51 protein-coding genes, 1 tRNA gene, 1 pseudogene and 2 riboswitches are annotated in these 56,544 nt (G+C 67.2%); of the genes and pseudogenes, 18 read left to right on the forward strand and 35 right to left on the reverse strand.

The window, feature by feature from the left end; genetic code table 11:
• Nucleotides 1-265: 265 nt before the first annotated feature.
• The 8 genes and pseudogenes from J2X01_RS18365 to J2X01_RS18400 all read right to left on the reverse strand — a co-directional run bounded on the left by J2X01_RS18365 (nt 266) and on the right by J2X01_RS18400 (nt 9,310).
• Nucleotides 266-1,141, reverse strand: a complete 876-nt coding sequence (locus tag J2X01_RS18365; RefSeq protein WP_310060784.1) for a sugar phosphate isomerase/epimerase family protein — start codon at nt 1,139-1,141, stop codon at nt 266-268.
• Between the two features lie 48 nt (nt 1,142-1,189).
• Nucleotides 1,190-2,203: a Gfo/Idh/MocA family protein gene (locus tag J2X01_RS18370; protein ID WP_310060788.1), complete on the reverse strand. Its 1,014-nt coding sequence runs from the start codon at nt 2,201-2,203 to the stop codon at nt 1,190-1,192.
• Nucleotides 2,204-2,219: 16 nt separating this feature from the next.
• A pseudogene (locus J2X01_RS18375) lies at nt 2,220-3,129 on the reverse strand (sugar phosphate isomerase/epimerase family protein).
• A 90-nt stretch (nt 3,130-3,219) separates the two neighbouring features.
• The gene (locus J2X01_RS18380) at nt 3,220-4,731 is read right to left on the reverse strand and encodes a CoA-acylating methylmalonate-semialdehyde dehydrogenase (protein WP_310060790.1); all 1,512 of its coding nucleotides are present in this window, start codon (nt 4,729-4,731) and stop codon (nt 3,220-3,222) included.
• Nucleotides 4,732-4,780: 49 nt separating this feature from the next.
• Nucleotides 4,781-6,709, reverse strand: a complete 1,929-nt coding sequence (iolD, locus tag J2X01_RS18385; RefSeq protein WP_310060793.1) for a 3D-(3,5/4)-trihydroxycyclohexane-1,2-dione acylhydrolase (decyclizing) — start codon at nt 6,707-6,709, stop codon at nt 4,781-4,783.
• Between the two features lie 39 nt (nt 6,710-6,748).
• Nucleotides 6,749-7,699: a Cgl0159 family (beta/alpha)8-fold protein gene (locus J2X01_RS18390; protein ID WP_310060796.1), complete on the reverse strand. Its 951-nt coding sequence runs from the start codon at nt 7,697-7,699 to the stop codon at nt 6,749-6,751.
• Nucleotides 7,696-8,697 (reverse strand): 5-dehydro-2-deoxygluconokinase, encoded by a 1,002-nt coding sequence (gene iolC, locus J2X01_RS18395; RefSeq protein ID WP_310060799.1) that lies wholly within the window; start codon nt 8,695-8,697, stop codon nt 7,696-7,698. Before iolC ends, J2X01_RS18390 begins: the two co-directional genes overlap by 4 nt.
• Nucleotides 8,698-8,905: 208 nt before the next feature.
• Nucleotides 8,906-9,310 carry a tautomerase family protein gene (locus J2X01_RS18400; protein ID WP_310060802.1) on the reverse strand — a complete coding sequence of 135 codons (405 nt, stop codon included), beginning with the start codon at nt 9,308-9,310 and terminating at the stop codon, nt 8,906-8,908.
• 181 nt (nt 9,311-9,491) lie between these two features.
• On the opposite strand from J2X01_RS18400, the gene J2X01_RS18405 reads away from it, so the two are divergent.
• The 3 genes from J2X01_RS18405 to J2X01_RS18415 are packed head-to-tail and all read left to right on the forward strand — an operon-like array spanning nt 9,492 to nt 10,845.
• Nucleotides 9,492-9,854 (forward strand): ArsR/SmtB family transcription factor, encoded by a 363-nt coding sequence (locus tag J2X01_RS18405; RefSeq protein ID WP_310060805.1) that lies wholly within the window; start codon nt 9,492-9,494, stop codon nt 9,852-9,854.
• Nucleotides 9,851-10,363 carry an SRPBCC family protein gene (locus J2X01_RS18410; RefSeq protein ID WP_310060809.1) on the forward strand — a complete coding sequence of 171 codons (513 nt, stop codon included), beginning with the start codon at nt 9,851-9,853 and terminating at the stop codon, nt 10,361-10,363. Before J2X01_RS18405 ends, J2X01_RS18410 begins: the two co-directional genes overlap by 4 nt.
• Nucleotides 10,360-10,845 (forward strand): SRPBCC family protein, encoded by a 486-nt coding sequence (locus J2X01_RS18415; protein WP_310060811.1) that lies wholly within the window; start codon nt 10,360-10,362, stop codon nt 10,843-10,845. Before J2X01_RS18410 ends, J2X01_RS18415 begins: the two co-directional genes overlap by 4 nt.
• A gap of 119 nt (nt 10,846-10,964) precedes the next feature.
• Here the strand turns inward: J2X01_RS18415 and sucD are convergent, their stop codons facing one another.
• From sucD to J2X01_RS18445, 6 genes are all read right to left on the reverse strand, one after another.
• Entirely contained in the window at nt 10,965-11,867 is a 903-nt protein-coding gene (gene sucD, locus J2X01_RS18420; protein WP_224048674.1) for a succinate--CoA ligase subunit alpha, read from the reverse strand.
• A gap of 12 nt (nt 11,868-11,879) precedes the next feature.
• A complete protein-coding gene (sucC, locus tag J2X01_RS18425) occupies nt 11,880-13,049 on the reverse strand; it encodes an ADP-forming succinate--CoA ligase subunit beta (RefSeq protein WP_310060815.1) in 1,170 nt (389 codons plus the stop codon).
• Between the two features lie 223 nt (nt 13,050-13,272).
• A complete protein-coding gene (locus tag J2X01_RS18430) occupies nt 13,273-13,503 on the reverse strand; it encodes a hypothetical protein (protein WP_310060817.1) in 231 nt (76 codons plus the stop codon).
• 142 nt (nt 13,504-13,645) lie between these two features.
• Nucleotides 13,646-15,001 carry a glycosyltransferase gene (locus J2X01_RS18435; protein WP_310060819.1) on the reverse strand — a complete coding sequence of 452 codons (1,356 nt, stop codon included), beginning with the start codon at nt 14,999-15,001 and terminating at the stop codon, nt 13,646-13,648.
• Nucleotides 15,002-15,009: 8 nt separating this feature from the next.
• Entirely contained in the window at nt 15,010-17,526 is a 2,517-nt protein-coding gene (pcrA, locus tag J2X01_RS18440; protein ID WP_374724996.1) for a DNA helicase PcrA, read from the reverse strand.
• 339 nt (nt 17,527-17,865) lie between these two features.
• Entirely contained in the window at nt 17,866-18,723 is an 858-nt protein-coding gene (locus J2X01_RS18445) for an inositol monophosphatase family protein (RefSeq protein WP_310060825.1), read from the reverse strand.
• A 110-nt stretch (nt 18,724-18,833) separates the two neighbouring features.
• Between J2X01_RS18445 and J2X01_RS18450 the strand changes: the two genes are divergently transcribed.
• A complete protein-coding gene (locus J2X01_RS18450) occupies nt 18,834-19,487 on the forward strand; it encodes a hypothetical protein (protein WP_310060828.1) in 654 nt (217 codons plus the stop codon).
• A 203-nt stretch (nt 19,488-19,690) separates the two neighbouring features.
• On the opposite strand, the gene J2X01_RS18455 is transcribed toward J2X01_RS18450, so the two are convergent.
• Complete coding sequence (locus tag J2X01_RS18455) at nt 19,691-20,713, reverse strand: hypothetical protein (RefSeq protein ID WP_310060830.1); 1,023 nt, start codon at nt 20,711-20,713, stop codon at nt 19,691-19,693.
• A 210-nt stretch (nt 20,714-20,923) separates the two neighbouring features.
• On the opposite strand from J2X01_RS18455, the gene J2X01_RS18460 reads away from it, so the two are divergent.
• On the forward strand, nt 20,924-21,076 hold the full coding sequence (locus J2X01_RS18460; protein WP_310060832.1) for a hypothetical protein: 153 nt from the start codon (nt 20,924-20,926) through the stop codon (nt 21,074-21,076).
• A 95-nt stretch (nt 21,077-21,171) separates the two neighbouring features.
• On the opposite strand, the gene J2X01_RS18465 is transcribed toward J2X01_RS18460, so the two are convergent.
• From J2X01_RS18465 to J2X01_RS18480, 4 genes are all read right to left on the reverse strand, one after another.
• Nucleotides 21,172-22,707, reverse strand: a complete 1,536-nt coding sequence (locus tag J2X01_RS18465) for a putative bifunctional diguanylate cyclase/phosphodiesterase (RefSeq protein ID WP_310060837.1) — start codon at nt 22,705-22,707, stop codon at nt 21,172-21,174.
• Nucleotides 22,697-23,146 (reverse strand): DUF7793 family protein, encoded by a 450-nt coding sequence (locus J2X01_RS18470; RefSeq protein ID WP_310060839.1) that lies wholly within the window; start codon nt 23,144-23,146, stop codon nt 22,697-22,699. Before J2X01_RS18470 ends, J2X01_RS18465 begins: the two co-directional genes overlap by 11 nt.
• Nucleotides 23,136-23,276, reverse strand: a complete 141-nt coding sequence (locus J2X01_RS18475; protein ID WP_310060842.1) for a hypothetical protein — start codon at nt 23,274-23,276, stop codon at nt 23,136-23,138. The genes J2X01_RS18470 and J2X01_RS18475 overlap by 11 nt, the downstream gene beginning before the upstream one ends.
• A gap of 146 nt (nt 23,277-23,422) precedes the next feature.
• A complete protein-coding gene (locus tag J2X01_RS18480) occupies nt 23,423-24,268 on the reverse strand; it encodes a DUF998 domain-containing protein (protein ID WP_310060844.1) in 846 nt (281 codons plus the stop codon).
• An 86-nt stretch (nt 24,269-24,354) separates the two neighbouring features.
• On the opposite strand from J2X01_RS18480, the gene J2X01_RS18485 reads away from it, so the two are divergent.
• From J2X01_RS18485 to J2X01_RS18495, 3 genes are all read left to right on the forward strand, one after another.
• Nucleotides 24,355-24,427 (forward strand) — tRNA-Arg (locus tag J2X01_RS18485).
• A gap of 1 nt (nt 24,428) precedes the next feature.
• Nucleotides 24,429-24,926, forward strand: a complete 498-nt coding sequence (locus J2X01_RS18490; protein ID WP_310060847.1) for a DUF6314 family protein — start codon at nt 24,429-24,431, stop codon at nt 24,924-24,926.
• Nucleotides 24,923-25,339 carry an NUDIX hydrolase gene (locus J2X01_RS18495; protein WP_310060849.1) on the forward strand — a complete coding sequence of 139 codons (417 nt, stop codon included), beginning with the start codon at nt 24,923-24,925 and terminating at the stop codon, nt 25,337-25,339. The genes J2X01_RS18490 and J2X01_RS18495 overlap by 4 nt, the downstream gene beginning before the upstream one ends.
• Nucleotides 25,340-25,400: 61 nt before the next feature.
• Here the strand turns inward: J2X01_RS18495 and J2X01_RS18500 are convergent, their stop codons facing one another.
• Both J2X01_RS18500 and J2X01_RS18505 read right to left on the reverse strand, forming a co-directional pair.
• A complete protein-coding gene (locus tag J2X01_RS18500) occupies nt 25,401-27,314 on the reverse strand; it encodes an ABC transporter ATP-binding protein (protein WP_310060851.1) in 1,914 nt (637 codons plus the stop codon).
• Nucleotides 27,311-28,981 (reverse strand): ABC-F family ATP-binding cassette domain-containing protein, encoded by a 1,671-nt coding sequence (locus J2X01_RS18505; protein WP_310060853.1) that lies wholly within the window; start codon nt 28,979-28,981, stop codon nt 27,311-27,313. Before J2X01_RS18505 ends, J2X01_RS18500 begins: the two co-directional genes overlap by 4 nt.
• A 228-nt stretch (nt 28,982-29,209) precedes the next feature.
• On the opposite strand from J2X01_RS18505, the gene J2X01_RS18510 reads away from it, so the two are divergent.
• The 3 genes from J2X01_RS18510 (at nt 29,210) to J2X01_RS18520 (ending at nt 31,559) form a co-directional block, all read left to right on the forward strand.
• Nucleotides 29,210-29,956, forward strand: coding sequence for a hypothetical protein (locus J2X01_RS18510; RefSeq protein WP_310060856.1), 747 nt, complete (start codon nt 29,210-29,212; stop codon nt 29,954-29,956).
• The gene (locus J2X01_RS18515; RefSeq protein ID WP_310060859.1) at nt 29,938-30,672 is read left to right on the forward strand and encodes a hypothetical protein; all 735 of its coding nucleotides are present in this window, start codon (nt 29,938-29,940) and stop codon (nt 30,670-30,672) included. Before J2X01_RS18510 ends, J2X01_RS18515 begins: the two co-directional genes overlap by 19 nt.
• Nucleotides 30,673-30,821: 149 nt before the next feature.
• Nucleotides 30,822-31,559 (forward strand): hypothetical protein, encoded by a 738-nt coding sequence (locus J2X01_RS18520; RefSeq protein ID WP_310060863.1) that lies wholly within the window; start codon nt 30,822-30,824, stop codon nt 31,557-31,559.
• A gap of 206 nt (nt 31,560-31,765) precedes the next feature.
• Here the strand turns inward: J2X01_RS18520 and J2X01_RS18525 are convergent, their stop codons facing one another.
• The 9 genes from J2X01_RS18525 to J2X01_RS18565 form a co-directional block, all read right to left on the reverse strand.
• The gene (locus J2X01_RS18525) at nt 31,766-34,789 is read right to left on the reverse strand and encodes an alpha-mannosidase (protein ID WP_310060866.1); all 3,024 of its coding nucleotides are present in this window, start codon (nt 34,787-34,789) and stop codon (nt 31,766-31,768) included.
• Between the two features lie 101 nt (nt 34,790-34,890).
• The gene (gene fdhD / locus J2X01_RS18530) at nt 34,891-35,766 is read right to left on the reverse strand and encodes a formate dehydrogenase accessory sulfurtransferase FdhD (protein ID WP_310060868.1); all 876 of its coding nucleotides are present in this window, start codon (nt 35,764-35,766) and stop codon (nt 34,891-34,893) included.
• 76 nt (nt 35,767-35,842) lie between these two features.
• Nucleotides 35,843-37,345, reverse strand: coding sequence for a molybdopterin molybdotransferase MoeA (locus J2X01_RS18535; RefSeq protein WP_310060871.1), 1,503 nt, complete (start codon nt 37,343-37,345; stop codon nt 35,843-35,845).
• The gene (locus tag J2X01_RS18540; RefSeq protein WP_310060875.1) at nt 37,342-37,629 is read right to left on the reverse strand and encodes a DUF6457 domain-containing protein; all 288 of its coding nucleotides are present in this window, start codon (nt 37,627-37,629) and stop codon (nt 37,342-37,344) included. The genes J2X01_RS18535 and J2X01_RS18540 overlap by 4 nt, the downstream gene beginning before the upstream one ends.
• The gene (gene mobA / locus J2X01_RS18545; protein WP_310060878.1) at nt 37,613-38,404 is read right to left on the reverse strand and encodes a molybdenum cofactor guanylyltransferase; all 792 of its coding nucleotides are present in this window, start codon (nt 38,402-38,404) and stop codon (nt 37,613-37,615) included. The genes J2X01_RS18540 and mobA overlap by 17 nt, the downstream gene beginning before the upstream one ends.
• A gap of 87 nt (nt 38,405-38,491) precedes the next feature.
• Nucleotides 38,492-38,992: an HNH endonuclease gene (locus tag J2X01_RS18550; RefSeq protein WP_310060880.1), complete on the reverse strand. Its 501-nt coding sequence runs from the start codon at nt 38,990-38,992 to the stop codon at nt 38,492-38,494.
• A 239-nt stretch (nt 38,993-39,231) separates the two neighbouring features.
• Nucleotides 39,232-39,978, reverse strand: coding sequence for an NlpC/P60 family protein (locus J2X01_RS18555; protein WP_310060883.1), 747 nt, complete (start codon nt 39,976-39,978; stop codon nt 39,232-39,234).
• Between the two features lie 309 nt (nt 39,979-40,287).
• A riboswitch (cyclic di-AMP (ydaO/yuaA leader) is annotated at nt 40,288-40,457 on the reverse strand.
• A gap of 136 nt (nt 40,458-40,593) precedes the next feature.
• Entirely contained in the window at nt 40,594-41,412 is an 819-nt protein-coding gene (locus tag J2X01_RS18560) for a M23 family metallopeptidase (RefSeq protein ID WP_310060885.1), read from the reverse strand.
• 5 nt (nt 41,413-41,417) lie between these two features.
• A riboswitch (cyclic di-AMP (ydaO/yuaA leader) is annotated at nt 41,418-41,633 on the reverse strand.
• Between the two features lie 145 nt (nt 41,634-41,778).
• The gene (locus tag J2X01_RS18565; protein WP_310060886.1) at nt 41,779-42,474 is read right to left on the reverse strand and encodes an iron-dependent transcriptional repressor DtxR; all 696 of its coding nucleotides are present in this window, start codon (nt 42,472-42,474) and stop codon (nt 41,779-41,781) included.
• Between the two features lie 265 nt (nt 42,475-42,739).
• Here J2X01_RS18565 and serC point away from each other — a divergent pair, with 265 nt between their 5' ends.
• Entirely contained in the window at nt 42,740-43,867 is a 1,128-nt protein-coding gene (gene serC / locus J2X01_RS18570) for a phosphoserine transaminase (RefSeq protein ID WP_310060888.1), read from the forward strand.
• A gap of 57 nt (nt 43,868-43,924) precedes the next feature.
• On the opposite strand, the gene J2X01_RS18575 is transcribed toward serC, so the two are convergent.
• From J2X01_RS18575 to J2X01_RS18585, 3 genes are read right to left on the reverse strand one after another with little or no spacing between them, the layout of a single operon-like run.
• Nucleotides 43,925-45,226 carry an MFS transporter gene (locus J2X01_RS18575; RefSeq protein WP_310060932.1) on the reverse strand — a complete coding sequence of 434 codons (1,302 nt, stop codon included), beginning with the start codon at nt 45,224-45,226 and terminating at the stop codon, nt 43,925-43,927.
• Nucleotides 45,227-45,270: 44 nt separating this feature from the next.
• A complete protein-coding gene (locus J2X01_RS18580) occupies nt 45,271-45,861 on the reverse strand; it encodes a DUF3027 domain-containing protein (RefSeq protein WP_310060890.1) in 591 nt (196 codons plus the stop codon).
• Between the two features lie 9 nt (nt 45,862-45,870).
• Nucleotides 45,871-46,254, reverse strand: coding sequence for a cold-shock protein (locus tag J2X01_RS18585; protein ID WP_310060892.1), 384 nt, complete (start codon nt 46,252-46,254; stop codon nt 45,871-45,873).
• 178 nt (nt 46,255-46,432) lie between these two features.
• Here J2X01_RS18585 and J2X01_RS18590 point away from each other — a divergent pair, with 178 nt between their 5' ends.
• The 6 genes from J2X01_RS18590 (at nt 46,433) to J2X01_RS18615 (ending at nt 53,590) form a co-directional block, all read left to right on the forward strand.
• Nucleotides 46,433-46,666, forward strand: coding sequence for a hypothetical protein (locus tag J2X01_RS18590; RefSeq protein ID WP_310060894.1), 234 nt, complete (start codon nt 46,433-46,435; stop codon nt 46,664-46,666).
• A gap of 10 nt (nt 46,667-46,676) precedes the next feature.
• Nucleotides 46,677-49,172, forward strand: coding sequence for a helicase-associated domain-containing protein (locus tag J2X01_RS18595; RefSeq protein WP_310060896.1), 2,496 nt, complete (start codon nt 46,677-46,679; stop codon nt 49,170-49,172).
• A complete protein-coding gene (locus tag J2X01_RS18600; protein ID WP_310060899.1) occupies nt 49,169-50,815 on the forward strand; it encodes a DNA repair helicase XPB in 1,647 nt (548 codons plus the stop codon). Before J2X01_RS18595 ends, J2X01_RS18600 begins: the two co-directional genes overlap by 4 nt.
• 118 nt (nt 50,816-50,933) lie before the next feature.
• Entirely contained in the window at nt 50,934-51,644 is a 711-nt protein-coding gene (locus J2X01_RS18605) for a response regulator transcription factor (protein ID WP_310060935.1), read from the forward strand.
• Nucleotides 51,645-51,649: 5 nt separating this feature from the next.
• A complete protein-coding gene (locus J2X01_RS18610) occupies nt 51,650-53,185 on the forward strand; it encodes a sensor histidine kinase (RefSeq protein ID WP_310060938.1) in 1,536 nt (511 codons plus the stop codon).
• Between the two features lie 117 nt (nt 53,186-53,302).
• Nucleotides 53,303-53,590 carry a WXG100 family type VII secretion target gene (locus J2X01_RS18615; protein WP_310060902.1) on the forward strand — a complete coding sequence of 96 codons (288 nt, stop codon included), beginning with the start codon at nt 53,303-53,305 and terminating at the stop codon, nt 53,588-53,590.
• A 27-nt stretch (nt 53,591-53,617) separates the two neighbouring features.
• On the opposite strand, the gene J2X01_RS18620 is transcribed toward J2X01_RS18615, so the two are convergent.
• Together J2X01_RS18620 and groL are read right to left on the reverse strand one after the other, a co-directional pair.
• Nucleotides 53,618-54,646 (reverse strand): RNase H family protein, encoded by a 1,029-nt coding sequence (locus tag J2X01_RS18620; protein ID WP_310060905.1) that lies wholly within the window; start codon nt 54,644-54,646, stop codon nt 53,618-53,620.
• 162 nt (nt 54,647-54,808) lie between these two features.
• Entirely contained in the window at nt 54,809-56,446 is a 1,638-nt protein-coding gene (groL, locus tag J2X01_RS18625) for a chaperonin GroEL (RefSeq protein ID WP_310060907.1), read from the reverse strand.
• Nucleotides 56,447-56,544 lie beyond the last annotated feature (98 nt).

Raw genomic sequence — 56,544 nt, forward strand, 5'->3', positions numbered from 1 at the left:
TGAAAGAACCATAGAGACACGGCGTTGACAGGCGACCACGGCACCATTTTCAGCCCGGAACGGGCGTCCGACAAGGACATATTGGCTAGCGCCGTCGTCCGGGAGCCACGCCGCGTCCATGAGACAGGCCCGGTGGACCGGACACGCGCAAAAGCCCTGCCCCGCGTTGGAACGCGGGGCAGGGCTTGCGCCGGTGACAGGTGACCGGGTGCGGCTGCGGCTGCGGGTGCGGGTGCCTAACGCTGCCGGGCGGCCGCCGTCGACGTCATACACTCACCTTTTGGATCTGCTGCTTCATGGTCTCCAGCTGGTAGCGGGAGACCTCCGCGGCGTTGTCGTCCTCGGCGAAGACGCTGGAGACCATTACGGTGTCTTCCCGGTCGAGGAAGCCGATTTCCTTGAGACCGCCAAAGAACTCGTCCCAATTGACGTCGCCGTCGCCGATTTTCAGGTGCTGGTGCACCCTGACCGGGTTGCCGGGCGGGTTCGTGATGTAGCGCAGCCCGTGCGAGGCGTGGTGGTCCATGGTGTCTGCGACGTGGACCAGGCGGAGCTTGTCCCCCGCCGCGCGCATGATGTCCAGCGGCGCGTCCTTCATGTGGAAACTGTGCGAGGCCACATAGACCAGGCCCACGTTCCTGGAGTTCAGCCCGCGGATCACCCGGATCGCGGCCAGGCCCTCCTCGACGAAGTCGTCCGGGTGCGGGTCGATCAGCAGGTCGATGCCTTCCCGCTCGATGATCGGCAGCAGTTCCTCCATCGAGCGGTAGAACGCCCGCTCGGATTCCTCCGCCCTCTCCGGGCGTCCGCTGAATTCGGTGTTCATGGTGCTGACGCCGAGGTCCACGGCAATCTGGATGGCACGCTTCCAGTAGCGGACAGCTGCTTCGCGGGCGTCCTCGTCCGGACCGGACCAGCGCAGCACGGGCAGCACCGAGGCGATTTCGATCCCGGCGTCCTTGCAGGCCTTTGCCAGCTGTCCCACCAGCTCGTCGTCCGCCTTGGGGTGGTTGAAGAACGGGATGAAATCGGGATGCGGGGTCATCTGCATGTATTCGTAGCCGAGGTCGGCGACGACGCGCGGGAACTCCAGGAGTCCGTGGCTGTGGTGGAACGGTGTGGGGTCAAGGGCGATTTTCACGTTGAACACTCCATCGTGGATCTGGCGGCGGCACGGCCGGCCGGGTGGCTAGCGGTAAAGGGCGGGTTTGGCGTTCAGCTTGACGGCGACCTTCTCGCCGTTCTTTTGCGCCTCGACGCCGGCCTCGCAGCAGGCGGCGGTCGCGTACCCGTCCCAGGCCGTCGGCCCACCGATTTCCCCGCGCAGGGCGGCGTCCACCCAGGACTGGATTTCGACGTCGTAGGCGGCCCCGAAGCGCTCCTCGAAGCCCGGGGTGACGTTGCCGCCCCAGCGGCCGTTGCTGCGGGTGTACGGGCCCTTGTCCCCTCCGATGCTGACGATGCCGTCCTCGAAGGACGCCTGGGTGGCCACCTCGTAGCCGAACTTGGCGTTGACGTAGATCTCGACGTCGGCCAGGACACCGGATTCGGTCTCGATCAGCACGTGCTGCGGGTCGTGCTGGCCGGCCGGGGCGTTCCGGGTGGCCTTGCCCAGCCGGACCTGGACGGAGGTGATTTCCTCGCCGGTGAAGTAACGGATGGCGTCGAATTCGTGCACGACGGAGTCGTTGATCAGCATCTCGTTGGTGAAGCCGGCGGGGGTGGCGGGGTTGCGGTGCTGGTGGTGCAGCATCAGCAGTTCGCCGAGTTCGGCGCTCCGGATGATCTTGCCCAGGGCGGCGTATTCGGCGTCGAAGCGGCGCATGAAACCGACCTGGATGCGCTGGCGGCCCAGCTGTTCCTCGGCCCGGACGATCTTCCAGGCCGACGCGGCGTCCGGGGTGAGCGGCTTCTCGCAGAGGATCGGGATGTCCTTGGCGATCGCCTTGAGCAGGATGTCCTCGTGCAGGAAGCCCGGGGTGGCGATCAGCACGGCGTTGACGTCGCCGTTGTTCAGGGCCTCGTCGGCGTCGGCCAGGGCGACGGCGCCCGGAATCCCTTCGATGGCGGCCTGGGCGCGGGCCAGGTCGACGTCGACGACGGCGGCAACTTCCGCGCCGTGGATGCGGGTGTTGAGCCGCTGGATATGGTCTGCGCCCATACGGCCGGCGCCGATGACAGCTACGCGGAGGGTCTTTTTCATGGTGTGGTCCTCGGTTCTAGTTGACGGCGGTGCGGGAGCCGCAGGAGCAGGTAGTTCCGGGTGCGCTTGGCGATCGGCATCGGGACATCGAAGGCAACGGGGTACATGTCCTGTTCCACAATGCCAAAGATCGGCCGGTTCAGCGCCTCAACAGCTTCGATGACGGCGCGCAGGTCCGGCAGCCCGTTCGGCGGTTCGGTCATGACGCCGGCCAGGTTGGCGGCGGCCCAGGTCATGTTTTCCGCGTTGACCTTTTTCAGGATGTCCGGGTTGATCTGCTTGAGGTGCAGGTAGCCGATCCGGTCCGGGTAGTTCTTGATCAGCTCAAGGCTGGAGGCCCCGCAGTATTCGGCGTGGCCGGTGTCCAGGCAGAGGTTGAGGTACTTGGCGTCCGTGGCGGCGAGCAGGGTCTCGATGTCCTGCTGCGCGCCGACATGGGAGTCGGCGTGCGAGTGGAACTGCTGCTTGAGGCCGAAATCCTCCAGCAGGGTCTTGCCGAGGCGGTTGTGGCCGGTGAAAAGGTCGCTCCAGGCCTTCTCGGTGAGCTCACCACTCTCCACGGCCTCGCCAGTGACGTCGTCGCGCCACATCGCGGGGATGACCACAATGTGTTCGCCGCCCATCGCGGCGGTGAGTTCGGCGACCTTGCGGGCGGGTTCCCAGGCGCTTTCCCATTGGTCCAGTCCGCGGTGGAAGGCGGTGAAGACGGTCCCGGCCGAGATCTTCAGGTCGCGGGCCTTGAGCTCCTCGGCGAGCCGTGCCGGATCGGTGGGGAGGTAGCCGTAGGGGCCCAGTTCGATCCATTTGTAGCCGGATTCGGCGACTTCGTCGAGGAAGCGTTCCCAGGGGGTCTGCTTGGGGTCATCCGGAAACCAGACGCCCCAGGAGTCCGGCGCGGTGCCGATGATCAGCTTGTTCTCAGTCATTTCCATTCCTTCTCATCGATTGCTCCGCAGGTGCCCTTTTGGACGCTCAAAACGGCGGTTGTGGAGCAGTCGATTGGGGTTGGTGGGTCGTCAGTTGGACGGGAAGTTGTAGGAGGCGCCGGAGGCGTGGGTCGGCTCGGGCCAGCGTGAGGTGACCACCTTGCCACGGGTGTAGAAGGAGACACCTTCCGGGCCGTAGATGTGCTTGTCGCCGAAGAGCGAGGCCTTCCAGCCGCCGAAGGAGTGGTGCGCCACCGGAACTGGAAGCGGCACGTTGATGCCGATCATGCCCACGGTGACGGAGCGCTGGAACTTGCGGGCGTTGGCGCCGGAGGAGGTGAAGATGGCCGTGCCGTTGCCGTAAGGGTTGGAGTTGATCAGGGCGATGCCGGCGTCCAGGTCCTCGACCCGGACCACGACGAGGACGGGGCCGAAGATTTCCTCGCTGTAGGCGGTCATTTCGGTTTTGACGTGGTCGATCACGGTGGGGCCGACCCAGAAGCCGTCCTCGTGGCCGGGGACGACGAGGTCGCGGCCGTCCACCACCATCGCGGCACCTGCGGCCTCGGCCTCGGTGACAATCCGGACGATGCGCTCCTTCGAGGCCGGGGTGATGACCGGGCCCATTTCGGCGTCGGGCGCGGTGCCGTTGTTGACCTTGACGGCGAGGGCGCGTTCCTGGACCTTCTTGACCAGCAGGTCGGCGGCATCACCGACGGCGACGGCGACCGAGATGGCCATGCAGCGCTCACCGGCGGAGCCGAAGGCGGCTGCGGCTAGGTGGTCGGCTGCGTTGTCCAGGTCGGCGTCGGGCAGGATGATGGCGTGGTTCTTGGCGCCGCCGAGGGCCTGGACCCGCTTGCCATGGGCGGTAGCGGTCTCGTGGACGTACTTGGCGATCGGGGTGGAGCCGACGAAGGAGATCCCGTCCACGTCCGGGTGGGTCAGGAGGCCCTCGACGGTTTCCTTGTCGCCGTGCAGGACCTGGAAAACGCCGTCGGGCAGGCCCGCGTCCTTCCACAGCTTGGCCAGCAGCATCGAGGCGGAAGGGTCGCGCTCGGAGGGCTTGAGGATGAAGGCGTTGCCGGTGGCGATCGCCATCGGCGCCATCCACAGCGGGACCATGACCGGGAAGTTGAACGGGGTGATACCGGCGACGACGCCGAGCGGCTCGCGGAAGGAGAAGACGTCGATCCCGGTGGAGACCTGGTCCGAATAGTCGCCCTTGAGCAGGGTCGGGATGCCGCAGGCGTACTCGATGACCTCCAGGCCGCGGCCGATTTCGCCCTTGGCGTCGGAGAGGACCTTGCCATGTTCGGCGGTGATCAGTTCGGCGAGCTCGTCCACGTGGGCCGCGACGAGCTCACGGAACTTGAACAGCACGGCGGTGCGCTTGGCGAGGGAGAAGTCGCCCCAGGAATCGGCCGCGGCACGGGCGGCGGCGACGGTGGCGTCCAGGTCCGCCCGGTTGGCCAGCCGCAGCTCTGCGGTGACGGCGCCGGTGGCGGGGTTGTACACGGGCTGGGTGCGGTCCCCGTCGCCGGCGGTTTCGGCGCCGTTGATGAAGTGGTGGATGGTTTTGGTGGTGGTGAGGGTGGTCATCAGGAAGTCCTTGGGGGTTGGAGTCTGGGGGTGGCTTCGGGGGCCGGGCTCAGCCGAGCAGCTTGCGCTGGTGGCTCTTGTGGTCGGTGTAGGTCTGGAAGGCCTGTTTGGTGGAGTCGAGCTCGGAGACCTGGGAGACCGGGACGTCCCACCAGGACTCGGAGCTGGGGGCGTCCAGCAGCGGGTCGGATTCGACATGGATAACGATCGGGCCGCCGCGTTCGGGGGCCGCTTTGGCGTCCCGGACGGCCTGCTCGAGCTCAGCGATGGCCTTATCCCCCGGTTCGATCCGGATCACCTTCACGCCGAGGCTTTCGGCGTTCAGGGCCAGGTCCACGGGGAGCCGGTCGCCGTCGTCGAAGCTGTGGTGTTCCTCGTCCAAGGCGCGGTACTGAGTGCCGAAGCGCTGCGAGCCGAGCGATTCGGAGAGCGAGCCGATCGAGGCGTAGCCGTGGTTCTGGATCAGGACCACGATCAACTTGATGCTCTCGGCGACGGCGGTGACCAGCTCGGTGTGCATCATCAGGTAGGAACCGTCCCCCACCATGACGACGACGTCGCGCTGCGCCCCGCCTTTCGCGGCTTCGGCGAGGGCCGCGCGCTTGACGCCGAGGCCGCCCGGGATCTCATAGCCCATGCAGGAGTACGCGTATTCGACGTGGTAGCCGAATGGGTCCCGGACGCGCCACATCTTGTGCAGGTCACCGGGGAGCGAGCCGGCGGCGCAGATAACGACGTCCTGGGCGTCCATGGCGCGGTTCGTGGCGCCGATGATCTCGTTCTGCGCCGGCAGCGGTGTGAAGCGGGTGTCGAACGCCTCGTCCACCGTGGCGTCCCATCGCTTCTTCTCCGCCGCGATCTGCTGCTCGAGGTCCGCGCCGATGCGGTAGCCGCCGAGGGCCTGGTTCAGCTTCACCAGGGCCTTGCGGGCGTCGGCGACGATCGGCAGGGAGCTGCCGTGCTTGTAGGCGTCGATCGCGGCGACGTTGATGTTGATAAACGTCACATCCGGGTTCTGGAACGCGGTCCGGGACGCGGTGGTGAAGTCCTCATAGCGGGTGCCGATCCCGATGATCAGGTCCGCTTCGCCAGCGATGGCGTTGGCCGCCGTCGTGCCGGTGGAGCCGATCGCACCGAGCGAGAATTTGTGGTCCCAGGGCAGCACGCCGACGCCGGCCTGGGTGTTGCCAACCGGGATGCCGGTCAGCTCGACGAACGTTGCGAGTTCCTCGTTGGCGTAGGCGTACAGGACGCCGCCGCCGGCGATGATGAGCGGGCGCTTCGCGGCCCGGATGGCCGCGGCGGCCCGGCGGATGTCCTCGTCGTCTGCGTCCGGGCGGCGGATCCGCCATTCGCGTTCGGCGAGGAATTCCTCGGGCACGTCGAAGGCCTCGGCCTGGACGTCCTGGGGCAGCGAGATGGTGACGGCGCCGGTTTCGGCCGGGTCCGTCAGGACGCGCAGGCCGTGGTGGAAGGCGGAAAACAGCTGCTCGGGCCGCGTGACCCGGTCGAAGAACTTCGACAGCGGGCGGAACGCGTCGTTGACCGTGATGTCATAGCCGTGGGGCTGCTCGAGCTGCTGCAGCACGGGGTCTGCGGCGCGGGTGGCGAACGTGTCGCTCGGCAGCAGCAGCACCGGCAGCCGGTTGGTGGTGGCCAGCGCCGCGCCGGTGAGCAGGTTCGAGGAACCGGGCCCGATCGAGGTGCTGATCGCGAAGGTCTGGCGGCGCCGCGTGTGCCGGGCGTAGCCGACCGCCTGGTGCGCCTGCGCCTGTTCATTCCGGCCCTGGTAGTACGGCATGATCGTCGGATCGAGCTGCTGGTACTGCTTGAGGGCCTGGCCGACGCCGGCAACATTGCCGTGTCCGAAGATCCCGAAGGTGCCCGGGATCAGCCGCTCGCGGTAGTCCTCGCCGCCGATCGAATCAACGGTGTACTGCCTGGACAGGTATTCGACGACGGCCTGGGCGACCGTCATTCTGCGTGTTCCTCGTGCCGTGGTGATTCCCATGGGACGTTACTCCGATACTTCTGCGGTGCGGGTGGATACGGTGTGGTGGAGCAGCGACGCGGCGGTCGCCACTGCGCCGGCGACGTCGCCGTCGTACGGGTAGAGCAGGGTCCGGCCGACCGTGAGCCCCTGCACTCCGGGCAGCGCGAGGGCTGCCTCCCAGCTCGCAAAGACGTCGTCCTGGCTGCTGTCCGGGTCGCCGCCGAGGAGCACGGTGGGCATCGTCGTGGAGGCCATGACGCGTTCCATCTCGGCCACGACCGGCAGCTTCATCCAGGTGTAGGCGCTCGTGGAACCCAGGCCTTCGGCGATGGCGACCGACTTGATGACCGCGTTGGTCGACAGGTCGTTGCGGATCTTGCCGTTTTCCCGGACGGAGAGGAAGGGTTCCACCATGGCGATGAGCTTGCGCCCGGCGAGCGAATCGATCGCTTTGGCAGTGGCCTCCAGGGTGGCCACGGTGTCCGGATCGCCGAGGCAGATGCGCGTGAGCATCTTGCCGCCGTCGGCCCCCAGTGCCTCGAGGGCGGCAGCGGTGTGGCCCGTGAAGCGGTCGTCGAACTCGTTGACCAGGCCCGAGAGCCCGCCGCGGTTCATCGAACCGAACAGGAGCTTGCCGTCCAGCGCGCCGAGCAGCAGCAGATCGTCCATGATGTCCGGCGAGGCCAGGAGGCCGTCCACGTCAGGGTTGGCGAGCGCGATCCGAAGCCGGTCCAGGAGTTGGCGCCGGTCGGCCATGGCCACCGGGTCGTTGCCGACCGCGAGGGCGCCGCGGGCCGGATGGTCGGCGGCGACGATGAAGTTTTGTTTGCCCGATCTCGGGCCAGGATGGCGGCGGCGGGCCTTCGCTGCGCGGGCGATCGCGTCCGGGTCTTCGAGCCGGATGATGCTCAGGTGCTCGTAGCGGCGGGGATCATCGTCCACCGTGGCCGTGGCGGAGGAGGGATTCAGGCTCACAGGGTTGCTCCTTCGGTGGCGTAGGGCCCCGCGGCCAGCCGGCCGCGTTCGGCAAGCAGCGCGGTGACTTCCTCCGGCGTCGGCATGGCATCGGCGCAGGACAGCCGGGACGCGACGAGAGCGCCGGCCGCGTTGGCGAAATCGAGGACCTGGGCGAGCGGCCAGCCGGAGAGCAGCCCGTGGCAAAAGGCCCCGCCGAAGGAGTCTCCGGCGCCGAGGCCGTTGACGGTTTCCACCGGGACCGGAGCGGACACAACGCGTTCGGTGCGGGTCTTGGCCATCACGCCGTCCGGGCCGAGCTTCACGACGGCGATTTCGACGCCGGCTGCGAGCAGCCGGTCGGCCTGCTCGTCGGGTGTGCCTTCGCCGACGGCGACGGCGCATTCCTTGTCGTTGCCGATGGCCACGGTGACGTGCGGGAGGATCCTGGCGACCTGTTCCCTGGCGTCCGCTTCGGAGGCCCAGAACATCGGCCGGTAGTCGAGGTCCAAAACGGTGTACTGGCCCGGCGTCAGGCCGGTGCGGGGCCGGGCCTGGTGGGCGGCCAGGTGCGCGCTCCGGCTGGGTTCCTGGCAGAGGCCGGTCACGGTGGACCAGAAGATGCCGGCGTCGCGGATGGCGCCCAGGTCCAGCTCCGCTGCCTTGATCTGCAGGTCCGGGGCGGTGGGGAACCGTCCGTAGAAGTAGAGCGGGAAGTCATCCGGGGGCTTGATCGCGCAGAAGGTGACCGCGGTGGGCCATTCCTTGACGGGGGTGACGAAGGAATCGTCCACGTTGAACTTGCGCAGTTCGCGGTGCAAGTAGGTGCCGAAGGCGTCGTCGCCGGTGCGGGTGATGACGGCGGCTCGGCGGCCATGGCGGGCCGCGGCCACGGCGACGTTGGACGGGGAGCCGCCCAGGTATTTTCCGAAGGAGGTGACGTCCTCCAGATCCACCCCGATGTTGTTCGGGTAGATATCAACGCTGATGCGCCCGATCGTGAGCAGTTCGTGGGTCACGGTGATCGTGGACCTTTCTGGTGTGAACTTTGTACCTGTACACAGCCTGAGCTTCGTTGCCTGGCGGGCTGGCGTGAGCCGGGCCACATCCACTACTTTGCCCTAGAATCCATGTACTGTCAAAGGTTTGTACTGACATATTTACAACTTGACACGGAGGGCCGACCGGCCTCGGCGCTGCCGCTCCGCCGGCCGGCACAGCCCGCGGCTACCGGGCGGGGACATCCAGTTCGCCGGTAACGTACTGGGCCCGGCCAAAGCCGAAGGACCAGTCCCCCGCTGCGTTCTCGACGTAGCCGATAAACACGTCCTCGCCGGCAATCCCGGCAGCCGCCAGCTTGGCAGCGATCGCGGCAAACAAGGACTGCTTGGCACCCTGGCCTCGGCCGGCCTGGGTGAAGATCTGGATCATCACAACCTCCGGCGTGCGCTCAAACCCGAGCCCGGCATCCTGGGCGAAGATCTGGCCCCGTGGATGCTCGGTCAGCACATGGAAATAGTCCCGCTCCGGAATGCCATATTCGGCGAGAATGGCCTCGTGGATGCTCCGGCTGATCACCTGAAGCTGCTCGGGACTGCGGCCCTGATTGACGTCTATTCGCACGAGAGGCACTCGCTGCTCCTTCGATAGTTTGTCCTGACATACTAACAAAGAAATTTTGGACAGCACAAGGGTTCCCGCAGAAAAGGGATTGCGAATCCCCGCACTCCAGGCGTAGCCTTAAACAACCAAGAGATTGATCAACAAAGTGATTGATTAGCAATCGAGAACTGGGAAGGAGGCTCTCACCCGCATGGATTCCGGCGACGACGACCAACTCGACTCGGCCTTCCTGGCCCTCGCCGACCCCGTCCGTCGCCGCATCATTGCCCGGCTCAGCCGGGGTCCGGCCACCGTGAATGAACTGGCGGAGCCCTTCGCGATCACCAAGCAGGCGGTCTCGAAACACATCCAGGTCCTCGAGCAGGCGCAACTGGTCACGCGCACGCGTGACGCCCAGCGCCGGCCCGTCCACCTGAACCCCGCACGGCTGGAGGAGCTCACCGCATGGATCGACCAGTACCGGCTGGTCCGCGAGGGGCAGTTCCGCAGACTGGATGCCGTGCTCCAATCAAACGCCGCGGCACGCGGCACACAGGCAAAGGACTCATCATGACCAACGCCCTGACAGTAAATGTTCCGGAGGGATTGCCCTTCATCGAGTTCGAGCGGGAGTTCGATTTCCCCGTCGCCGATGTCTTCCGGGCCCACAAGGAACCCGAACTCGTCGCCCAGTGGCTCGGCCCGCGGGGGCTCCGGATGGAGATCGACCACTACGATTTCCGAACGGGCGGCAGCTACCGCTACACGCACATCGCACCTGACGGCACCGAGTACCGCTTCAGCGGGATCTTCCACACGGTCCGCGAGAACGACTTCGCCATCCAGACCTTCGAATTCGACGCCTACCCGGACGTGGTCAGCATCGAGTTCCTGACCTTCCAGGATCTGGGCGGCGGACGCACCCGGCTGACGGCCCACTCGGTCTATCCCAGCATGGAGGCCCGGGACGGAATGGCCCAGTCCGGCATGGAAAGCGGGCTGTCCGAAGGCTACGAGCGGCTCGAGGAACTCCTCGCCGGCGCCGGTACTCCCCAGGCGCAGTCAGGGAAGGTAACGGCATGAGCAACGCGCTGAAGCTCGTGGTCCCGGAGAACGTGCCGTTCGTGGACTCCGAACGCGAGTTTGACTTCCCGGCGGCAGCGGTTTTTAGGGCCCACTGCGATCCGGACGTTTTCCGGCAGTGGATCGGGCCGCGGGAACTGGCCACCAGCATTGACCAATTCGACTGCCGGCCGGGCGGAAGTTACCGCTTTGTGCAGCAGGGCAACGACGGGCGCCAGCACCCGTTCCGCGGGGTCTTCCACACGGTCCGCGAGAATGAGTTCGTGCTGCAGACCTTCGAGTACGAGGGATACCCGGATATCGTCACGCTGGAATCCGCAACGTTCGAGGATTTGCCGGGCGGGCGCTGCAGGCTCACCGGCAGATCCGTCTACCCCAGCGTGGAGGCCCGCGCGAGGTACCTCGCCGATGGCATGGAAGCCGGCATCGCCGCCGGCTACGAGCAGCTGGACGAGCTCCTCGGCGTTCAGGCCAGGCAGTAGACAACGGACGGTTAAGCAAAAAAGTACGACGGCGGCAGGCCACCTTCCCGGGGGATGGTGACCTGCCGCCGTCGTACTGGAGTGGTGCTGTGGTGCTGTGGTGCTGTGGTGCTTGGAGCCTAGAGTGCTGCGAAGACTTCGCGCAGGAGCTTGGCGGTCTCGGACGGCGTCTTGCCGACCTTGACGCCGGCTGCCTCGAGGGCTTCCTTCTTGGCCTGGGCGGTGCCTGCGGAACCCGAGACGATGGCGCCGGCGTGGCCCATGGTCTTGCCTTCCGGAGCGGTGAAGCCGGCCACGTAGCCAACAACCGGCTTCGTGACGTGTGCCTTGATGTAGTCGGCGGCACGCTCTTCGGCGTCGCCACCGATTTCGCCGATCATAACGATCGCCTTGGTCTCCGGGTCAGCTTCGAAGGCTTCGAGGGCATCGATGTGGGTGGTGCCGATGACCGGGTCGCCGCCGATGCCGATGGCGGTGGAGAAGCCCAGGTCGCGCAGTTCGTACATCATCTGGTAGGTCAGGGTGCCTGACTTGGAGACGAGGCCGATGGGGCCCTTGCCCGTGATGTTCGCCGGGGTGATGCCGACGAGGGCCTCACCCGGGGTGATGATGCCGGGGCAGTTCGGTCCGATGATGCGCGTGACCTGCTTGCCGTTGGCGTCGACCTTGGACTGGGCCAGTGCCCAGAACTCGGCGGAGTCCTGGACCGGCACGCCTTCGGTGATGACAACGACGAGGCCGATGCCGGCCTCGATGGCTTCGACGACGGCGTCCTTGGTGAATGCCGGCGGCACGAAGACGATGGAGACGTCAGCGCCGGTCTCGGCCATGGCTTCCTTGACGGTGCCAAAGACGGTGATCTCGGTGTCGCCGTGCAGGACGGTGGTGCCGGCCTTGCGGGCGTTGACGCCGCCAACCACGTTGGTGCCGGCCTTCAGCATCAGGGCGGTGTGCTTGGTGCCTTCGCCGCCGGTGATGCCCTGGACGATGACCTTGGAGTCTTTGTTCAGATAAATAGACATAGTCGGGTCCCTTTACTTCGCTGCGTTGGCGAGCTCGGCGGCCTTGTCGGCGCCCTCGTCCATGGTGGCGGCCAGGGTAACCAGCGGGTGGTTGGCCTCGGCCAGGATGCGGCGGCCTTCCTCAACGTTGTTGCCGTCGAGGCGGACCACCAGCGGCTTGTTGGCGGAGTGGCCCAGCTCGGCCAGTGCACCGACGATGCCCTTGGCGACGGCGTCACAGGCGGTGATGCCGCCGAAGACGTTGACGAAGACGGACTTGACCTGCGGGTCGCCCAGGATGACGTCGAGGCCTGCAGCCATGACCTCGGCGGAAGCTCCACCGCCGATGTCCAGGAAGTTGGCGGGCTTGACGTTGCCGTGGTTCTCGCCGGCGTAGGCAACGACGTCGAGGGTGGACATGACCAGGCCGGCACCGTTACCGATGATGCCCACGGAGCCGTCCAGCTTGACGTAGTTGAGGTCCTGCGCCTTGGCCTTGGCCTCGAGCGGGTCAGCAGCGTCCTTGTCTTCAAGGTGGGCGTGCTTCGGGTGGCGGAAGTCCGCGTTCTCGTCGAGGGAGACCTTGCCGTCGAGGGCAACGATGTCACCGGCGCCGGTCAGGACCAGCGGGTTGACCTCCACCAGGGTGGCGTCTTCCTTCTTGAAAACGTCCCACAGCTTCAGGATGACGGCGGCGACCTTGCCGCGCAATTCCTCGGCGAAGCCTGCAGCGGCGACGATTTCGTCGGCCTTGGCCTGGTCGATGCCGACGGCCGGGTCGATCGCGATCTTGGCGAGGGCTTCGGGGCGCTCAACGGCGAGCTGCTCGATTTCCATGCCGCCTTCAACCGAGCACATGGCCAGGTAGTTGCGGTTGGCCCGGTCCAGAAGGACGGAGAAGTAGTATTCCTCGGCGATGTCCGCACCCTGGGCAATCATCACGCGGTGGACGGTGTGGCCCTTGATGTCCATGCCGAGAATGTTGGTGGAGTGTTCAAACGCCTCGTCAGCGGTCTTTGCGACCTTGACGCCGCCGGCCTTGCCGCGGCCTCCGGCCTTGACCTGCGCCTTAACGACGGTTACGCCGCCGATTTTCTCGGCAGCTGCCTTTGCTTCTTCAGGGGTGTGCGCCACGATGCCAGCAAGCACGGGTACACCGTGCGCCTCGAACATATCGCGCGCCTGGTATTCAAACAGGTCCACGGTTTAGTGTCCTTCTACGTCGAAGTAGTTTCTGTACAGCCGGACCCCACGTTATCGCGGTTACCGGGCTGCGGAATAAACGCGCCTGCGACTAGCTTGGAAACGAGCCACACGGCGCAATGCTCCTTTCGGAACTCTAGCCCTTTCTTGCGACGGGCCCGTTCCAGACTACCCGTTATGTGAGTAAGGACACTATTCTATGGAGCGTAGAAAAACCGCTAGATTACGGGGTTTTTGGGACTGCTGACGGCGGCCGGGAGGCCTGTTTCCCGGCGTCGGAGCTCAGCTCGTAATGGTCCCGGGAGACAAAGGAGGCGACTCCCGCGGAGACGTTTCCGCAGGCGGCCCCGCAGTTGTACGCGGCACAGCGCAGACGGTTGCGCTCCACGTTCTGGCCCTCGCCGAGGACGGGCTGCTGCGAAATCGGGCCCTGTGCGGGTTCCGCAGGCGCCAAATTCAGCCTCCTGCTGTGTGACGCCGGAGCGGCACCCGCCTTACTGTGCGGTCGCCGTTGTGAGCAGCGCGGCTCCGCCAAGGTCGCCGGGCATGGGCTCCGTTATGCCCGCCGGGATGCTTGGCGCGTCGGACCGCCGTCGTCAGCGACCGGCGTCGGGTGTCCCGGTGCCGCGCGTCCCGGCGGTGGCGACGACGGCTTTGATGACCTCGACGGCGGCCCCGGCGCTGTCTTCCACTTCAAACTGTCCGCGCATCGCCTGCGCCCGCGCACGCCAGGACGGATCTCCCAGCACGGTGTCGACAGCGGAGCGGAGCGCTGCGCTGCTGGGCGTCTCGGTCTTCAGATTCACCCCGACGCCGGCGTATTCCACCCGGGCATTGACGTCGCTCTTTCCCTCGTTGAGGCCCGCCGTCACGAGCGGGACCCCGTGGGACAGGCTCAGCAGCACCCCGCCGAATCCGCCGTTGGTGACGAAAACGTCAGTGGACGGGAACACCCGGGCAAAGTCGACGTAGTCCTCGACGACGACGTTGCGCAGCGGATACCGCCGTCGCAGTTCGTCCGTGCCCCTGCCGCCAGTCGCCACGATGATGCGGGTGTCCGTATCCTTTAGAGCCTCGATGGTGGGGATCATCAGCTTTGCCGGGTCCCTGTTGTCCACCGTTCCCTGCGTCACGACAACGGTCCGGGCGTAGCTCCTGTCCGACGCTGTTGCCTGCCGGGCGTCCGCGGCGGGAGCGGTGGCGGTATCCGGACCGAGGTCGGATTCCGCGCGGTGCGGCAGCAAGGCGCCGACGTAGTGGACTTTCGGGTTCACGTTGCGGCGCGGAAAGTCCAGCGACGCGGTGCCCGTCTGGATGACTGCATGGGACCACCGGTAGGTCTCGTCGGTGATGGGGGTCCCCCGGCGGGTGGACAGCCCGTAGCCCTGCAGTTGCCGGACGTAGCTGGTCCGCGCCGGTTTGGTGACGAACTGGTCCGACACCAGCCGCGCACCGGCATGGAGGATCTTGTGGGCGGGCGTCCGCGCCGGCGTGAAGCCGAAGAACATCGGGGGCACCAGCGGATCGCTTTCCATATTGGCGATGGCAACGACACTGACCACTGGCTTGCCCAGCACAACGGCGACGAGCCGCTGGATGAACATGCTGTTGTCCATGACGACGGCGTCGAACGGAAAGCACTGGTGTACGTCCCTGATGTCTTCGAAGAAACTCGTGACGTTGCTGGCGAAAATGCGTTCGCCGTCGAACCGGATGGCCATTGGTCCCTTGAGCCTGGCGCGCTGCGGGTAGAGCTCGTTGAGATTGTCCCCGGTGTGCTCAATCGCTCGGTCGAAGGGGTAGTGCCGGATGCCCAGCGCGCCGAGTTTGCCGGCGAGGGTGCGGCCCGTGTACCAGCCGACTTCGTGGCCTTCGTCCCGGAGCCGGACGGCGATGCCCGTCATGGGGTTGAAGTGTCCGGCGATGGCCTGGCTGGCCAGCAGAATTTTCATGCCTGAGTCTAGGCGTCGAGCTTGGTCAGCGGGGCGTAGCGGAGCAGGAGCCGTTTCTCGCCGACGCTGAACTTCACCTTCGCCACGGTCTTGTCCCCTGCACCTTCGACGGCCAGCACGGTGCCGTTGCCGAAGCTCGTGTGGTTGACCTTGTCGCCCACGCTGACGGCGACAACCTCCTTCTGCGGCTGCACCCGGTTCTTGGCGATGGCCGCCGGAACATCGGCGTTGAAGCCGGCGGTCGGGCTGGCTGCGGCGCCTCGTGCGGTGCCGGCTCCCCAGAAGGATCCGCCGTACCGGCTGGAGCCGATGGACTCGCCACTCCCCCAGCCGCCGGACTGGCGCGTGGAGCCTTCGCGCTTCCACTCCACCAGTTCCTCCGGGATTTCCTCGATGAACTGGCTGGCCGGGTTGTACTGGCTCTGTCCCCACATGCTGCGGACCTCGGAGCGGGTCAGATACAGGCGCTTCCGGGCGCGGGTCAGTCCGACGTAGGCAAGCCGGCGCTCCTCGGCCAGTTCCTTCGGGTCCGTCGCGGAGCGCTGGTGCGGGAACAGCCCGTGTTCCATGCCGGTCAGGAATACCACCGGAAATTCCAGTCCCTTGGCAGTGTGCAGGGTCATCAGGGTGACGACGCCGAGGCGTTTGGCTTCGGCGACGGCGGCGGCCAGTTGGTCGGCGGACCCTGCCGGGGCATCCGGAATCTGGTCGGCGTCGGCCACGAGGGAGACGCCTTCCAGGAAGGCGCCGAGGGAACCCTCGGGGTTGTCGCGCTCGTATTCACGCACGACGGCGACGAGTTCCGCGAGGTTCTCCACCCGGGACTCGTCCTGCGGGTCGGTGCTGGAGCGGAGGGTCGCGAGGTAGCCGGTCTGTTCCAGCACCGCTTCCAGGGCGGCGGCAGCGCCCGAGCCGGAGGCGACTTCGGCGAGGTCGTCGAGCAACTTCACGAAGCCCTGGACCGCGTTGACGGACCGCGTGGCCATGCCCGGGGCCTCATCGGTGCGGCGGGCCGCTGCCATAAACGAGATCCGGTCGCGCTGCGCGAGGGAGGCGACAGCGCCCTCGGCCCGGTCGCCGATGCCGCGTTTGGGTTCGTTCAGGATGCGGCGCAGGTTGACGTCGTCGTCCGGGTTGACCAAAACCCGCAGGTAGGCGAGCGCGTCCTTGATCTCCTTGCGCTCGTAGAAGCGGGTCCCGCCGACCACCTTGTACGGCAGTCCGACGCGGACCAGGACATCCTCGATCGAGCGGGACTGCGCGTTGGTGCGGTAGAAGATGGCGACGTCGCCCGGGCGGAGGTCACCCTCGTCCTGCAGCCGGTCGATTTCCTTGGCGATGAACTGGGCTTCGTCGTGTTCGTTCTCGCCGACATAGCCGATGATCTTTTCGCCGTCGCCTTCCGCCGTCCACAACCGCTTCTCCGGCCGGTTGGGGTTGCGGGCGATGACCGAATTGGCGGCGCTGAGGATTGTCTGGGTGGAGCGGTAGTTCTGCTCGAGCTTGATGGTGCGTGCGTCCGGGTAGTCCTTCTCGAACTCGACGATGTTCCGGATGTCGGCGCCACGGAAGGCATAGATGGACTGGTCCGAGTCACCGACGACGGTGAGCTCGGCGGCGCCGGGGCCTTCGCCGACGATCTCCCGCACCAGGGCGTACTGGGCGTGGTTGGTGTCCTGGTACTCGTCGACGAGGACGTGCCGGAAGCGGCGCCGGTAGGACTCGGCGAGCGCCGGGAACGCCCGGAACATGTAGACCGTCTCGGCGATCAGGTCATCGAAGTCCATGGCGTTGGCCTGGCGCAGCCGCTGCGTGTAGCCCTTGAACACCTCGGCGACAGCCTGTTCGAAGGGGTCGTTGTGGTTGGCGCTGGCGGAATAGCTGTCAGCGTCGATCAGTTCGTTCTTGAGCGCCGAAATCTTGTGCTGGATTGCCTTGGGGGCGAACCGCTTCGGATCCAGGTCCAGGTTCTTGGCCACCAGATTGATCAGGCGCAGCGAGTCGGCTGAATCGTAGATGGAGAAGTTGGAGTTCAGTCCGACGTTCTTGGCTTCGCGGCGCAGGATCCGGACGCAGGAGGAGTGGAACGTGGAGACCCACATGGTCTTGGCCCGGCCGCCAACCAGGGCTTCGACCCGCTCCCGCATTTCGGCGGCAGCCTTGTTGGTGAAGGTGATGGCCAGGATCTCGCCGTGGTGCGCGCGCCGGGTGGCGATCAGGTAGGCGATCCGGTTGCTGAGCACGCGGGTCTTGCCCGAGCCCGCGCCCGCGACAATCAGCAGGGCGCTGCCGGCGTGCTTGACGGCTTCTTCCTGCTGCGGGTTCAGTCCCTCAAGGAGTTCGGCCGCGCCAGGGAGCTTCGGGTGGTCCCAGTCCCCGGCGGGGTTGTGACCCGGGACGCCATACGGACCGAGACCTCCGGCGGAGTCCACAGCCGCCGTGCCCGTTCCGGCGGGCGCTTTGGTGCGCACCGCCGTCTTCGAGGCAGCTTGAAAGGGTCCGTCGGCATAAGGGTCAAACAACATATCCATGGTGTTAACAAGTCTAGGCGGTGCCACTGACACCGGCGTCCGCCCCTCGGGACATGCCCTCCCCTGCCCCCGGCCAGCGGACATAGTGCCCACATGTCCAGGCCCCGCGGCGAACAATGAGCATGTCCCGCGGTGCGCCCAACACCCCATCGGGACATGCCCTCCCCTGGCCGCGGCCACCGGGACATGCCCTCCCCTGCCCCCGGCGGGCGGACATAATGCCCACATGTCCAGGCCCCGCGGCGAACAATGAGCATGTCCCGCGGTGTGCGAGGCGAAGATTGGGCATGTCCCCAAGCGGCAGGGGTGGTGCCGGGTGGCGCGCGCCCGGACCTACCCCGCGGAGCCGGATTCCAAGGCGGCACGGAGCTGCCGGACCGCCGTCGCACCTCCGGCGACGAACCAGTCCAGTCCGTTGACCCGCACGACGTCGGTGGCGCCGCCGGCGGCGAGGACGATCGCCTTGCCGGGCAGCCAGTCCCACTCCGGCGAACTGTGCTGGAACCAGCAGCCCAGTTCGCCGTCGGCCACCCGGCTGAGGTCGCAGGAGCCCGAACCGAACATCCGCAGCGCGGCGGCGGAGGTCGCGGCGGCGTGCCACGGCATCGCGCACATCGGGTCGGCGAGCCAGGTGGGGTGGATGTAGGTAGCGGCGCCGAGCTCGGCCAACGGCGTGTTGGAACGGCTGGCGCCCGGGATTCCATCCGTACGGAAGGTGGTCAGCCGCTCGCCGTTGAGGCTTGCGGGCCGGTCCGTTCCGCCGAGCCAGAGCTTGTCCTCCTCCGGCTGGAAGATCGCGCCGAGTTTCACCCCGGAAGAGTCCTTGAGGGCAATGGCGGAGCACCAGTAGGTGGAGCCGTGCAGGAAGTTGTAGGTCCCGTCGACCGGGTCGATCACCCAGGTCCTCCCGCTGGTGCCCGCCACGGAGGCGCCCTCTTCTCCGAGGATGCCGTCGTCTGGGCGGCAGCGCTGGAGTTGTTCCAGCACGTAGGCCTCGGCTGCGTGGTCCGCGGCGGTGACGACATCGGAGACCGAGGTCTTTTGCCTGCCCTCCAGACCGGCCTGCCGCATGAGGAGGGCCAGGGTCCCGGCCTCGCGCACGAGCGCCTCGGCGAGCTGGTAGTCGTCCAGCGCGGGGTTGAGTTCGGCCGTGCTGTGCCGGCCGAGCCGGTGCTTTCCAAGTTCAGTCACGCGCTCCAGCCTATCGGCGCCCGCCGGCAGTGAACAGGCGGCAGCCGGGCAGGGCCGGCCCGGGTGTCGGCCGGCGCCCGGCAGCCCGGGCGCCGGGCGATAATGGAGCCATGGCCAAGACACCCGCACAGCGGATCAAGAAGCACGGCGCCAACGCGGCCGTCCCCCAGCACTATCTGCCGTCGGTGATCAACCCAAGCACCAGCCGGACCCCGAAGAAGGCGCAAAACAACGGCAACCTGATTCTGATCGCCGGTGTCGTGGTGAGCCTGTTCCTGTTCTGGTACCTCCACTTGCTCACCCTTAACCAGCTCACCCAGCTCAGTGGGGGCATGGCCATGCCGGACTCCCTGGTCGGGGGCTTCGACCAGGGTTTCGTGGAGCAGCTGCGGACCGCAATGGACGAGGATGCCCGCGGGCAGCTCAACTACGTTCACAAAACGGCCGGCATGCTCTTTCCGCTGATTTTCGGCTTCACCTGGCTGCTGCTCATCGGTACGAACGTGGCACGGAAGGGACTGCGCTGGGCGCTGTGGACCGTGCCCCTGCTTTTCGCCGCCGTGAAGTTATGGGGCAATGCGGCCATTGACTCGATGATGTCCGCAGCAACGGTCGACGCCGGCCAGGTGGCCCTGGCATCGGGCCTCACCGTCGCAGGCTGGGCGCTTCTGGTCCTCAGCCTGGTGGTTGGCGGCGCAGCCCTCTTCCTGGGCCGCAAGCGCGCCTCGGCCGCGGTTCCCACCACGGGACATGCCCAGTCCTAGGCGCAGCCACCGGACATAGTCCCACTATGTCCATCCCCGGCGGAACCCGGAGAGCATGCTCAACAGCACCCACCACGGGACATGCCCAGTCCCAGGCGCAGCCACCGGACATGGTCCCACTATGTCCAACCGCCGCGGAACCCGGAGGGCATGTCCAATGCGGCGTGCAAGGGAGATAGCCAGGCAGAGTCAACCGGTCAGGCTCACGCCTCGGCCGTCAGGTACTCTCTGGCCTGATCTGCACGCTGCTGCGCACCTGAAGCCTCAAAATGTTCCGCTGACCGAAGCAGGTTCTCCCTGGCCGCTCCGAGGTTGCCAATCGCAGAATGTGCCCGACCCAGCAGAAGGCAGGCCTCGCCGAGGATCTGGGGGGATGGCTTGTCCGGGTCCGCACAAATCTGATCCAACAGTTCAATAGCGGCACTGGCTTCACCCGCCAAGAAGTTCCAGTGACCGCGGTTCAGCTTCATCAGCAGGTAGTCGTTGGCGCTTCCGCCGATAACGTCCGTGGCCAGCTCCGCCCGTTCAATGCAGCGCAGGGTGTCGGCGTCTGCGACGTCCGCCGCGAGCCGCATGGCCGCAGATGCCTTGTTAAATTTCGCCCAGACGTCGAGGTTTCTTGCCGGGGAAAAGGTCGCTGCCGCGAGCTCGTGGTATTCGAGCCCCTCCTGCACCCTGTTGCAAAGGAATGCGACGTTCCCGATAACCCAGTAGACCTTGCCGATCAGCTGGTCGTCGACTTCGGCAGAAATCGCCTCGGCCAAGTCAAGACATTCAGCCCAGGCCTCATCCAGTCTTCCCGTGTCCGCCAACGTGGCGATCAGAGCCTGGCGGGCCTTGACATTGGTTTCGACGTCATCGTCCGACACAAGATCCACGGCTTCCCTGGCGGCGTGTGCAGCCTGTTCCAGCAAACCAGCCCCTTGCCAAGCCTTGGCCACCAGGATGTAAGTGCATGCTTTGGCATGCGGGTCAGCCGTCGCATGGGGGCCGCTGGCCAGGTCCGAAGCGAGTGCTGCGCAGGCCTCGAATTCCTCCGCATCCAGGAGATTCTCGGCTTGGACGAAAGTCATGTTCCACCAGGCATCCATGTCGCCTTCACTGCGAGCTATCTCGGCGGCATCGTGGGCGCTGCTGGCTGCCTGAACGAAGGCGTGATTGGTCCGGTGCTCGTATGCCCGCAATTCAGCGGCGGCATACAACGGCGAAACGGAGTGCAGTGGCATGACTCCATTATCCGTTGCCACGGAAGCAGATCCGGACACGCCACAAAAGCAGGAGCCGCGCAGTTTTCGCGCAGGAATCGCTCAACTTCGCCCTAATAACACAGTTTTGGTGGTGCCTCGCGGATTATCCTGTCACGGCGTGTCCAATGGCCCTATACTGAACTCGCACAACATGAGTCCCATCAGCCTCTTACGTATCAGGAGCTCTTCATGAAGAAAACACTCGCAACACTCCTCGTCGCCGGAGCGCTGGCAGTCGCAGGTCTTTCCACGACTTCGGCTATCTCGGCTTCCGGCGAAAATGCCGGCCAGGGTTCCGTTCAGGCCGTTAACTGGTGGCCGAACTCCACCCCGAGGTTCTAATAGAAGCACCAAAGAGGCGGGCATCGGACTCCACGTCCGATCCCCGCCTCTTTACTATTTTCGGCCCATATCGGGGTGAACGACAGTGCGGGTGACTAATCCAGTCCCAAAGCCCCCGGGCCAATCAGTGCCTCGATCTGGGCTGCCGGCACGGGCCGCCCGAAATAGTAGCCCTGGCCGCTCGCGCAGCCCAGCCGGAGCAGTTCGGCCGCCTGCTCCGCCGTCTCGATCCCTTCGGCAACGGCCTTGAGCCCGCAAGCATGGATGAGGTGCAGGACCGCCGCGACGAAGTTACTCTGTTCCTCGTCTGATCCCAGCCCGGCGATCAGGCTCTTGTCGATCTTGACCACGTTGACCGGCAGTTTCCGCAGGTAGCTGATGGAGGAATAGCCAGTGCCAAAGTCATCGATTTCGAGTTGAACGCCCAGGCGCCGCAGACCGCTCAGGGAATACTTGTCCACGTCCCCGCCATTGATGGCCATGGACTCCGTGAGTTCGACGATGAGGTTGGCGGCGTCCACCCCAGTTTCGCTGAGGATGTCGCGGACGTGTTCGATCAGGTCCAGGTTCTGCAACTCGGTCGTTGAAATATTGACACGGACATTGAACTTGTCATCGACGTTCAACTCCTGCTGCCAGTGCCGAAGTTGGCGCACGGCGTTCCGCAGGACCCAGTGGCCCAGATCCACGATCATCCCGGTCTCCTCAGCCAGCGGGATGAATGAATCGGGCATCAGCAGGCCACGCTCCGGATGGTTCCAGCGCACCAGCGCTTCAACACCCTCAGTCCTGCCGGTGGCAAGATCCACCACCGGCTGATAGTGCAGCGTGAGCTGGTCCTGGCCGATCGCCTCACGCAGTTCGGTGATCATCACGCTCTGCAACCGGCGGGCGTAGAGCAACGCCGGCTCGAACACCCTGATGCTGCTGTGCGGCTGGGCTTTGGCGGCGTACATCGCCGTGTCCGCCTCCATCACCAGGTCGTCGACCGACTGCCCGGGTTCCGCGACGCGCAGCCCGATGCTGGTTCCGCAGGTGATCCGCAGGTCGCCGATTTCAAGGCTCTCGCCGAGGGCCTTGAGGATCCTGTTGGCGACGCGCCGGGCCCTGACCAGGTTGGACTTGGGCAACATCACGGCGAATTCGTCGCCGCCGAGGCGCGCGACCGTGTCCGTCTCACGGACGGACTCCTGGAGCCGCCGCGAGATCACCCGGAGGACATCGTCGCCGGCACTGTGGCCCAGCGTGTCGTTGATGCCCTTGAAGGAGTCGAGATCGAGAACCAGCAGGGCCGGCGGCAATTCGCCCCGGGCCGTCTCTGCAAGGGCGTGGCTCAGGACCGAATTCAGCGCCGTCCTGTTGGCAAGCTGGGTCAGCGGGTCAGTCAGCGCCATACGCTCCAGCTCGACCTGGGCGTCGCGCAACATCGCCGTTCGGCTTTCGACGCGTTCCTCAAGTTCCTGGTAAATGGTCTGCAGGTCGTCGGCCATCAGGTTGATCCCGGCGATGACCGCGGCGACGTCGTCCCTGGCCCCGGATTGCGGAATCCTGGTCGTCAGATCACCACTGGCAATCCGGACGATGCCTTCGACGAGGGCGTGCAGCCGGGGGTCCGGCGGATCAGTCTTCACTCGTGTAGGGCCCTAACCAATCGATGGCTTCAGCTTCGGACAAGAAAAACTGCGCCGGGATGGTCTCGGTCTTGGACCGCAACAGATAGTGCGCGATCACGCGATCGACGGGGCTTTCGCCAACGAGGGCAAAGGCGGACGCCGCGATGGAGGAGCTGTAGACGTGCCGGGCCTCGGGGCTGAGGCCCATGACACCCGTGATGACCAGCAGCACAGGCATGCGCCGGCCGTTGGCCAGCGCCCGGACCGCGGCTCCGGCCACGCGGGCCTCGGGTTCCGCGACCTCCGCGTTGGCGGGCAGCACTACCTCGATGATGCCGCCGTTGCGCATGCGGACACCGATCGGGGCACGAAGAAGCCTCTCCCATCCGGCATCCGGCGCGGCGGCAGGCTCGTCGGGGATCCGTTCGCCGGGTTCGGCCAGGGCATCAATCGTCATCGGAACCCAGCCCAGCGGGGGCCACCACGGCCGGTTCGCGGCCCGGGCCGGCGTCGTGGACACCGGCGCCCCGCACGCCCCCGACGGCAGTTGCGGGATCAACGCACCGCTTGCCTAGATCATCAGACATTCGTCCCCATTGAACTCCGAAGTCGGCCACTCGTCGTGCGCGGGAGTCAAGTCGCGCACGCCGCACCGGAATGTTCCGGTGAATGCCCTCATGATAATCGAAGGTCGGGCGATTGTGAGTCATAAGACACCCGCCGACCTGGTAGTTCAGGTTCCCTCCCCCGGGTGGCCAGCGCCGGGCGCGCCAGCGTTCCCGCCTGCCGGGCGGGCGCCCCCGCCGGCCGCCGTCGCCCGCGCCCTGGCCAGCCGCCGGACCGTGCGTTCGCTGCCCACCCGCTGCGCGACCACCAGCCCGACGGCGGCCGTACCGATGGTGATGGGATAACCCATCAGCCGCTCCAGGGTGCCGGGCTCCGACACGTCCATCCCCGTCACGCCGCCGGTGACCAGGGCGCCGAGGGACAACACACCGCACGCGAGGATGAACCGGCTCAGCGGTGTCTGCCGCCGCCAGAGCCAACCCAGCAGCACCAGCGCCAAACTCCCGGCAGCGAAATACATGATGGCGCCCACCGCATGCCACACGGAACGGGCGTTCTCGGGGACCAGCCCCACCAGGACGGTCCCGAGGCCGGCGGCGGCAGTAAGGGCCCGGGCGGCGATCGCGGCCGCCCACGGGATCCGGCTGGCCGGAACCAGGGTGAACCGGGCGCTGGGCCGCGCCGCGGTGCACAACAGCGGCGCGCTGAGCAGCAGCGCGCCCACCATCATGCCGATCCCCTGGACCACGAAAGAGGCATTCATCAGCAAATGGGCCGGCGAGCAGACGTCCCGGCCGTCGAAGACCCCGCAGGAGGTGGCGCCCAGATCGCTGATGAAACCGGTCCGGCGGCTGTACGGCTGCTGCCCCGCCCAGGCTCCGATCACTGCGGCCTCCGCCACGAAATACTGCAGCACGCTCAGCAGGGCCAGCGCGCCGGCGAAGAACCTCGTGGACGGCAGGTTAGGGATGTAAATGAAGGCCTGGGACGACGGGCCAGCGGGGGCGGTCATGCCAAGAGCGTAGTACGGCCCGTCACCTTGTATGCTTATATCCGTGTCCGAACGGGCCGGCCAACGGCCGTCCAGTGCGGACGCCCGCCCTCGTAGCTCAGTGGATAGAGCACGGCTCTCCTAAAGCCGGTGTCGTTGGTTCGATTCCAATCGAGGGCACTTGAACCCCCAGTCCCCGGACCACGCTCCGGATTTTGATCTCCGCGCCTACCTGCTGGGCGACTGGACCGTGGCACGAACCCTGCTGGACCGGTCCACCGGCACCCGGGGCTCCTTCACCGGAGTGGTCCGCTTCACCGAAACACCCGACGACGGCGGCCTCCGCCTCCGCGAGGAGGGCACGGTTTCCTGGGCGTCCGTCCCCGGCGGGCCGGCCGGCACCCCGTTCACAGGTCCCGCCAGCCGGGAGTACCTGCTCCGTCCCGCCGGTGCACCGGACTCGATGGACATGTTCTTCCCCGATGGCCGGCCATTCCACCGGATGGGCTTCGGGGCGCAGAGCAGCCAGGACCAGCACTGGTGCGACCCGGACACTTACCGCGTGCAGTACACCCGAATCGGCCCGGACGAATTCCACTACCAGTGGGATGTCACCGGACCCGCGAAGGACCAGCTGCTCACGTCGGTCCTGCGCCGCGCCACGGACTCCGCGGCATGAACCCGCTCATCGTTGTCTCCGCGGTCTGTGTCTTCGACGAGGCAGGACGCCTCCTGACCGTCCGCAAGCGGGGCACGGACAAATTCATGCATCCCGGCGGAAAGCCGGAGGCGGGCGAGACAGCAGCCCAGACTGCCGCCCGGGAACTGGCGGAAGAAGTCGGGATCGTCCTCGCCGCGGACGAGCTGGAACTCCTGGGCATCTGGTTCGCGGACGCCGCGAACGAGGCCGCCACCCAGATCCAGGCCACGGTCTTCACCGCCCCGGGGGCCTGGTGTGCCCATCCCTCCGCGGAGATCGCCGAAATCCGCTGGCTCGATCTGGCCGCGGAGCTGCCGGACGATCTCGCCCCGCTGCTCACCGACCACGTCCTGCCGGCCCTGGCCGGCCCGCGTCCCGGCCTCGCCGGCTAGCGTCCCGGCCTCGCCGGCTAGCGTCCCGGCCCGGGCCGGCTAGCGTCCCGGCCCGGCCCAGCTAGATCCCCGGCACGGCCTCTTCCGCGACGGCGCTGGCCTCACTGAACTGGGTCCGGTACAGCTCGGCATACCGTCCCTCGGCGGCCAGCAGCTCGCTGTGCGTTCCGCGCTCCACGATCCTGCCGTCCTCCACCACCAGGATGGCGTCGGCGGCCCGGATGGTCGAAAGCCGGTGTGCAATCACGACGGCGGTACGGCCCTCGAGCGCTGCCCCGAGCGCCTCCTGGACCGCGGCTTCATTGGTCGAGTCCAGGGCCGCCGTGGCCTCGTCCAGGATCACGACGCGGGGCTGCGCAATGAGCAGGCGGGCGATGGTGAGGCGCTGGCGTTCGCCGCCCGAAAGCCGGTAGCCGCGCTCCCCCACCACAGTGTTCAGGCCGTCCGGGAGCGAGCGGATCATGTCTTCGAGCCGGGCCTGCCGCAGCACGTCCCACATAAGCTCGTCGCTGGCGTCCGGTCGGGCCAGCCGCAGGTTGGAGGCAATGCTCTCGTGGAACAGATGCCCGTCCTGCGTCACCATGCCGAGGGTGTGCCGCATCGAATCGAAGGTCAGGTCACGGACGTCCACCCCGGTCCCGGGCGCGGTGCCGCCGAAGCGGACAGCGCCGGAATCGACGTCGTACAGGCGCGAGAGCAGCTGCGCGATGGTGGACTTGCCGGCGCCCGAGGAGCCCACGAGGGCGACGGTCTGGCCGGGTTCCACCCGGAAGCTGATGCCGTGCAGCACCTCTTCGCCGCCGCGGGTATCGAGCGTGGACACGTCCTCCAGCGAGGCGAGCGAGACCTTGTCCGCCGAGGGGTAGGAGAAGCGGACGTCGTCGAATTCCACGGACAGCGGCCCGGCCGGCGACGACACCGCATCGGGCTTCTGCTCGATGAGCGGCTTGAGGTCCAGGATCTCGAAGACCCGCTCGAAGCTGACCAGGGCGCTCATAATCTCGACCCGGGCGTTGGAGAGCGCCGTGAGCGGCGCATACAGGCGGGTGAGGAGCAGGGCCAGCACGACGACGTCGCCCGCGGCCAGCTGCCCCTGCAGCGCCAGGAGGCCGCCCAGGCCGTAGACCAGCGCGAGGGCCAGCGCCGAGACCAGCGTCAGGGCGGTCACGAAGGTGAACTGCAGCATCGCAGTGCGGATACCGATGTCCCGGACGCGCCCGGCGCGGGCCGCGAATTCCCGGGATTCCTCATCGGGGCGGCCGAAAAGCTTCACGAGGGTGGCGCCGGGGGCCGAGAACCGCTCGGTCATCTGGGTCCCCATGGACGCGTTGTGCTCCGCGGCTTCACGGCGCAGGTCGGCCAGTTTGGAGCCCATCCGGCGGGCCGGGATCAGGAAGATCGGCAGCAGGATCATGGCGAGCACGGTGATGAGCCAGGACTTGCCCAGCATCACCACGAGGGTCAGGGCGAGGGCCACGACGTTGCTGACGACCCCGGACAGGGTGCCGGCGAAGGCCGACTGCGCGCCGATCACGTCGTTGTTCAGCCGGCTCACGAGTGCCCCGGTGCGGGTGCGGGTGAAGAACGCGATCGGCATTTTCTGCACGTGGTCGAAGACCTTGGTGCGCAGGTCCACGATCACGCCTTCGCCGATGGTGGAGGACAGCCAGCGGGTGACGAGCCCCAGCCCGGCTTCGGCGACCGCCACAATGGCGATCAGCACGGCCAGCCAGACCACGACGTCGGCGCCCGCACCGGCGATGATCGCATCAACCACCTGGCCGGCGAGGACGGGCGTGGCAACGGCCAGCACGGCCATCACGATCGACAGCAGCACGAAGGCGATCAGCCTGCCCCTGTGCGGACGCGCGAAGCCGAACACACGCTTGAGCGTCTCCTTCGAGAACGGCTTCGAGCCGCTCGAGGCGCGCGTGATGTTGTAAAGGGAGCTCCAGGCTACCCGGTCCATGCTCATGTGTTGTTGCCTTTCGGGGCGGTGTGGCCCAACAGCTCGGTGACGACGCCGTTGTCCACGTTCCAGCGCGCGTCAAGGCGCACGTTTTCCAGCAGCCTGCGGTCGTGGGTGACCAGCAGCAGGGCGCCGTCGTAGCTTTCGAGGGCTTCCTCGAGCTGTTCAATCGCCGGCAGATCCAGGTGGTTGGTGGGCTCGTCGAGCACCAGCAGGTTCACACCGCGGGCCTGCAGCAGCGCCAGGGCGGCCCTGGTCCGCTCTCCCGGCGAGAGCGAATCCACCGGGCGGGAGGTGTGGTCTGCTTTGAGCCCGAATTTGGCCAGCAGGGTGCGGACTTCGGCCGGAGTCTGGTCCGTCAGCACGGCTTCGACCGCGTCCCCCAGTTGCAGCTCGCCGGCCAGCAGCCCACGCGCCTGGTCGATCTCCCCGAGGGCAACCGAGGCGCCCATCGAGGCGTCCCCGGCAGTGGGCCGCTGAACGCCCAGCAGCAGGCGGAGCAGGGTGGACTTGCCGGCGCCGTTGGGCCCGGTGATGCCGATCCGTTCCCCGGCGTTGAGCTGGAGGTTCACCGGCCCGAGCGTGAAGTCGCCCTGCTGCGCGACGGCGTCGCGGAGCGTCGCCACGACGGCGCTGGAACGCGGGGCACGGCCGATGCTGAACTGCAGCTGCCATTCCTTGCGGGGCTCTTCGACCTCTTCGAGCCGGGCGATGCGGGATTCCATCTGGCGGACCTTCTGGCCCTGCTTCTCGGAGGATTCGGTGCTGGCCGCGCGCCGGATCTTGTCGTTGTCCGGGTTTTTCTTCATGGCGTTCCGGACCCCCTGGGAGCTCCACTCGCGCTGCGTACGGGCCCGGGAGACGAGATCGGCCTTGGTGTTGGCGAACTCTTCGTACCGTTCCCGCGCATGCCGGCGCGCCACCGCCCGCTCCTCAAGGTAGGCCTCGTAGCCGCCGTCGTAGACCGCCACGGAGTTTTGCGCGAGGTCAAGTTCCACGATGGTGGTCACGCAGCGGGCGAGGAACTCGCGGTCATGGGAAACCAGCACCACACCGCCGCGGAGGCCCTGCACGAACGCCTCGAGTTTCGCCAGTCCGTTGAGGTCCAGGTCGTTGGTGGGTTCGTCCAGGAGGACAATGTCGAAGCGGCTCAACAGCAGCGCTGCAAGCGCCACGCGGGCCACCTGGCCGCCGGAGAGCCCGGTCATTTCGGCGTCCTGGCCGATCTCGAGGCCGAGGTCGGCCAGCACGGCCGGGACGCGGTCTTCCAGGTCCGCGGCGCCGGAGGCCATCCAGTGGTCAAAGGCGAGCGAATAGTCGTCGTCGGAGCCTGGGGCGCCACTGCCCAGCGCCTCGGCTGCGGACTCCATGTCGAGGGTGGCCTGGGTGCAGCCGGTGCGCCGCGCGATGTAGCCGCCCACCGTTTCGCCGTCGACCCGTTCGTGCTCCTGTGGGAGCCAGCCCACGAACGCGTCTGCCGGGGATAGGCTGACGGCGCCTTCCTGCGGCGCGTCGACGCCGGCCAGGAGCCGGAGCAGGGTGGACTTGCCCGCCCCATTGGCTCCGACGACGCCGACGACGTCGCCCGGCGCGACAGTCAGGGAGAGTTTTGAGAAGAGGGTGCGGTGGTCGTGACCACCGGAGAGGTCCTTGGCAACAAGGGTTGCAGTCATTAGTCCATTCTCTCACCGCGGCCCGGAGCAGACGGCCAAGGGGCGTTCCGGGGGGCCACTGGCCGCCGGGCATAAAAGAACCCGCCGGTCCGGACTTGGGGGGTGTACGGACCAGCGGGTTCGAGGATTTAGCATAGTTGAATCAGCACCTCACGTAAAATCAACGCAGTCGGCGCTCGACCGAGCCGCAGAAGCCGCGCTGACATTCCAATCCGCAGGAAGCCATAGATGCCCTTACCCGCCAAGGCGTTTCAACTCTGGCTCCATGTCGTCGCCCCCAGCACGAGCACCGCCGACATCTGCAGGATCTCCGGGATCAAGCGCACCACGCTCGCCCAGCAACTGGTCCGCGGAAAAGTTGCTGAAGCCACGCTCGTCAGCATCAGCCGGGCCCTGCATCTGAGCCCGCTCGCCGAACTCGCCGGCTTCGACACCTTCGCCGAGCTGGCCGGGGAACCGCAGCCGCCGACCGCGGCCGAGCTGGTCAGCCAGATTGCCACCATGGATCTGCTGCGGGCGGTCATCTCCCGCTCGTCCCCGGCCCACGGCGGCTATGGCGACAGCGGCAGTTCGTTGACGCCGGCGCTTGGCCCCGCCCCGCATGCCACGTCGGTCCGGAACTGGGTAGACGCCATCGACGACGGCGAGTTGCGGCACCGGGTATCGGCCGCCACGGGCGTCGCGCCGCAGAACTATTCGGCCCAGTTGACCGCGAACAGGCTCTCCCCGGAGCTGGCGGTCGCGACCGCACGCGCCGCGGGCGTAGGATTCACTGGCGGATTCGTCGCCACGGGCTTAATCACGGAAGCCGAAGCCGGCTGGCCACCGAAGGCAAAGCAGGCCGCCCTGGACGCCCTTTCCGATGGCGAACTCACGGCCCTGGCCGGAGAGCGGCTGCAGTCCCTCGGGAAAACCCTGCGCCGCCAGGAACATGAACACGAACAAACCAAGAAGATATGGGAGAACCTCGGGTGATCGCGATCCTGCAGTGGACCACTTTGGTGGTCTGCGCCCTCATTGCGATCGCGCGGATTCCCAGCGCCCTTCGGGGCGAGAACAGGTCCCTTTTCGGCGTGTTCGTGCTCTCCACCGTTGCCATTCTGCTCAGCATCGATGTGAGCTACCGGGCCACCGATGCCTGGCTCGGTTCGGAGAACTACACGAACCTGCTCCTGCGCTTTGTCGTCTACGGGGCTGTGCTGCTGTCCGGATACCGGATTGCGAAGGCCTTCGACGCCCGGAAGTCCATCCGCCTCATTGCGGGTCCCGTGGGCCTGGGAGTTCTTTCCGTGATCGGCATCGCCACCGTGGTCCTCTTCCTGCTGGCCGACACCGAGGGGTCCGTCACCGGGCTGACCACGCTGCCGGCGAGAAGCCGCGAGAACGCGGTCCTCATCGAAGGGTATGCGGCGGTGGGCCGGCTGTACCCGTCGTTCGTGGCGGCGTGCATCCTGCCCGCCACGTGTCTGGCCATCGGCCAGCGACTGCCCAGGGCCATCCGCATCGGAGCCCTCCTGCTGACCATCGCCTTCGCCGGCATGGCCTTCGGGACTTTCTACCCGCTGATCCCGTCCGAAGCCGGGTTCGTGAAACCAGCTGTGAACTACGCCTCGGTATTGTGCCTGGCGCTGGGACTCGCCTTCGTCTGGGTCTCCAGGCTGATGGCACGGCGCACGGCGAACCTCCGATGATCACGGTCCTGCAGTGGAGCACACGGCGTGGACCCCCGCCAAGCTGGCTGTCGAGGACAGTGGCCGTGACATCGCAGGAGACGCACACTGGGTTGACCGGATAGTCATTGTGGGCTGAGCTGCCCAGCGATTTTGGGAGAACCCTGATAATGGCAACGCTGGAATGGGCGACGCTGACTGTGTGCTGCGTGGCGCTTCTGCTGCGCGTCCCGGACGCCGTGCGCGGCCGGAACAGGACAGTGTTCGGCATCCTCATTCTGGGCACGTTGTGCGGCCTGCTCGCCGTGTCTGAAATCTACCAGGTGATCGACCGCGCCCTGGGCGGCTGGGACATCACGAGCCTAATCCAGCGCTACCTCGTTTTCGCCGCCGTCCTGCTCGTCGGCCTCCGCATCACCCGGGGCCTCGGCGCAGCCCAGGGCCACAAACTCATCGCGGGAGGAATCGGCCGGTGGGCGTTGGGGCTGAGCTGCCTGGCCGTGACCGTGGCGTTCTTCCTCATGGTCACCTACGGGTCACCGGACGGCCTGCAGGCGCTGTCCGGCGGAGAACGGTCCGCCACCCTGGAGTCCTACTACGTCGCAGCCGGCCGCACGTATCCCGCTTTTGTCTCGTTCGTCCTGGTGCCTCCGCTGCTGGCCGTCGTCAGGAGCCGGCTGCCGGGCCCGATGAGGGCGGGCGCGCTGCTGGTCCTGCTCGGCGCCCTCTTCGCGATCCTGAGCTGTCCGGTATCTTTCGCGCCGGACAGCTGGGCCGTCGTGCAGCATGTCGTGAACTATGCGGCGGCACTCGGCTACGTCATTGGCCTGGTCGTGTTCTGGTTCTCCGGGCTGATCGCGGACCCGTCAGGTAACGGTAAGGCAACGTTACGCCAGACGTCCGGCTAGGCATTCACAAAATCATTAGACCGTGAGAGAATCATGAATGTGTGAAAGCGGCAGTCGCTTCGTGGACGGGGAATCCCGTGCGGAGCCCGGGCAGCCGCCCAAACGCCATTGGGGGGATGAGTGGTGGCGGTCCAACTGGACCGCTCCCACTCAGCCTGTTTAACGCCCCTTCCGGCCGCCGGAGTCCGCCCGGCCTGGCTGCGGACTCAGCGTGCAAACCTCAACGTCACCAGCTGGAAAGGCCGGAGCGCCAGTTCCGCCGAACACCCCGCCGGAGTCACGCCCGGCGCTGCCGCCGGACGCTCCAGCAGATCCACCGTGTGGACGCCGCTGGCGCCGAAGCCGGCCGTCACGGTCCCAGCGGAGCGCTCCCCCAGGGATTCGTAGACCCGTACGACCACATCGCCGGAGCCGTCCTCGGCCAGCTTCACGGCTTCCACGACCAGGGCCGGGTTGGACACGGTGATGAGCGGCTCCACCCCGTGGGCGCCCTTGAGCACCCGCGGCGCCAGGTTCGTCCGGTAGCCCTCTTCGACGGCGTCGGCGATGCCGGCACCGGGCCGGATGGTGACCTGCAGTTCGTGCCGGCCGCGGTCCGCGCCGGGGTCCGGAAACTTGGGCGCCCGCAGCAGCGAGAGCCGCACCGTGGTGGTCGTCCCGCCGTCGTCCTCCCGGACAGTCCGGGTGACGTCATGGCCGTAGGTGGAGGAATTGGCTACCGCCACGCCATAGCCGGGCTCGGCGAGGTGGATCCACCGGTGGGCGCAGATCTCGAACTTCGCCGCCTCCCAGGAGGTGTTGAGATGCGTCGGGCGGAAGACGTGGCCGAACTGGGTCTCCGAGGCTGAACGGTCCGCCCGGACATCGAGGGCGAAACCGAGCTTGAGCAGCTTTTCGCTTTCCTGCCAGTCAACCGCTGTGGAAATCGCCAGGGACTCAGCCCCTGGCTCGAGGGAGATCCGCTGCGTCACGGCCGAAGCGCCGGCCTGTCGTTCCACCACGACGGCGGCGCCCCGGCGGCTGCGCTCCACCGCCGTCGACGTCGCTGCGGCCAGCCGGACGACGTTGCGGCGGTAGAAGGCATCGATGTCCCAGGCATCCCATTCGTTGGGGGTGTCCCGGTGCAGCTCCAACAGGTTCCCGTACTGCCCGGGGGCGATCGCGTCGCGTCCGCTGGCATAATCGATCAGCGATTCCAGCAGACCGTCGGCGTTGATGACGGCGCGGATGATCCCGTTGTCCAGGACGTAGCCGCCGCTGGCTTCGGTGGCCAGCACGGGTTGCCCGGCGATGACCGGTTCGGCCGCGCCGAACGGGGCGACGCCCTGGCGCCGGTGCGGGGCGGCGTTGAGCAGGAAGTCAATGTCCCCGGCACCCAGCACCGCACCGGCGGCGTCGGCGATGATCGCCTCAAGCTGTGCGCCGACGGCGGCATAGTTCCGTTCGGCGTCCTGGTGCACCCAGGCGATGGAACTGCCGGGGAGGATGTCATGGAACTGCTGCAGCAGGACCAGCCGCCAAAGCCGTTTAAGCTCCGCGGCCGGGTATTCGAACCCGGTGCGCACCGCGGCGGTGGCGCACCAGAGTTCGGCTTCCCGCAGCAGGTGTTCACTGCGCCGGTTGCCCAGTTTGGTCTTGGCCTGGCTGGTGTAGGTGCCGCGGTGCAGCTCGAGGTACAGCTCGCCGACCCAGACGGGGAGCGATTCGTACTCCGCCTGGGCCCGGGCGAAGAAGCTGGCGGCCGAGCCGAGTTCCACTTTCGGTGATCCCTCAAGGTCCGCGGTGCGCCGCGCGGCCGCCAGCATCTCGCGGGTGGGCCCGCCGCCGCCGTCGCCATAGCCGAACGGGACCAGGGACGTGGTGCCACGGCCGTGGTCACGGTAGTTCCGCTCGGCGTGGGCGAGCTCCCGGCCGCTGAGTTCGGAGCTGTAGCTGTCCACGGGCGGGAAATGCGTGAACAGCCGCGTGCCGTCGATCCCTTCCCAGTTGAAAGTGTGGTGCGGCATCCGGTTGACCTGGTTCCAGGAGATTTTTTGGGTCAGGAACCATTTGCTGCCGGCGGCCTTGACGATCTGCGGCATGGCCGCCGAATAGCCGAAGGTGTCCGGAAGCCAGGCCTCCTCGCATTCCACGCCGAACTCGTCCAGGAAGAACCTTTTCCCCTCCAGGAACTGGCGGGCCATCGCCTCGCCGCCGGGCATGTTGGTGTCGGCCTCGACCCACATGCCGCCCACGGGGACAAACTGGCCGGTTCGCACCTTCTCCCGGATCCGTTCAAAAAGCTCCGGATACAACTCCTTGATCCAGGCGAGCTGCTGGGCCGAGGAGCACGAAAACACGAAACCGGGATCCTCGTCCATCAGCGCCACGACGTTGGAGAAGGTGCGGGCGCATTTGCGGATGGTTTCGCGGACGGGCCAGAGCCAGGCGGAATCGATGTGCGCGTGCCCGGTGGCAAGCAGGTGGTGCGCGGAGGCGTAGGCCGGGCGGGCCAGGACCCCGGCGAGGGCCGCACGCCCGGCGCCTGCGGTGCCCGGCACGTCATCGGGATCCATGACATCCAGCATGCGTTCCAGGGCGCGCAGGATTTCGTGACGGCGGGGCAGTTCCATTGGCAGTTCGTGCATGAGGCCGTTGAGGGTCCAGATGTCCTGCTGCAGCTCCCAGACAGTCCGGTTGAGTTCGGCAATCACGATCCTGCCGAGCCGGTATTTTGGTGTGTTTCCCGAGGTGGTTTTGTCGCCGTACGGGGTCGCCGCAAAGGTCCATCCCTGTGACAGATCGGGATTGGCGGCCGCCTCCACGAAGAAATCGACGGACATTCCGCTGCCCAGCAACTTCAGCGGGATGTACTGGTTCCGCGGGGAGATGGCCTTGACGATGGTTCCGTCCGGCCGCCAGGCGATTCCTTCGCATTGAAAGCCGGGAAGGTCGCTGCTGAAGCCCAGGTCCACGATAATTTCCACGGAGGTGTCCGCGGCCGTACCCCAAGCATCCGGCACCTGCCCCTGCAGTCGGAGCCATTTCGTGCTCCACGGCCGCCCCCAGGCAGCCCCGTGCTCCTGCGGCGTGAACGGCTGCCGGAGAGCCTCCACGGCGGGCACCGGCTCATCCGGGACATCCCAGCTGCTCAGCGTGAGCGGTACACTGCGCGGATAGACCGCGGGGACGATGCGTTCGCGAACAAAACGGTCGAGCCGGACTTCCGTGAGACGGCGGTCGTCGTGCAATGTGCTCCTCTAGCGCGGGCGTGGATGACGCTGAAATGCATCCAATCGATGGATAAAATTTACGCTGCCACCGGTCCCAAACCAAGGGCATCCAGCTGAGGCTAGCCGCCAACGCGCGCGGGGACCCCGCCCACACGCCGGGAGCCCGCATACACATTCAACGAAGTTCCCCGGCTGAACCCGGCCAGGGTGATGCCGCTGGCCTCGGCCAGTTCGACGGCCAGGCTCGACGGCGCGCTGACCGCGGCCAGGACGGGTATGCCGGCCAGGGCGGCCTTCTGCACCAGTTCGAAGGACGCCCGCCCGGAGACCTGGAGCACGGTGCCGCGCAGCGGCAGCATGCCTTCGCGGAGGGCCCAGCCCACCACCTTGTCCACCGCATTGTGGCGTCCCACGTCCTCGCGAACGCACAGCAATTCGGCCGAGCCGTCGTCCGCGATCCGGAACAGTCCGGCGGCGTGCACGCCGCCGGTGACGTCGAAGACGGCCTGGCCTTCCCGCAGCCGGTCCGGGAGGGCGGCAAGCGTGGCCACGGGGACCGTCAGCGGGTCGTCGGCAGGGCTGAAATGCGAGGACTTGTGCACGGCTGCGATGGAGTCCGTGCCGCAGATGCCGCAGGAGCTGGAGGTGAAGACGTTCCGCCCAATGTCCGGGCGGACAACATCGGGCCTGAGCTGGGCTTCCACCACGTTGAAAGTCTGGACGCCGTTCTCGTCTTCGCCGGCGCAGAACCGCAGCGAGACGAGCTGTTCGGGGCTCCAGATGATGCCCTCGGAGACGAGGAATCCCGCCACGAGGTCAAAGTCGTTGCCGGGGGTCCGCATGGTGACGGAGAAGGACAGGCTGCCGAGCCGGATTTCCAGCGGCTCCTCGACGGCGAGCACGTCCTCCCGGTGGCGAACGGGAAATTCGAGGGCCTGGGGCGATCCGTCCAGGACATATTTGTGCACCTTGCGGCGTTGCGTGACGCGGCCCATTAGGTACTCCTAACCAACATAACTCAATCATGGCAAGCACTGGGCCGGGTGGCCAGCGCGCGATCCAGGCCAGGGATTACCCCAGCAGTTCACTCCAGTCCACCGGGCCGGAAGTACCGCCAGGCTTCCGGGCAGCCCGTTTGGGGGCGGGCTTGTCCTTCGCAGCAGCGAGGTCCGGCAGGGCTGCCCCCCAGGGCAGGGCGAAGGCAGGGACGAGTTCGCCCAGCTGCACTCCGTGCGGCGGGACCACGAGGACGCCGTCGGCCGCGGCCAGCCCGCGCATCATTCCCGGCCCGGTGTGCTGCGCCGGCGAGGCCATGCCGTAGAGGAGCCGGAAAGGCATCAGCCGGGTCCTGCCAGGGTCCGGTTCAATCATGGCGCCGCACGGCACCTCGGTGACGGGAGGCAGGGGCCGGTGCGCCAGGGCCGCAAGCAGCGGCGCCCCGAGGGTTGACAGTGCCATCATGGCCGCGAGCGGGTTGCCCGGCAGACCGATGATGAACCTGCCATCCGGCAGTTCAGCCAGGACCGCGGGATGGCCCGGCCGCATGGCGATGCCGTCGACGAGCAGACGTCCGCCGAGCTCCGCGACCGAACGCCGCAGGTGGTCGGTGCCGGACCGGCCGGTGCCGCCCGTGGTGATGACGACGTCGGCAGGCAATTGCTCCGCGGTGGAACGCGCGGGAAGCTTTCCGACGGCGGCTGCCGGGATGCCCGGTGCCGGGTCGGTGTCCTCGAGTGCTGCGAGCCATTCGGTGTAGCTGTCGCCGATTTTCGTTTCGCCGGCGCAGATTCCGCCGAGCATTTCCACGACGCCCGCAAGCTGGGGGCCGAAGGTGTCGCGCACCTCCCCCGGCTGCGGGATTCCTGCCGTGACCACCTCGGAGCCGGTAAACACCAGCCGGACCACGGCCTTGCCCAGCACCGGGAGGGCGTCGTGGCCGCCAAGTGCCGCGAGGGCCAGGTGGGCGGGGTTGAGCAGGGTGCCGCCTTTGATCAGCACTTCGCCGGCGACGGCCTCCTCCGCGGCTTTCCGGATGTGTTCACCGTTGCGCGGTTCGCCGGGTTTGGCCGATCCGGCGAGCTGCAGGACCGGAAGCCCGTCCTCATCGCTGGCGATGGTGCCGCTTTCGCTGCGCAGCACAGCCTTGGCCCCGGGCGGAATCAGTCCGCCGGTGACAATCGGGCTGGCCTGGTGGGGAGCCAGCCGCTGGCCGGGTTCCGCGAGGATCCAGGGTCCGCTGCCGTTGACGGCCCAGCCGTCCATGGCGGAGGAGGCATAGTGCGGCAGGTCCACGAGCGCTTCCACGTCCGCGGCGAGGGTCCGTCCCAAGGCCTCGCGCAGGGCAACGGGTGCTGCCGGGATCGGAGCCGCACAGTCGAAGGCGAGCTGCCAGGCTTCCTGCCAGGTGTGCGCCAGGTGCCGCTGCGGCGCCCCGCCCGGCGAGCCGGCACGGCCGCCGGCGGAGCCGTGCTCAGGGTTTCCGGAAGCGGCGTCGGCAGGGCCGTCGGCTGGGGTGTTCGTTGCAGGCTCTTCCCCGGCGGCAGCCGGGCTGCCGTGAGGAGGTGCAGGTGTCATGCCCCGGAGGTTTCGCTGGCTGCGTAGTCCGTGGCGAGTTTGCGGGCTACGCCCATCGCAGCCTGCATCGAGACGGCATCGGTGGCCTGTCCGGAGCCGGAGGCCAGGCCTGCCGCGAAGCCGGCGATGAACGTCGTCAATGGAGCAGCCGGGCGCACGACGGAGTGCGCTGCCACGCCGGCGAGGGCCAGGACCTCGTTCACGTCTACCTCGACGTCTTCCAGTTCCAGCGCCTGAAGCAGGGCACGGCACCAGTCTTCGAGCGTTTCATCCTGGCTTTTCACCGTTTGCCTCCAAGGTTGAGTTCAGCTGGGGAGTCCCGGGCCGGACGCCAGGGTCAATGCTGGCGCGTCCATGACTGTCGTGTTCACGACGGTCGTGTTCATGACTCTCGTGTTCACGACGGTCGCTGCCATGCCGGTCCGGCGGGCGGGTCACCCCTAACGCGGAGGCATCGTCCCAAGTGTCCACATCATCCGTGGACCCTTCGGGGACGCTTACTTCCCGCACCTCCAGCCTAGCAAGAAGCGCGAATACCGAGGCATTCTCGAGGGCCCCGCGTTCGGTTGCTTCAGCCGTGCAGCGTTGTAGCGCAGCTGTGCCATATAAGCCCGTGAGGGGTTGCCTGCGTCCGTCCGCGGACACCGCCACGAAGCCGTCGCCGGGCGGGGCTGCCGCGGCCGCGTGCAGGAGTGCCTGGACGGCGGCGTCCGCCCGGGGCATGTCGCAGGCGAGGACAAGCGTGTAAGGGGCGGCAAGAGCGCGGCGCGCGTCCCCGGCGCGGTCCCGTTCCAGGGCAGCGCGGTCCCGTTCCAGGGCGGCGAGCCCCGCGGCGATGGCGGCAGCCGGTCCGGCATAGGGCGGGTCCTCCCGGCAGCTGAGCACACCTTCGGGCAGTGCCCCGGGATCGGGCCCAACGACGGCGACGGCCCCCGCACCCCGGGCGGCCCGCAGGGCATGCTCAAGGAGGGTGGCGCCGTCGTGGATCAGGCCGGACTTGGGCACGCCGCCCAGGCGGGATGACCTCCCCCCGGCGAGTATGACAGCATCAAATTCCACCGGCCCAGCCTAGCGCGGTCCGGGCCGGGACGCCGCCATGCCGGGTGCCGGCCCCGGCGCGGGCCGGGGGCAGACCGGACGGCCCGTTCAGGCAGCAGATTCCGGCAGCAGGAACGGGTCCCAGGCCGGCGTCGGCTTCTCCAGTTCCTTGATCTGCCACGTCGTGCCCCGTGGCGGCGCCGGGCTGAAGCTCAGCTTCCATCCCATTTCTCCCGGCGTGTGGTCGCCTTTGGCGTTGTTGCACCGCAGGCAGGCAGCAACGAGGTTTTCCCAGGAATCCGCACCGCCCCTGGATTTGGGCTGGACATGATCGATGGTGTGGGCCGCCTTCCCGCAGTACGCGCACCGGTGTCCGTCCCGGCGGAGCACGCCGCGGCGGCTGACGGCCGTTATCGTGTTGTACCGGGGCCTGATGTAGCGATTCAGCAGAATCACCGAGGGCCGGCCAAGGACGTCCTGCGGTCCAACGACAGGATCGTCGCCTTCCGCCACGACGCTGGCCTTTCCGGTCAGCACAAGCACGAGTGCCCGGCGGAAGGTGACAACCGCCAGCGGTTCATATCCAGCATTCAGAACGAGAGTGCGCATCCGCATACCTCTTCACGGCCGCACCCGCCAGGGGCACGAGGGCCGGCTGCCCTCTGCATGGTCGGGCTATGGACAAAACAAGAGTAAACACGGAGGTGCCGATTCACCGAATATTTTTCCTCGGCCGCGGGCCTGGTCGGCGAAAGTTCAGGGTTAGCGGCCAAAATTCACGTTGCGGCAATGCAAAAGGACCCCCGCCAAACGGCGGGGGTCCTTTTGCGTTGCTGTTGGCTGTGGTCTTAGCCGCCGACGCGGATGAAGACCGGGCCGGAGCCGACGTTGACGGTCTGCAGGGACGTGGTCCCACCGTTCCAGCCCCCGTGAACGGCCATGCCGTTGCCGACGTAGACAGCGATGTGGGCCATGCCCGAGCCGCCGTTCTGGTAGTACGCGAGGTCGCCGGAGCGTGCCTCGCCGGCGCTCACGGTGCGGCCGAGGGACAGGTAACCTGCCGGCCAGCCGTGGTAGTTGATGCCCGCAGCAGCCAGCGCGTTCGTGGCGAGGGCGGTGCAGTCCTGGCCAACACCGATCTGGGCGTAGGCGGCCGCGGCGATCGTCGCGCCCATGCCGCTGGCAACGGCGGGTGCCTTGGTGCCGGAGGTTGCGGTGGCGCCGGTGCCGGCGGTCTGGGCCGTGGAGGAATCCTGGACCTGTACGACCGGCTTCGGAGCCTCGACGACGGGGGCCGGGGAGGTGGTGACTGCAGGCTTCTCGTAGGAGATTGCGATAGTGGAGGCAGCCGAGATAGTGGCCGGGGAAGCCGCCTGGACCTCGAGCGTGGAAGCCGAGGTGGATTCGCGCTGGACGTTGGCCTCAGCAGCGTTGGCTGCGATACCGCTGGTCAGGACGAGGCCGGAGGCCGCAGCAATAACGGCGGCCGAGCGGCCCATGCCGCCGGCGTTGTCGCCGACAGCTTTGGCAATGACGGCCAGCGAGTTGGTCTTGGTGACCTCGGCGCGGTGCCGTGCGTTTGCACGAGTAGTCATTAAGTTCTCTCTTTCGTGATCCTGGGTCCGCGCTTTTTGGGCGCGGGCTGAGGACGCTCCGGCATCTTGGGGGTACGCCGGATCGCCCCGAAATGGGTTACTTAGCGAAGGGTGTACTGCGAAGACGCGCCAAAAGCGGGAACTGCGTGCAGGTGCTTGGCCTGCGGGCCGGACTCAGCAGAGATTGAGTCGGCGGCACGGAATCCGTTCCGGGCACCGGCAAGGGCGACACGGAGATTGGATTCCAGCGGGCTCGTAAGAGCCGCGCAAGCGCGGTGACGCGCAGCATTGTGGCGTGAAGACACGAAAGTAGCCTCTCCCAATGCCTGCGAGGTGAGCTGTCGGATTCGGATGGGAGTCAACCGGCCGCGCTGCTTCCTGGGAAGCGTTGCGACTTAACCCCAAGGCCTTCTTACGAAGACCAAAATTGGTTCCCCCGCCCCTGCCAGACGATGTAATGCGAACGGACCTTGAGCGGTGGCAGAGCTAGGCAATCCACTCAAGAGCGCCAACTTCGGAAAAGTTGGCGTAGCTCAAACCTACAACAGTTGGGACTCGATGTCACATTCAGATCACGGCGTGTCAAAGGAATGCGAGAGCGTCCGATCAGCTTTGTTAAAGCCAGCCGGTCGGGTCAACGACTTCGCCGTTGACCATGACTTCAAAGTGAAGATGGCAGCCTGTGGAGGCGCCGGTGGTGCCGCTCATCGCCACGACATCGCCGCGGGAGACCTGCTGGCCCACCTTGACGGTGGCTGACGACAGGTGGTTGTAGGTGGTCTCCAGGCCGTTGCCGTGGTCGACCACCACCCGGTTTCCGCCACCGTAGGGATGCCAGCCGGTGAAGGTCACGGTGCCGCTCGCGGCCGCATGGACGGCGGTGCCGCACTGGGCGGCGTAGTCCTGGCCGCGGTGGAACTCCCCGGAGCCGCCCGTGATGGGGCTGACGCGGTATCCGAACGGCGACGCGGTTTTCAACTGGTCAAGGGGTGCCCCGAGGCTGCCCGCGGAGGCCGCTCGGGTAATCGAGCCGACGGACTGGGCGCTGAGCAACTCCTTGAGCTTTCCGTCCGGGTCGCCCTGCGTCGTGACGGAGGTGCGGCTGAAGTCGATCTTGGCCTCTGCGGCGGTGACGTCCGGCTGGACCGCGGCGGAGATGGAGCCGGCAGCGGAGCCGTCCGTGGCCATGACGGGGCCCGTGGCGGGGACCGTGACAGTGAGGACCAGTCCCGTGGCGGCCAGGGCGATGCCGGCCTTTTGCCCTACGCCGCTGGCGGCGGCGAAGTCAGTTACCTGGCGGAACGGGCTGCGCCGGCCCCGGCGTTCGTCACGGTGCGCGTCGCGTGGGCGGTCAGCCAGGACGGCGACGGCCGGACGGGGCTCCGGAGCGGGACCGGTCGCACGACGGCGGCCCCTGGCGGTCTGGGTGGTCAAAAAACGGTTCCTCTCTGGAGAGCCTGCGGAGTTAGCTGTCGGATTCGGGTCAGAGAGATCAAAGACCCGGTCCGCCGTAGCAAGCATCCAGGCACAGAGGCATCCAAAAGAGTCCCTCGGTGGAATGTGCTTGCCGCTGACGGACTTCACCCCAAGGCTGTAGAACAGCCGGAAGTGGTTCCCCCGCCCCTGCCAGAAAGGTGGTTCTGCGACTGATCCGCTGGCAGAGCTCGGCTTCGGATCAGGTAACGCTTTGGTATCGGTACTAGTGACCAACTATAGGCGATTAAGCCGCCCAGAGATAAATCCGTTATCCAGCCTGTGCACAACTCATGGGTCGTCCCATGACCGGCCAGTTAATGGCGACTAATCGACGGTGACAAAGACGTGGGCTGCAACCTCAGGCGGCAGCTCCAGTGCGCCTTCGATGTCCGGCACGCGCACCGAGATGTACTCCCCCACCCGCTCCAGCGACACGGATGCGCCCGGGCGGATGCCGCCCTCGTCGAGCTGGACGAGCAGTTCCGGTTCCACCTGGATGGGCTCGGCGAGCCGGCTGACCCTGACCCGGGAATCCGGGCCGTAGCCGGCCATGGCCTCCAGCAGGTTCACGACGCCGCCCGCGTGGGGCTGGGAAGGCAGGCCGCCCAGTTCGGCGAGGCCGGGAATCGGGTTGCCATAGGGCGAGACGGTGGGGTGGTTGAGCAGTTCGAAGATCCGCCGCTCCACGCGTTCGCTCATAACGTGTTCCCAGCGGCAGGCTTCCTCATGGACGTACGCCCAGTCGAGCCCAATCACGTCGGCGAGCAGCCGCTCGGCCAGCCGGTGCTTGCGCATCACTTCGATGGCACGTTTCCGGCCGGTTTCGGTCAGTTCAAGGTGCCGGTCGCCGGAAACAACCACCAGTCCGTCGCGCTCCATGCGTCCAATGGTCTGGGAAACAGTCGGGCCGGAGTGGCGCAGCCGCTCGGCGATCCGGGCGCGGAGGGCAACGATGTTTTCTTCTTCAAGTTCAAGAATGGTCCGGAGATACATCTCGGTTGTATCGATCAGATCCGTCATTCAGCTCAGCTCCTCGAGCGCCGTCCTTGCATGATTCCCACCGTACCGCGTGCTGCTGGCGCCCTGGCGGGGTCCGCCGTACGTTCGCAGGCCAGCTTAGCCTATTTTGAATTACTCCGGATAATCTCAGTGACCGGACTGTGACGGTGGCTTTTGCCTCCCCCGCCGGGGAGTCAGGCAGAATGAAACGGTGGCTTCGCCGCAGCCACCCTGACGGGCCACCTCCCGAACCGCACCTAAGAACCTGCCGAAAATTGGAGCCACAGTGAGTGACACGAGCATCACGATTCCCGCAAACCTCCTGCCCAAGGACGGCCGGTTCGGCGCCGGGCCCTCCAAGGTCCGCCCGGAACAGCTGTCGGCCCTCGCCGCGGCATCCAAGCTCCTGGGCACCTCCCACCGCCAGGCGCCGGTCAAGAACCTCGTGGGATCGGTCCGGACCGGGCTTAGCGAGTTCTTCCGGGCCCCCGAGGGCTACGAGGTCATTCTCGGCGTCGGCGGGTCCACCGCTTTCTGGGACATCGCCAGTTTCGGCCTGGTCGAGAACAAGGCACAGCACTTGTCCTTCGGCGAGTTTGGCTCGAAGTTCGCCGCGGCCACCAACAAGGCGCCGTTCCTGGCGGACTCCTCCATCATCAAATCCGAGCCGGGCACCCGCCCGGCGGCCCGGGCCGAGGCCGGCGTCGACGTCTACGCCTGGCCCCAGAACGAGACGTCCACGGGCGTGGCCGCTCCGGTCCAGCGGGTGGCCGGTGCCGATGCCGGGTCCCTGGTCCTGGTTGATGCCACCTCGGCGGCCGGCGGGCTGGACGTCGACGTCGCCGAGACCGACGTTTACTACTTCGCCCCGCAGAAGAACTTCGCTTCCGACGGCGGCCTCTGGCTGGGCCTGTTCTCCCCGGCAGCACTGGAGCGCGCGGCGCGGATCAAGGCCGGCGGTCGCTGGATCCCGGACTTCCTGGACCTCCAGACGGCGATCGACAACTCCCGGCTGAACCAGACCTACAACACCCCGGCGCTGGCTACGCTCGTTACCCTGGACGCCCAGGTGCAGTGGCTCAACGCCAACGGCGGGCTGGACTTCGCCTCGTCCCGGACCGCGGATTCTGCCGGACGCATTTACCGCTGGGCCGAGGCGTCGGAGTACGCCACCCCGTTTGTCGCGAAGGCTGAGGACCGGTCCAACGTCATCGTCACGATCGACTTCGACGACTCCATCGACGCCGCGGCGATCGCCAAAGTGCTCCGGGCCAACGGCATCGTCGACACCGAGCCGTACCGCAAGCTGGGCCGCAACCAGCTGCGCATCGCGACCTTCGTGGCGATTGAGCCCGACGATGTGTCGGCGCTGCTGGGATGCATCGATTTCGTCGTGGGCGAGCTGAAAAGGTAGCCGCACGCCCCAACCGGAGCGGGAGCGTCAGCGTTCGACGGCGTCGTCAGGTTCTTGTCACCTGCCGGCGCCGTCCGGGTCAGGTCTGGCGTTGCGGGGGCCGGCGGCCACGACGCGGAAGTGGCGCAGCCCGCGGGCGCGGCGGTCGAACCGGATCCGCAGCTGCTTGGCCCGGATGATCCACACTAGGCCGATCAGCGCGGCGACCAGGCCTGACGCCGCCGCAACGCCCAGCGACCAGCGGGGACCGGCGACGTTCGCGACCCAGCCCACGAACGGCGCCCCGATGGGCGTGCCGCCCAGGAAGATCGCCATATAGAGCGCCATCACCCGGCCGCGCATGACGGGGTCAGTGGTCGTTTGGACGTAGCCGTTGGCGCTGGTCAACATGGTGATGGCGAAGAGCCCCACCGGAACCAGTGCCACCCCGAACCAGAAGTAGCCCGGTGCCAGCGCGGCGATGCCCGAGGTCACGCCAAAGGCTCCGGCAGCCCCGAATATGATCCGCAGCCGGGGCTTTTGGCGCCCGGCGGACAGCAGGGCACCGGCGACGGAGCCAATGGCCATGATGGAATTCATCAGCCCGAAGGCGCTGGCGTCCAGGCCGAATTCCGTTCCGACCATGGCCGCGATGAACAGCACAAAATTCAGTCCCAGGGTGCCCACGATAAAGACCGCGACCATCACCACCACGATGTCGGGCCGGAACCGGACATACTTCAGCCCCTCCCGGATCCGGCCCTTGCCGGCGGCGGCCCGGGGCAGCTGGCGCAGCGAAGTGGTGGGAATCCTCCACAGGCTCAGCAGCAGCGCCACGAAGGTCAGGGTGTTGATCAGGAAGACCCAGCCGGGGCCGACCGCGACCGTGAGGACGCCGGCGACGGCGGGCCCGATCATCCGGGCCACATTGAAGGAGGCGCTGTTGAGGGCCACAGCGTTGGGCAGGTAATCGTCGCGGACCAGTTCGGAGACGAACGTCTGGCGCACGGGGGCATCGAGGGCGGAGACAACGCCGAGCAGCAGGGCGAAGCCGTAGACATGCCACAGTTGGGCCGCCCCGGCCACCACGAGGATGCCCAGGCCCGCACTGAGCAGCGCCATCGCCGACTGGGTCAGGATGAGCAGCTGTTTGCGGTTGAAGCGGTCGGCCACCAGCCCGGCCACGGGGGCGAGGAAGAGCTGGGGGCCGAGTTGCAGGGCCATGGTGATGCCCATGGCACTGGCGTCGTGCTCCGTCAGGTGGTCAAAGACCAGCCAGTCCTGGGCGGTGCGCTGCATCCAGGTCCCGATATTGGAAATAACGGCCCCGATGAACCAGATCCGGTAGTTCAGGATGTGCAGGGACCTGAAGGTGGACATCATGTCCAGCCCTCACTGTGCGGCGCCCCGGATGGTTCCAACCGCTAGTCAGCCTGCGCTGCGGGCAGCCGATCGCCTGCGGTGTCCTCGGAATCATCGTCGTCGACGTCATCGGAGTCGTCGTCGGCGTCTGTGTCGGAGTCGTCGTCGGCGTCGGGTTCGACGGCGTCCTGCAGGGGTGCCGGCGGTGCGGCTTCGGCGAGTTCGTCCTCGCCCTGTTCATCGCCCGGGCGCACCCGTTCGGCCCACGGGATCCATTCCGGCGCCAGGATCGAGTCTTCGGAGGGCAGCAGGCCCAGCTCGTCGACCGTAACGACCTTGGACCTCGAGTTGCGCGTCAGCACGGCATACCACTGCCAGCCGCCGTAGCCGGCCAGGTTCGACTCGAAGAGGTGGGTGACCAGGCGGTCGCCTTCGCTCTTGGCCGCGAGGTGCCGGCCGATCTGTTCGGCGGGGGCGATGCCTTCGAGGGCGGCGCGGGCGACGTCGACGGCGCCGGCCAGGAAGGCGTCGGGTTTGCCGGTGCGCCAGACGGGAACCCCTGCGCGCGGCTTGACGCCCTCTTTGGTTCCGGCTTTCTTGTCCCCGGCGGCTTTGCTGGCTGCGGACGCAGTCTGGTCAGATTCCGGAGTCATCGCCAGGACCTACGCGTCCAGCTCGTCGGCAACCTTGCGCAGGGCGACGGCGATCGCCTTGCCCTTGTTGCCGTCCGGGTATTTGCCCGCGGACAGCGTTCCGGACAGGTTGTCCAGTACGGACACGAGGTCCTGCACCAGCGGGGCCAGATCCTTCGCGCTGGGCCGCTTGGCCTTGGCGATGGACGGTGTCTTGTCCAGCACACGCAGGCCCAGGGCCTGGGCGCCCTTGCGGCCGTCGGCCACGCCGAATTCGACCCGGGTGCCGGCTTTGAGCTCGGTTACGCCCTCGGGCAGTGCGGATTTGGGCAGGAAGACTTCCTGGCCGTCCTCGCCCGCGAGGAATCCGAAGCCCTTTTCTTTGTCATACCACTTGACCTTGCCGGTAGGCACGTAATCAACCTTCTTCGTTCTGCTGGTGACACGGCCGGCGGCCACCGCATCCGCATGGATATACGGGTTCAGGGTATGACTGCCTGGACCGTGTTGGTCTGTTCCCTCAAGGTTATCCTGCCTCGCCCACTTTGGCCGTTTGGGGCGCGGGACATGCTGGACTGTTAGCGTTAGCTCCATGACTCCATCGCGTTTCCGGCGGCCACTGCTGATCGTCGCGGCCGTCGCCGCCGTCCTGTCGCTCGCCGCGGTCGGCGTCGTCATGGCGATGGCCTTCAACAACGCCGTGTCGCCTGTGTGGATCACCTCCACGGCCCTCTATGGGCTTCCGGCCGCTTTCCTGCTGATGCTCCTGCTTGTTATTGACGGCGTGGCCGCCCGGCGGCGGACCCGACGGCCCGACGAAAGGTAGCGTGGCACTGATGTCCCTGATCCGCGCGCTCAGCAAGGAACTCCAGGCACGCAGCGACGATTCGTTGCGGGCCCTGTTCTCCGCGCGGCCGGACCTCATCTCTCCCGGCGTGCCGGACTTTGCGGCCCTCGCGGCCCGGGCCAGCGGCCGCGTCAGCGTGCAGCGCGCCCTGGAGCGGCTCAACCGCCCGGAAATGCAAGTCCTCGAGACCCTCCACCTGTGCACGAACACGGACACCGGACACAGCGCATCCGCCCCGATGCTGAAGAAACTCATCAACGGTGCCACGCTGAGCTCCCTTGAAAAAATGCTGCATTCGCTGCAGGAACTGGCTCTGGTTCACCGGGCGGAACCCCCGCACGGCACCACGCCGGCTGCCGGCACGAAACTGCGGTATTACCTGCCGGTGGGCAGCCTCAAGGACGTGATCGGAATCTACCCGGCCGGGCTGGGGCGCAGCTACACCGAACTCGTGCGTCTCCAGCCGCCCTTCGCGCAGCGCGTGGTCCAGCTGGTCGCGGAACTGCACCGGAGCGGCGCAGCGATCTCCCCGGCGACCACGCCAATGGAGGCCGCACTGTCGCTGCAGCACTGGACCGCCACCCCGGAGTCCCTCCGGCAGATCCTCGCCGCCGCCCCGGACCGCACTGCGGCCCTGCTTGCGCGCTTCGGCAACTGGGCCATGGGCGCCGTTCCCCAGGCGCAGCGGCGCGCCTCCGTGCTGCACGAGGCCGCCGACGTCGGGCCGGTGGACTGGCTCCTGGCCCGTGGGCTGCTGGTGCCGCTGGACGCCGCCCACGTGGAACTTCCGCACAGCGTCGGCGTGTCCTTGCGTGGCGGTTTTGTGATCGAAAAGTTTGCCCTGACCCCGCCGGTGCCGCGGATGGGTTCCACCTCGGCCGCGCTGCGCCGCAACGCCGCCCTGGGCGCGATCGCGGAGACCCTGCGGCTGGTGGGCGAACTGCTCTACGCCGTCCGGGAACAGCCCCTCGTCACCCTGCGCAGCGGCGGCGTGGGAGTCAGGGAGCTGAAGCGCCTGGCGGACTGTCTGCGGCTCGAGCTGCACGACGCCGGTGTGCTGGCGGAGTTTTGCGCCCTGTCCGGCCTCATCCGCCTCGACGTGGACAGCTCCGCCTGGGTCCAGACGGAGCAGCTGGAATGGCTGACGCTTCCGCGGCAGGAGCAGTGGCTCTGGCTGGTCAATGCCTGGCTCGCCAGCGAGCGGGCGCCCTCCCTCGTCGGCCAGCCCGTCAACGGCCAGGCCGCCGTCCCGGCGCTCCACCGGGGCGCGGCCGGGAACACCGTCAACGCTCTCTCGGCCGAGGCGCAGCGCCCGGACGCTCCCGTGGTCCGGAAGCGGATCCTGGAAATTCTGGCTGAGCTGACCGGGGAGGCCGCTGCCGCGGACGGGCAGGCACCGGTCCTGGACGCCGCGGCCGTGCTCGAGCGCGCCGACTGGACCCAGCCCCGGATGGCACGGCGTTTCAGCTCGCTGATCCGGGGGGTCCTGGCCGAGGCGGAGATGCTCGGCCTGATCGGCTCCGGCGCGCTCAGCCAGATCGGGGCGGCCATCGCCGCTGAACAGCCCGACGAGGCGATGGGGATCCTGGGCGAACACCTGCCGGCCGCGCTGAACCACGTCCTGCTCCAGGCCGACCTCACCGCCGTGGCGCCCGGCTACCTCGCGCCGGAACTGACCGAAAAGCTCCTCGCCATGGCCGACGCCGAAGGCCAGGGCCCGGCCACCATCTACCGTTTCTCGGTCGCTTCCGTCCGGCGCGCGCTCGACGCGGGCCAGGATGCCCAGGCGATGCTGGATTTCCTGGGCGTGCACTCAGCCACGGCGATCCCGCAGCCGCTGAAGTACCTGATCGAGGACACTGCCGCCCGGCATGCCAGGCTGCGCGTGGGGTCCGCCGCGAGCTTCATCCAAAGCGATGACGAAACGGCGCTCCTGGAACTGCTCAACATGCCCGGCGCGTCCGGACTGCGTTTGGTCCGGATCGCGGCCACGGTGCTGATCTCGCACGCGGCACCGCGGGAAACGGCGCAGATCCTCCGCAACCTGGGGCTGTCCCCGGCGGTGGAGGAATCCGAGGCCGGCGGCGTCCGGCTGCGGCGCAACACCGCGGTGTCCGGCGGCGCGCGGCCGGTCTACAGTGCTCCGCGCACCGCTCCTCCGGAAGCCGACGTCGACGCCCAGCTGGCCGTGCTGCGCAGCGAACGGCCCGCCGCGGGCAGCCCCGGCGGGCACCCCGCCGTCATCCCGGGCAGCGAGGAAGCAACCCAGCTGGGGCTGGAAACCCTGCAGAAGGCGATCCGGCTTAAACAGCGAGTGGTGATAAACGTCGTGGACAGCATGGGGAATGCCGTTCGGGAAACGGTTGTCCCGGTGGCTGTGAACGGCGGACGGGTCCGGGTGTTCGACCCGGACAAGGAAACCGAACGCGTGCTGTCCATCCACCGGATCATTGACGTCGAAGCCGCAGAGGAACTGCTCCAGTGAACGATGGACCGCTGATCGTCCAGAGTGACAAAACCATCCTGCTCGAAGTCGACCACGAACTCGCCACCGAGGCACGCCACGCCATCGCCGCGTTCGCCGAGCTGGAACGCGCCCCCGAGCACATGCACAGCTACCGGCTCACGCCGCTGGGCCTCTGGAACGCCCGGGCCGCCGGCCTCGACGCCGAAAAAGTGCTGGACACGCTGCTGAAGTACTCCCGTTTCCCGGTGCCCCATTCCCTGCTCATCGATGTCGAAGAGACCATGTCCCGGTACGGCCGGCTGCGGCTCGAAAAGGATCCCCAGCACGGCCTCGTCATGCGCACCTCTGATTACCCGGTGCTGGAGGAGGTCAGCCGCGCCAGGAAGATCGCCCCCTTGCTCGGGCCCCGGATCGACGGCGAAACCGTCGTCGTGCACTCTTCCCAGCGCGGACAGCTCAAGCAGCTGCTGCTCAAGATCGGCTGGCCGGCCGAGGACCTGGCCGGCTATGTCGACGGCACGCCGCACCCCATCATGCTCGACGAATCCGGCTGGAAGCTCCGCCCCTACCAGCGGCTGGCCATGGAGAACTTCTGGGCCGGCGGCAGCGGGGTCGTGGTGCTGCCCTGCGGAGCCGGCAAAACGCTGGTCGGTGCCGCCGCGATGGCCACCAGCTCCACCACGACACTGATCCTGGTGACCAACACGGTCTCCGCCCGGCAGTGGAAGGACGAGCTGCTCAAGCGGACCTCCCTCACCGATGAGGAGATCGGCGAATACTCCGGCCCCGTCAAGGAAGTCCGCCCGGTCACGATCGCCACCTACCAGGTGCTGACCACCAAGCGGGGCGGGCTCTACCCCCATCTGGAGCTGGTGGACGGCAACGACTGGGGGCTCATCATCTACGACGAGGTCCATCTCCTGCCCGCCCCGATCTTCCGGATGACGGCGGACCTGCAGGCGCGCCGCCGGCTCGGCCTGACCGCCACGCTGGTCCGCGAGGACGGCCGCGAGGGCGAAGTCTTCAGCCTGATCGGACCGAAGCGCTACGACGCGCCGTGGAAGGACATCGAGGCGCAGGGCTACATCGCGCCCGCCGACTGCGTCGAGGTCCGGATCGACCTGCCCCGCGACGAACGGGTGGCCTATGCCATGGCCGAGGACGCGGACAAGTACCGGCTGTGCGCCACGTCCGAGTCCAAGACCCTGGTGGTGGAACAGCTCGTGGCCGAGCACGCCGGCGAACAGCTGCTGGTGATTGGCCAGTACATCGACCAGCTGGATGAGATCGGCGAGCGCCTCCAGGCGCCGGTGATCAAGGGCGACACCTCCGTCAAGGACCGCCAGAAGCTCTTCGCGGCCTTCCGCGCCGGCGAGGTGCAGACCCTCGTCGTGTCCAAGGTCGCCAACTTCTCGATCGACCTGCCGGAGGCTTCCGTCGCGATCCAGGTCTCCGGCTCCTTCGGCTCCCGGCAGGAAGAGGCCCAGCGCCTGGGCCGGCTGCTGCGCCCCAAGAAGGACGGCCGCGCCGCACGGTTTTACTCCCTGGTGGCCAGGGACACCCTGGACCAGGACTTTGCGGCCAAGCGCCAGCGCTTCCTGGCCGAGCAGGGCTACGCCTACCGGATCATGGACGCCAAGGACGTCGGAACGGCCAGCTGACGCCCGGCCGGCGGGGCCGGGCGTCGAACATTCCCGCCGCTGGCGCCCTGCGCGCGGTCCACCCGGCACACATCTGCCATTCAGAAAACTCCCAGAGTCTGGGAGCATCATGGGAACTATGAAAAAGAACGGTCCCGAAGCCAAGCTGCTCGTCGTTGATGATGAACCGAACATCCGCGAACTGCTCTCCACCTCGCTGCGCTTTGCCGGCTTTGAAGTCATTTCCGCCTCCAACGGGCGCGAGGCTTTGGCCGCGGCCGATCTCCATGCCCCCGATCTGGCCGTCCTGGATGTCATGCTGCCGGACATGGACGGCTTCACCGTCACCCGCCGGCTGCGCGCCGCCGGCAAGCACTTCCCGGTGCTCTTCCTGACCGCCAAGGATGACACCGAAGACAAGGTCATGGGCCTCACCGTCGGCGGTGACGACTACGTCACTAAGCCGTTCAGCCTCGACGAGGTCGTGGCACGCATCCGCGCCGTCCTGCGCCGCACACAGCCCCTGCAGGATGACGACGCGGTCATCCGGGTCGATGACCTGGAGCTCGACGATGACGCCCACGAGGTTCGCCGCGGCGGCACGGTGATTGAGCTGTCCCCCACCGAGTTCAAGCTGCTGCGCTACCTCATGCTGAATCCCAACCGGGTGCTCTCCAAGGCCCAGATCCTGGACCACGTCTGGGAATACGACTTCAACGGCGATGCCTCGATCGTAGAGTCCTATATCTCGTATTTGCGCCGCAAGGTGGACATTGACCCCGACGCCCCGGCCCTGATCCAGACCAAGCGCGGCGTCGGCTACGTGCTGCGGACGGCCGAGAAGCGCTGACCTTGCTGCTCCACCGCTGGCAGTCGGCGTCGCTCAGGTCGCAGCTCGTCGCCATCATGACCGCCCTGATGCTGGTGGCCCTCACCGCCACGGGCGCTGCAACCCTGACCCTGCTGCACAGCAATCTGCAGGGGCAGGTCGACGACAAGCTCCGGGCCGCCGTGGCCTCGGTCCGCCAGCAGCAGTCGTTCAGCCAGCTGCAGGACAAGAATGAGAGCATCCCCACCGACTACTCGCTGATCCTCTTCACACCGGGGCAGCCGCCGTTGCCGTTCGGCGGCGACAGGGAACTCCACCCGGATATCACGAGCATCAGCGCCGCGGACGCCGGGGACCGGCAGCAGAACCCGTTCCAGGTCCGCGGCACCGACGGGCACAACTGGCGGGTCGTCGCACTCAACGTTGTGGACAGCAACCAGCGCAGCTCCGTGGTGGTCATCGGGCTCCCGCTGTGGCCGGTCGATTCCGTGATGGAACACGCCCTCCTGGTGGTCGTCGGAATCGGACTGCTGACCCTGGTCCTGGCGTTCTTCATCGCCACCTGGAGCATTTCGCGGTCCTTCCGGCCACTGGCCCGGGTCGAAAAGACCGCCGCAGCGATTGCCGCCGGCGACCTCTCCCGGCGCGTCGAAGTCGAAAACCCCCACACCGAGGTGGGTCGGCTGGGCAGTTCCCTCAATGCCATGCTCGCCCACATCGAGACGGCCTTCGCCGCCCGGATGGCCTCCGAGGCGCGGATGCGCCGCTTCGCCGCCGACGCCTCACACGAACTGCGGACCCCGCTGGTGACGATCCGTGGTTTCTCCGAGCTGTACCGGCACGGCGCGCTGTCCACACCCGAGGATGTGGCGACCGCCATGGGGAGGATCGAAAGCGAAGCCAAGCGGATGGGGACCATGGTGGAGGACCTGCTGCTGCTCGCCAGGATCGATGAGCAACGGCCGCTGCAGCAGAAACCGGCCGATCTGCTGCTGCTTGCCAACGACGCCGTTGTGGACACGCAGGCGAGCGACCGCGGCCGCACCATTTCGCTGACCGGGCTTGACGGCCGCCCCGCCGCGCCCGCGCCGGTGCTCGGCGACGAGGCAAAACTGCGGCAGGTCGTCGGGAATCTCGTGGGCAACGCCCTGCGCTACACTCCCGACGGCACACCGATTGAGCTGGCCGTCGGCGTGCGGACCGGCCACGACGGCACGCGGGAGTCCGTCATTGAGGTCCGCGACCACGGTCCCGGTGTCCCGGACGAGGAAGCCGCGCGGATCTTCGAGCGGTTCTACCGCGCGGACACGTCCCGTACCCGGGAGACCGGCGGCAGCGGGTTGGGGCTGGCGATCGTCGCGGCCATCGTCGGCTCGCATTCCGGCACCGTCAGGGTCGCGAAAACCGACGGCGGCGGCGCTACCCTGGTGGTCAGCCTGCCGTTCCTCGACGAGGACGCCTCGGACGCCGGTTCACAAGCCCACGCGGAGGCACGCGCCGATTCGGACGCACGCGCCGGCTCCGGTCCACGGGCCGGCAGCGGCCACGCGGACGGGGAATAGCCCGCCGGGCTTCCGAAGGTTTTCCACATACCGGGGACCGGCCGTTCCCCGGCGTCCCGGCGCCTGCCTACGCTCGGAAGGTCCGGAGATTCCGGATCACCGTCGAGAGGTCATCCCATGAGCATCATCTCCGTCGACACGGAGCTCCTCCAGCTCAAGTCAGCGACTGTCAAGGCTACGGTCGACCGGATCAGCGCTGACGTCCAGGCCATGAAGCGCGGCCTCGACGAGTTGCAGGCCACGTGGCACGGCTCGGCCGCCACCAATTTCCAGGCCCTGGTCTCCGAGTGGACCCTGACCCAAGGGAAGGTTGAGGCCTCCCTCGCGTCGATCAACCTCGCGCTGAATTCCGCGGCCGCGAGCTACGCCCAGGCCGAACTGCACAACACCCAGCGGTTCAGCTGACGGGCGCCCACCGCGCCGGAGACGGGCTCAGGCCTCGGGGGTGCCCTGGTGGAAACGTAGCCGCCATTGGGCGCCGTCATGGACCCACAGGGAGCTGCGCAGGGCCGTCCCCGATCGGGCCCGGCTGCGGTAGGTCAGCAGGATGGTCTGCTCGCCCAGCCGGTCTGCGCCCAGCATTTCCAGCTCGGTCGGGCCGGCCGGCTCCTCTGCGAGGGACATCATCATGGCGTCCCGGGTCCAGATCCGGCCCGAACTGCCGATTTCAGTGAAGTCCCGGTGCAGCAGCACACCGGTGCGGCCGAGGTCGGCGCGCGTTTCCGGCAGGAGCAGTTCGCGCTCCAGTGACTCAACGATGGCTTCCGGGCTGGCGTCCGTGCCTGGCGCGGGGGTGGTGTCCTCGTCGAGTTCGCTGAAAAGGTCGGGTTCGTCAAAGAGCGTTGGCTCCCCGAAGAGCTGCTGCCGGGCGGAGGGCGCCGTGGCCGCCTGGGCGGCCGCGGGTGCTGCCTGAGACGCGGCGGGTGCCCCCTGGGCGGCCGCGGGGGCCGCCTGGGCGGTTGCAGGTGCCGGGGGTGCCTGGGCGGCACCTGCCGCGGCGCCGAATCCGGGACCCTGGCGCACCGCGACGCCCTGCTGGTAGGACGTGGCAGCGGCCCTGGCGCGGTCATCCGCTGCCTCGTTAAGGTCATGTCCGGCGTGGCCGCGCACCCATTCGAACCTGTATTTGCGGCCGACCAGTGCCTGGTCGATCTCCTTGAGCAGGTCGACGTTCATCACGGGCTTGCCGTCGGACTTGCGCCAGCCCTTGCGCTTCCAGCCCGGCATCCACTTCGTCACGGAGTTGATGACGTACTGGCTGTCGCAGAGAATGTGCAGATCCTCACCCGGCAGATGCGCGGTGGAGCGGAAGAGATCCAGCACGGCCATGAGCTCGCCCATGTTGTTGGTGCCATGGGGCCATCCCCCGGCCCGCCAGCAGTCGTCGTTTACGTACCAGGCCCATCCGGCCGGGCCGGGATTTCCTAATGCCGAACCGTCGGCTGCTGCAGTAATCGTCACTGCACCATCCTGCCAGACCCCCGCAGGCACCGGTGTCCGCCGCCGGCAGTGACGGTCGCTCCTGCGGGGGTTAACGCCGACGGCGGCCCCACCCGAAGGAGGGACCGCCGTCGTTGAACTGGACGTTCAGCGCTGAACTGCGCAGCGCCGGAAGCCGGGTGGTTAGAAACCGCCCATGCCGCCCATGCCGCCCATGTCATCGCCGCCGCCCATCGGGGCGCCACCCTTCTCGGGCTTGTCGGCCACAACGGCCTCGGTGGTGAGGAACAGGCCGGCAATGGAAGCCGCGTTCTGCAGGGCAGAGCGGGTTACCTTGACCGGGTCGTTGATGCCGGCAGCCAGCAGGTCGACGTACTCGCCGGTTGCTGCGTTCAGGCCGTGGCCTGCGGGCAGGCCGCGGACCTTGTCCACGACAACGCCCGGCTCGAGGCCGGCGTTGAAGGCGATCTGCTTCAGCGGGGCGTCGATGGCAACGCGGACGATGTTCGCACCGGTTGCCTCGTCGCCTTCGAGCTGCAGGTTCGCGAAGGCCTTGGCGCCGGCCTGGATCAGGGCCACGCCACCGCCGGCGACGATGCCCTCTTCGACAGCAGCCTTGGCGTTGCGGACAGCGTCCTCAATGCGGTGCTTGCGTTCCTTGAGCTCAACTTCGGTTGCGGCACCGGCCTTGATGACTGCAACGCCGCCGGCCAGCTTGGCCAGGCGCTCCTGCAGCTTCTCGCGGTCGTAATCGGAATCGGAGTTCTCGATCTCGGCACGGATCTGGGAAACGCGGCCAGCAATCTGGTCAGCGTCGCCTGCACCCTCGACGATGGTGGTCTCATCCTTGGTGACGACGACCTTGCGGGCGCGGCCGAGGAGTTCGAGGCCGGCGGTCTCAAGCTTGAGGCCGACTTCCTCGGAGATGACCTGGCCACCGGTGAGGATGGCGATGTCCGCGAGCTGCGCCTTGCGGCGGTCGCCGAAGCCCGGAGCCTTGACGGCGACGGACTTGAAGGTGCCGCGGATCTTGTTGACGATCAGGGTGGCCAGGGCCTCGCCCTCGATGTCTTCGGCAATGATCAGCAGCGGCTTGGAGGACTGCATGACCTTCTCGAGGACAGCAACCAATTCCTTGACGTTGGAGATCTTGGAGTTGACGATCAGGATGTACGGATCCTCAAGGACCGTTTCCTGGCGCTCGGCGTCGGTGACGAAGTAAGCGGAGATGTAGCCCTTGTCGAAGCGCATGCCTTCGGTGAGCTCGAGCTCCAGGCCGAAGGTGTTGGACTCCTCGACGGTGATGACGCCTTCCTTGCCGACCTTATCCAGGGCCTCGGCAATCAGTGCGCCAATTTCGTTGTCACCGGCAGAGATGGACGCGGTGGCCGCAATCTCTTCCTTGGTTTCGATTTCCTTGGCGGAGGCCAGGAGCTCGCGGGTGACGGCTTCGACAGCCTTCTCGATGCCGCGCTTGAGGGACAGGGGATCAGCGCCGGCCGCGACGTTCCGCAGGCCTTCCTTGACCAGGGCCTGGGCCAGCACGGTAGCGGTGGTGGTTCCATCGCCGGCGACGTCATCCGTCTTCTTGGCAACTTCCTTGACCAGCTCGGCGCCGATCTTTTCGTAAGGGTCGTCCAGCTCGATCTCCTTGGCGATGGAAACACCATCGTTGGTGATCGTGGGGGCACCCCACTTCTTTTCGAGGACGACGTTGCGTCCACGCGGGCCGAGGGTGACCTTGACGGCGTCGGCGAGGATGTTCAGGCCCCGCTCAAGACCGCGGCGTGCCTCTTCATCAAATGCAATGATCTTGGCCATAACGGCAGTAGTCCTTTCGGGACAGTCGTTAAGAATGAACCTTCGCTGCGGTGCCCGCGACGGACGATCCTTGCCCTGCGGCCTCTGTATGCCGCAAG

The sequence above is a fragment of the Arthrobacter ginsengisoli genome, assembly GCF_031456935.1.
Taxonomy (GTDB): Bacteria; Actinomycetota; Actinomycetes; order Actinomycetales; family Micrococcaceae; genus Arthrobacter; species Arthrobacter ginsengisoli.

Excerpts from the sequence above, each read along its gene's own strand:
- J2X01_RS18370 (WP_310060788.1), bottom strand. The coding sequence starts at position 2,203 with ATGAAAAAGACCCTCCGCGTAGCTGTCATCGGCGCCGGCCGTATGGGC.
- J2X01_RS18380 (WP_310060790.1), bottom strand. The coding sequence starts at position 4,731 with ATGACCACCCTCACCACCACCAAAACCATCCACCACTTCATCAACGGC.
- iolD (WP_310060793.1), bottom strand. The coding sequence starts at position 6,709 with ATGACGGTCGCCCAGGCCGTCGTCGAATACCTGTCCAGGCAGTACACC.
- J2X01_RS18405 (WP_310060805.1), top strand. The coding sequence starts at position 9,492 with ATGGATTCCGGCGACGACGACCAACTCGACTCGGCCTTCCTGGCCCTC.
- J2X01_RS18410 (WP_310060809.1), top strand. The coding sequence starts at position 9,851 with ATGACCAACGCCCTGACAGTAAATGTTCCGGAGGGATTGCCCTTCATC.
- J2X01_RS18415 (WP_310060811.1), top strand. The coding sequence starts at position 10,360 with ATGAGCAACGCGCTGAAGCTCGTGGTCCCGGAGAACGTGCCGTTCGTG.
- sucD (WP_224048674.1), bottom strand. The coding sequence starts at position 11,867 with ATGTCTATTTATCTGAACAAAGACTCCAAGGTCATCGTCCAGGGCATC.
- J2X01_RS18435 (WP_310060819.1), bottom strand. The coding sequence starts at position 15,001 with ATGAAAATTCTGCTGGCCAGCCAGGCCATCGCCGGACACTTCAACCCC.
- pcrA (WP_374724996.1), bottom strand. The coding sequence starts at position 17,526 with ATGTTGTTTGACCCTTATGCCGACGGACCCTTTCAAGCTGCCTCGAAG.
- J2X01_RS18450 (WP_310060828.1), top strand. The coding sequence starts at position 18,834 with ATGGCCAAGACACCCGCACAGCGGATCAAGAAGCACGGCGCCAACGCG.
- J2X01_RS18455 (WP_310060830.1), bottom strand. The coding sequence starts at position 20,713 with ATGCCACTGCACTCCGTTTCGCCGTTGTATGCCGCCGCTGAATTGCGG.
- J2X01_RS18460 (WP_310060832.1), top strand. The coding sequence starts at position 20,924 with ATGAAGAAAACACTCGCAACACTCCTCGTCGCCGGAGCGCTGGCAGTC.
- J2X01_RS18470 (WP_310060839.1), bottom strand. The coding sequence starts at position 23,146 with ATGACGATTGATGCCCTGGCCGAACCCGGCGAACGGATCCCCGACGAG.
- J2X01_RS18475 (WP_310060842.1), bottom strand. The coding sequence starts at position 23,276 with ATGTCTGATGATCTAGGCAAGCGGTGCGTTGATCCCGCAACTGCCGTC.
- J2X01_RS18480 (WP_310060844.1), bottom strand. The coding sequence starts at position 24,268 with ATGACCGCCCCCGCTGGCCCGTCGTCCCAGGCCTTCATTTACATCCCT.
- J2X01_RS18495 (WP_310060849.1), top strand. The coding sequence starts at position 24,923 with ATGAACCCGCTCATCGTTGTCTCCGCGGTCTGTGTCTTCGACGAGGCA.
- J2X01_RS18500 (WP_310060851.1), bottom strand. The coding sequence starts at position 27,314 with ATGAGCATGGACCGGGTAGCCTGGAGCTCCCTTTACAACATCACGCGC.
- J2X01_RS18505 (WP_310060853.1), bottom strand. The coding sequence starts at position 28,981 with ATGACTGCAACCCTTGTTGCCAAGGACCTCTCCGGTGGTCACGACCAC.
- J2X01_RS18510 (WP_310060856.1), top strand. The coding sequence starts at position 29,210 with ATGCCCTTACCCGCCAAGGCGTTTCAACTCTGGCTCCATGTCGTCGCC.
- J2X01_RS18515 (WP_310060859.1), top strand. The coding sequence starts at position 29,938 with ATGGGAGAACCTCGGGTGATCGCGATCCTGCAGTGGACCACTTTGGTG.
- J2X01_RS18520 (WP_310060863.1), top strand. The coding sequence starts at position 30,822 with ATGGCAACGCTGGAATGGGCGACGCTGACTGTGTGCTGCGTGGCGCTT.
- fdhD (WP_310060868.1), bottom strand. The coding sequence starts at position 35,766 with ATGGGCCGCGTCACGCAACGCCGCAAGGTGCACAAATATGTCCTGGAC.
- J2X01_RS18535 (WP_310060871.1), bottom strand. The coding sequence starts at position 37,345 with ATGACACCTGCACCTCCTCACGGCAGCCCGGCTGCCGCCGGGGAAGAG.
- J2X01_RS18550 (WP_310060880.1), bottom strand. The coding sequence starts at position 38,992 with ATGCGCACTCTCGTTCTGAATGCTGGATATGAACCGCTGGCGGTTGTC.
- J2X01_RS18555 (WP_310060883.1), bottom strand. The coding sequence starts at position 39,978 with ATGACTACTCGTGCAAACGCACGGCACCGCGCCGAGGTCACCAAGACC.
- J2X01_RS18565 (WP_310060886.1), bottom strand. The coding sequence starts at position 42,474 with ATGACGGATCTGATCGATACAACCGAGATGTATCTCCGGACCATTCTT.
- J2X01_RS18575 (WP_310060932.1), bottom strand. The coding sequence starts at position 45,226 with ATGTCCACCTTCAGGTCCCTGCACATCCTGAACTACCGGATCTGGTTC.
- J2X01_RS18580 (WP_310060890.1), bottom strand. The coding sequence starts at position 45,861 with ATGACTCCGGAATCTGACCAGACTGCGTCCGCAGCCAGCAAAGCCGCC.
- J2X01_RS18590 (WP_310060894.1), top strand. The coding sequence starts at position 46,433 with ATGACTCCATCGCGTTTCCGGCGGCCACTGCTGATCGTCGCGGCCGTC.
- J2X01_RS18595 (WP_310060896.1), top strand. The coding sequence starts at position 46,677 with ATGTCCCTGATCCGCGCGCTCAGCAAGGAACTCCAGGCACGCAGCGAC.
- J2X01_RS18605 (WP_310060935.1), top strand. The coding sequence starts at position 50,934 with ATGAAAAAGAACGGTCCCGAAGCCAAGCTGCTCGTCGTTGATGATGAA.
- J2X01_RS18615 (WP_310060902.1), top strand. The coding sequence starts at position 53,303 with ATGAGCATCATCTCCGTCGACACGGAGCTCCTCCAGCTCAAGTCAGCG.
- groL (WP_310060907.1), bottom strand. The coding sequence starts at position 56,446 with ATGGCCAAGATCATTGCATTTGATGAAGAGGCACGCCGCGGTCTTGAG.